This window comes from Achromobacter sp. 01N37, from assembly GCF_056399725.1.
The window spans coordinates 115,025-172,695 of record NZ_JBFTRX010000008.1; the positions used below are offsets into that span (position 1 = coordinate 115,025).

Here is a 57,671-nt window from a genome sequence, read left to right on the forward strand (position 1 = left end):
GCCTGCAAGCGGTCGGCTTCGGAAATAATGACCTGGGTGTATTCGGCCAGCGCCGCACTGGGCAGCTCGGCTTCAAGCAATTGCGCGGCGCCGCGCAAACCGCCCAAGGGGTTTTTCACTTCATGTGCAAGGTTGCGCAACAGCTCGCGGTGCGCTTCGATTTCATCAACCAGCCGATGGTTGCGGTCGGCCAGCACGCGCTGCTCGATCTCACGCGTTTCGATCAGTACCGGCCAGCGTTGGCCGGTCAGCCCCACCGTGGTGACGGCGACTTCGACGGACTCGGCGGCGCGGCGCAACGAGGCTAATTGCCTGACGTCGGCGTACCTGCCGGCGGCGGCGCGGTCGATGGAGGACTGGATGTTTTCTGGGGTGTCGAACAGCGTGGCGGCGGAGTGCCCGCAGAGTTGCTTGCGCGAGCGGCCGAACAAATCCTCGGCGGCGGCGTTGGCGTACTCAATGTGACCGCGCTCGTTGACCAGGAAAACGGACGTGGCAAGCAGATCGAGAGCTTCTACATTCATTTTTCAACGTACCCGAATGACAGGGGGGAAAGCGGAACGCGCCCGCGACGGCGGCGCCGGAACCCGGCGCCCTGCCCGCCAGGCATCGCCTGGCGGACAAACCGTCGAGCCGCGACCTGGTGGTGCGCGTGGTGTGGGCCCTGGTTTCTGCCTACATCATCGCGCTCCCCCCCGCCACAGCCTCTAAACGATCAGAGGCTGTAGTACATGTCGAATTCGACCGGGTGCGTCGTCATGCGCAGACGATTCACATCGCCCATCTTCAGGTCGATGTAGGCGTTGAGCATGTCGTTGCTGAACACGCCGCCACGGGTCAGGAATTCGCGGTCCGCGTCCAGGGCTTCCAGCGCTTGTTCCAGCGAGGAGCACACGGTCGGGATCTTTGCGTCTTCTTCCGGCGGCAGGTCGTACAGGTTCTTGTCGGCCGGCTCGCCCGGGTGGATCTTGTTCTGGACGCCGTCCAGGCCGGCCATCATCAGGGCCGAGAAAGCCAGGTACGGGTTGGCCAGGGGGTCCGGGAAACGCGCTTCGACGCGGCGGCCCTTCGGGTTGCCGACGTACGGAATGCGGATCGAGGCCGAACGGTTGCGGGCCGAATAAGCCAGCTTGACCGGGGCTTCGTAGTGCGGAACCAGACGCTTGTACGAGTTCGTGCCCGGGTTGGTGATGGCGTTCAGGGCGCGGGCGTGCTTGATGATGCCGCCGATGTAGTACAGCGCGAATTCCGACAGGCCGGCGTAGCCGTTACCTGCGAACAGGTTTTGGCCATCCTTCCAGATGGATTGGTGCACGTGCATGCCGGAACCGTTGTCGCCAACGATGGGCTTGGGCATGAACGTGGCGGTCTTGCCGTAGGCGTGGGCCACGTTGTGCACGACGTACTTGACGATCTGCGTCCAGTCGGCGCGCTGAACCAGCGTGCTGAACTTGGTGCCGATTTCCAGCTGGCCGGCGCCAGCGACTTCATGGTGGTGCACTTCAACCGGCACCCCCATTTGTTCCATCAACAGGCACATTTCCGAGCGCATGTCCTGGAACGAATCAACCGGGGGAACGGGGAAGTAGCCGCCCTTGACTGCGGGACGATGGCCGGTGTTGCCGCCTTCGAATTCCAGGCCGGTCGACCACGAGGCTTCTTCGGACTTGATCTTGACGAACGTGCCCGACATGTCGGTGTTCCACGTCACGCCGTCGAACACGAAGAATTCGGGTTCCGGACCAAAGTAGGCGGTGTCGCCCAGGCCGGAGGACTTCAGGTAGGCTTCGGCGCGCTTGGCCAGCGAACGCGGGTCGCGGTCATAGCCCTTCAGGTCCGACGGTTCGACAACGTCGCACGACAGGATCAGGGTCGGCTCTTCGCGGAACGGGTCCAGGTTGCCGGTGGAGCAATCGGGGATGAGCAGCATGTCGGAAGCTTCAATACCCTTCCAACCCGGGATCGACGAACCGTCGAAAGCCTGGCCGCTTTCCAGCTTGTCTTCGTCGATCTGGCTGGTGGGCACGGACACGTGATGCTCACGGCCAACCGTATCGGTAAAGCGGAAATCCACGAATTTGACTTCGTTATCGGCGATCTGTTTCAGGACGTCTTTCGGGCTTGCCATGTCATCTCCATTAGATAAAAGGGTCGAGGGCTTTGCCGCTCGACTGGCATAAAAGAGGGAAGCAATAAGCGTGCCAGGTTTTTACCCCGGGATTCCCCGGGGAAAGCCGCACGGTCATGGAAAAATGTAGCACCACTTTGGTGCAAATAGTGGGGCATGATTGCCCCAGTTTGGTGCTGCACCACTACAGGAACATTTCCTGAAGGTCATTCAGGAACCGCCAACCCAATGGCGTGGCCTTCAGGCGGGTGGGATCAGCGTCCAGCAAGCCCCGTTTAGAGGCTGCCTCCAATTGGTGCGCAATGGCCGCCAGCGACAAACCAGTGCGCTCATTGAACGCGGTGCTGGGCACGCCGTCTTTCAACCGCAGCGCGTTCAGCATGAATTCGAACGGCAGCTCGTCAGGGCCGACCTGCCGGCTTTCCGATACGTGACTGCCGTCGCGCGCCATCGCGGCTTGCATCCAGGAGTCAGGGCTGCGCAAGCGCGCCTCGCGCACGATACGGTCATGGAATGACAGTTTGCCGTGCGCGCCGGGGCCAATGCCCAGGTAGTCGCCAAATTCCCAGTAGTTCACGTTGTGCCGGCAGCGGGCGCCGGGCTTGGCGTAGGCCGACACTTCATAGCGCGCCAGGCCGGCAGCCGCCAGCTCGGCCTCGACGGCGTCCTGCATGGCGGCGCTGGTGTCGTCGTCGGGCAAGTCTTCGGGCGGAAACTTGGCGAAGACCGTGTTCGGCTCCATCGTCAGGTGATACAGCGACAAATGCTCGGTGCCAAACGAGATGGCTTCGCGCAGGTCTGCCACGCAGGCGTCCAGCGTCTGCCCCGGCAAGGCGAACATCATGTCCAGGTTCACGCGCGATACCGCCTGTTGCGCCATGTCGATCGCGGCGCGGGCTTGCGCCGAATCGTGGATGCGCCCCAGCTTCTTCAGCTGGGCGTCGTCGAAACTCTGGATGCCCAACGAGAAACGCGTGACGCCGCTGGCCGCATAGTCACGGAACCGGCTGGCCTCGGCGGTGCCGGGGTTGGCTTCCATGGTGATTTCGGCGTCGGGCCATACGTTCAGACAGGCGCGCAGCATGGCCAGCAGTTCGTCCAGGCCGGCAGACGACAGCAGGCTGGGCGTGCCGCCGCCAATAAATACCGACACGACCTGACGGCCCCAGATGGACGGCAGCGCCTGCTCAAGATCGCTGCGCAGCGCATCGAGATAGGCGCGTTCGGGAATCTCACCCGGCGCGGCGTGGGAATTGAAATCGCAATACGGGCACTTGCGCACACACCACGGCACGTGCACATAGATAGAGAGCGGCGGCAGGCTCGAAAGCGTGGCGCCGGCCGGCACGCGCAGGCGCGAGGCGGGCGCGCCCATGTCGTTGCGGATGGGAATGATGATGGACATGCGGGTTTCCTGGGGCGGACGCGGCGGGCGCGCCCCTCAAGCCTGGCTGAGCTTGCTCAGCAGCTCGCGCAAGGCGCGGGCGCGATGGCTGACCCGGTTCTTTTCTTCGGGGTCGAGCGACGCGGCGGTGAGCGCCATGTCGGGCAGATAGAAATGCGGATCGTAGCCAAAGCCGTTGGCGCCTTCGGGCTGATCAATGATCTCGCCGTGCCACAGGCCTTCGCCAATGATCGGGCACGGGTCGTTTTCGGAACGGACCAGTGCCAACACGGCCACATACCAGGCGCGGCGGTCGGCCACGTTGGCCAGGTGCTGCACCAGCAACGCGTTATTGGCTTGATCGGATTTTTCGCCGCCATGCATCTTGGCGTAGCGGGCCGAATAGACGCCGGGCGCGCCGTTCAGCGCGGCCACGCACAGGCCGGAATCATCGGCCAGCGCGGGCAGCCCGGTCAGGCGGCTGGCGTGGCGCGCCTTGGTCAGCGCGTTTTCAACGAAGGTCACGTGCGGCTCTTCGGCTTCCGGCACGCCGAGTTCGCCTTGGGGCACCAGCTCAATACCCAGGGGAGCAAACAAGGCGGAAAACTCACGCAACTTGCCGGCATTGTTGGACGCCAGCACGATGCGGCGCAGGGATTCGGGAATCTTGGGGGAAGTCATAGCGCAAATTGTATAGGGCGTGGCCCTGCGCGCGGCGGGTGTTTTGGGCATGACCTTGCAAGGGGGATGGGCAAGAGCCCCAAGTCCGGAAAACGCGCAAGGTCAATGAGTCCGATGACAGGCAAGGTCAACAAGTAGGTTGACAGCTATGTAACACCCGCCGGAAGATTGCGCGTCGCGCGAGCGGCAACAACGCAGACATATTTTGTTGTCACTATGGCCAATCTTGTCACTGATCGTATCTGAACGCCCTCGGCGATGACCTCACTTCACGCTATGCCCCGGCCAGCTGCGGCCCGCGCGCCCCACTCTTCAACGGGCGATGCGCCCGCATCCATCGGCTTGGCCGGCATTCTGCGCGAAGGGTTGTTGCGGCCGCGCTACCAGCCCGTGGTCGATTTGTCTCATAGCCGAATCTACGGCCACGAAAGCCTGATTCGCGGCCCGGCCGATACCGCCCTGCACTACCCGGACGCCCTGTTCGCTGAAGCCCGCCGGCGCGGTCTGCACCCCCAGCTGGAGCTGGCCAGCTTTCGAGCGGGCGCCCAGGGGTTTCAGGATAACGAGGCCACCGGCAAGCTGTTCTTGAATTTGTCTGGCTCCGCGCTGATCCATTACTGGACGCTATGGGGCAGCGACATGCCCATGCGGCTGCTCAAGGATTGCGCGCTGGAGCCGTCCAGCATCATCGTTGAACTGACCGAACAAGATCCGCTGTCCGAACACATGGGCGAACTGGGCAACGCGTTTGCCTGCCTGCGTGAGCACGGCATGCGCATCGCGCTGGACGACTACGGCGTGGGCAATTCGAATCTGCAGCTATGGTCGGAAATGCAGCCCGACCTGGTGAAAATCGACCGCTACTTCTTTGACGGCATCGGCAAGGATGACCGCAAGCAAAGCATGGTGCGCGCCATTCTGAAGGTGGCCCAACACCTGGGCACGGCGATTGTCGCTGAAGGCATCGAGACCGCCGAAGACCTGGCCATGGTGCGCGAGCTGGACATCCGCTATGCCCAAGGCTGGCTGCTGGGCCGCCCCGAAGAAACGATGTTGACCGAGCTGACGCCGCCGCTGCGCGATTCATTGCGCGTGCGCAGCACCGCGCCGCTGTCGCAACGGGCGGCCGGCGGTACCGCAGCCAGCCTGCGCGTGGAGGCGCCCGCCGCGCTGCTGAACAAGCACACCAACGACGACGTGCATCGCTTGTTCATCGAACACAAGACCATGCACGCGGTGGCGGTCGTTGACGCCGACAACCGGCCGGTGGGCATCATCAACCGCCGCGATTTTTCCGAACACTACGCGCAACGCTACACCCGCGAGCTCTTCGGCCGCGACGCCTGCTCGACGTTCATGAACGCCGAACCGGTGCTGGTGGACCTGAATGTGTCCATCGACCAGTTGAGCCACGTGCTGATCTCGGAAGACCAGCGCTACCTGATGGACGGCCTGATCATTACGCGCGACGGCCGTTACGACGGCTTGGCCACGGGTGAAACGCTGGTGCGCTCGGTGACCGAAATGCGTATCGAGGCCGCGCGCTACGCCAACCCGCTGACGTCCTTGCCCGGCAACATCCCCATCAGCCGGCACATCGCCACCCTGCTGGAAGACGCGGCCGACTTCACCATCTGCTACGGCGACCTGAACAACTTCAAGCCGTTCAACGACGTCTACGGCTACTGGCGCGGCGACGACATGATCATGTTGACGGCCGAAGTCATCAAACACCACTGCGATCCGCTGCGCGACTTCGTGGGCCACGTGGGCGGCGATGACTTCGTGGTGCTGTTCCGCAGCGCCGACTGGATGGATCGCGTGCAGCGCATCATCGCGGAATTCAACGAGCAGGCCACCGACCTGTACGACGATCAGGGCCGCCATAACGGGGGCATCGAAGCCGAAGACCGTTATGGCGTGCCGCGCTTCTTTCCCTTCGTGACCTTAGGCGTGGGCGCGCTGACCGTCACCCCGTCGTTATGCGAGCGCATCCGCCCGGAGGACATCGCGTCGGCTGCCGCGCATGTCAAGCACAAGGTCAAGCATGGGAACCTGTCGCTGGTGGCCGAGCGCTACACCGGCGGCGCCCTGCCCCAATTGAGCGACTGACTGGCCGGCTGCCGCGTGCACGGCAGCCGCATCCTGCGCAGCCTGCGCAATCTGAAACACTGCGACGGCACGGCGCAGGCCTTGCGCCTGGATTTCCAGCGCGGCAGCGGCGGCCGCAGTCTGCTCGACCATGGCGGCGTTTTCCTGCGTGGACCGTTCGATGTCGGCCACCGCGTCATTCACCGACGCAATGCCCGCCGCCTGTTCGGCCGTGGCGCTGGAAATTTCGGCCACGATCTGCGTCACGCGGTCCACCGACACCACCATGTCGCGCATGGTGTCGCCCGCCAGGTTCACCTGACGCACGCCCGCCTCGACGCGCGCGGCCGAGTCTTCGATCAAGCCCTTGATTTCTTTGGCGGCCTGCGCGCTGCGCTGCGCCAGCGAGCGCACTTCGCCCGCCACGACGGCAAAGCCTTTGCCTTGTTCGCCGGCGCGCGCCGCTTCCACCGCCGCGTTCAGCGCCAGGATGTTGGTTTGAAAGGCAATGCTGTCGACCACGCCCACGATCTCGCCAATGCGGCGCGCGCTGTCGGCAATGCCCTGCATGCTTTGCACGACCTCGTCCACCGCCTGCCCGCCGCGTTGGGCCAGCTGGGTGGCGCTTTCGGCCTGCCGGCTGGCCAGGTCGGCATTGCCTGCCGTCATCTGCACCGTGTGCGCCAGTTGCGTCATATTGGCGGCGGCCTCTTGCAGCGAACCGGCCTGGCGCGCGGTACGGTCGGACATGTCTGCCCCGCCCGCGGCGATTTCGCCCGAGCCCGTGTGGATTTCTTCAACGCCATGGCGTACCGAGGCCACCGCCGCCGACAGGCCCGTCTGCATGCGGCGCATGGCGGAATACAGCACGCCGATTTCGTTGTCGCCGCGCGTGGCGATGGCGCCGGTCAGGTCGCCGTCGGCGATCCGGTCGAAGTGCGCACCGGCTTCGTTCAACGGACGCAGAATGCTGCGGCGAAACGCCAGGCGGATCAACACGGCCAGCAACAGCACCAGCCCCAGCACACCTGCCGCCACGAGAATCACGCGCTCCAGCGTTTGGCTGGCGCCCGCCACGGCCGCCTGGCCCTGGTCACGCGAATAGGTCTGATAAGCGTCCGCTTGCTTCACATACGCCGCACCGCTCACGGGCAGCGCCTTGTCCACCAGCCGATTCACTTCGATCCCGTTCCAGCCCTGGATGGCCTTTTGCATGGGGGCCAGCGTCTGGTCGGCAAACGCGGTGTAAGCCGTCAGCACCTGTTCAAACAACGGCCCGCCCTGCTCGCTGGTGTCCGGGTTGCCGCGCAGCCGCGCCAGGCTGGCTGCGGCTTGCTTCAACAGCGCATCCGCTTGCGCCAGGGATTGATTGCGCGCGTCTTCCAGGCCGCCTTCCATGCCGGTCTTGGCGTCTGTCAGCGCGGCGCGCGCCTGAAACAGCCGGCTGGTCATGTCGGCCAGGTCGCTGGCCCGTTCGATGCTGCCCCGGCCCAAGGCCTCGATGTCGGCGCGGTTGTCGCGCAGGACGGCGATGCCGGCGGCGGCCGCTACTGCGAACAGCACCACAAACAACGCCAGAATGGCGGAAACCGCCGTGGTGACCCTGAGATTTTTACGCATATCCATCCGTGTGTAGCCTGGCGCCTGGGCGCAGTGCTACGGATTATGGACACGCAGTTTGGCAATTTCTTGACACAACCTGGCCGCCGCCATGACGAACGCCGGTCATGAAACTGCGCTTTTGCGAACAGGAACCCCGTATTAAGGAATTGTGAATTGGCAGGGTCGCGCCCTTGCGGCACATTCGATGCTGTACCGAACCCTTACTTACCTCACATCAGCAGCCCTATGCCCAACGCCTCTCACGCTTATCAGGACATCCGCGAAGCCGTGCGCGACCTTTGCGCCCAATTCCCCTCCGAGTATTTCCGCAAGATCGACGAAGAGCGCGGCTATCCCGAAGACTTTGTCCGCGCGTTGACCGAGGCCGGCTGGCTGGCTGCACTGATTCCGCAGGAATACGGCGGCTCGGGTCTGGGCCTGACGGAAGCCTCCGTCATCATGGAAGAAATCAACCGCAGCGGCGGCAACTCGGGCGCCTGCCACGGCCAGATGTACAACATGGGCACGCTGCTGCGCCATGGTTCCGAAGCGCAGAAACGCGAATATCTGCCGCGCATTGCGGCTGGCGAATTGCGCCTGCAATCCATGGGCGTCACCGAGCCCACCACCGGCACCGACACCACCAAGATCAAGACCACCGCCGTGCGCCGTGGCGACCGCTACGTCATCAATGGCCAAAAGGTCTGGATTTCGCGTGTGCAGCATTCCGACCTGATGATTCTGCTGGCGCGCACCACGCCGCTGGACCAGGTCACGCGCAAGTCCGAAGGCATGTCGATCTTCCTGGTGGACCTGCATCATGCAGTGAAACACGGCATGGCGATCCGCCCGATTCCGAACATGGTCAACCACGAGACCAACGAGCTGTTCTTCGACAACCTGGAAATTCCCGTCGAAAACCTGATCGGCGAAGAAGGCAAAGGCTTCAAATACATTCTTGACGGCCTGAACGCCGAACGCACGCTGATTGCCGCCGAGTGCATCGGCGACGGCTACTGGTTCGTGGACAAGGTCACCGCCTACGCCAAGGAACGCATGGTGTTCGGCCGCCCGATCGGCCAGAACCAAGGCGTGCAATTCCCCATTGCGCGCGCCCACATCAACGTGGAAGCCGCCAGCCTGATGCGCTACGAAGCGTGCCGCCTGTTTGACGCGCACGAGCCTTGCGGCGCGCAAGCCAACATGGCCAAGCTGCTGGCCGCCGACGCATCGTGGGAAGCCGCCAACGCCTGCCTGCAATTCCATGGCGGCTTTGGCTTTGCCACCGAGTACGACGTCGAACGCAAGTTCCGCGAGACCCGGCTGTATCAGGTTGCGCCCATCTCCACCAACCTGATCCTGTCCTACGTCGCCGAACACATCCTGGGCTTGCCCCGTTCCTTCTGACACCAGGCCATCCGCTTATGACCGCTACTCAAGATACGCCCCACCTTAGCGCCGGCCTTGCGGCCTTTGCCGCGAACTTGCGCTACGAAGACATCCCCGCGCCGGTGTTGCGCCGCGCCGAAGATTTGCTGTTGGACTGCCTGGCGTCGATTCTGGCGGGCGCCTCGGCGCGCGCCGTGCAAGCCATCGACCGCTACGCGGCCGCCATGGGCCCCACGGAAGGCCCAAGCGAAGTGCTGATCACGCGCCGCCGCACCAGCCCCCTGTTTGCCGCCATGGTCAATGCCGCCGCCGCGCACGTGGTGGAACAGGACGACGTTCATAACGGCTCGGTGTTCCATCCCGCCGCGGTCGTCTTCCCGCCCGCACTGGCGGTGGCGCAGGCGCTGGGCAGCTCGGGCCGCGACCTGCTCGTGGCCGCCGTCGCCGGGTACGAAGTGGGTATCCGCGTTGGTGAATTCCTGGGCCGTTCGCACTACAAAATCTTCCACACGACGGGCACGGCGGGCACGCTGGCCGCTGCCGTGACGGTGGGCCGCTTGTTGAAGCTGACGCCCGAGCAGATGCTGCACGCACTGGGTTCCGCCGGTACGCAGGCCGCCGGCCTGTGGGAATTTTTGCGTGACGCCGCCGACTCCAAGCAACTGCACACGGCAAAAGCCGCCGCTGACGGCATCACCGCAGCCTATCTGGCGCGCGAAGGCTTCACCGGCGCACGCCACATTCTGGAAGGCCCGCAGGGCATGGCGGCTGGCATGTCCACCGATGCCGATCCGTCCAAGCTGTGCGATCGCCTGGGCGAACGCTGGGCGTTGGCCGAGACCTCGTTCAAGTTCCATGCGTCGTGCCGCCACACGCACCCCGCCGCCGACGCGCTGCAACAAGCGCTGCGCGACAACAATCTGACGGAAGCCGATGTGGAACGCGTGGTGGCCCATGTGCATCAGGGCGCCATCGACGTGCTGGGGCCGGTCGTCAACCCGCAGACGGTGCATCAGTCCAAGTTTTCGATGGGCACGGTGCTGGCGCTGATCGCGCGCAAAGGCCGCGCAGGGCTTGCCGAGTTCGATGCGGGGTTGGACGACCCGGCCGTTGCGGCGTTTCGCGGCAAGGTCGACATGGTGCTGGACCCGGAAGTCGACAGCGCCTATCCGCAGCGCTGGATTGGCAAGGTCACCGTCACTACGCGCGACGGCCGCACGCTGCACGGCCGCGTGGACGAACCGAAGGGCGACCCCGGCAACACGCTCAGCCGTGCCGAGATCGAAGACAAGACGCTCAGCCTGGGCCGTTACGCGGATGCGGCAACGGAACAGGAGCTGCGCGGCCTGATCGATACGATCTGGGGGCTTGAGCAGGTACAGAAGGTGGGGATGTTGCTGGCGCACAAGGGCGCGTGACGATACGCTTTTGCTGACACGCAATGACAAACAGCCGCGGAAAAGCGGCTGTTTGTCATTGGGCGAGAAAACGCCGCGTGGTCAGGTTCAACGCATGCGTCAGACCAATGCTGCGCGCTGCGCCCGAACCAGGCTGGCAATACCGCCTTCGGCCAGCACCAGCATCGTGTCCAATTCAGCACGCGTGAAGGTCGCGCCCTCGCCGGTGCCTTGCACCTCAACAAAGGCGCCGCTGCCCGTCATGATGACGTTCACATCGGCGTCGCAGGCCGAGTCTTCGGCGTAATCCAGATCCAGCACCGAACGGCCTTGCACCAGGCCCACCGACACCGCAGCCACCGCGTCGCGGATCGGATTCACGGCCAGGTCGCCGCGTTTCATCAGCAACGCCACGGCGTCAGCCGCTGCGACCCACGCGCCGGTGATACTGGCGCAGCGCGTGCCGCCATCGGCTTGCAACACGTCGCAGTCCAGATGCAGCGTGCGTTCGCCCAGCGCCTTCATGTCGAACACGGCGCGCAGGCTGCGGCCGATCAGGCGCTGGATTTCCTGTGTGCGGCCGCTTTGCTTGCCGCGTGCGGCTTCGCGGTCGCCACGCGTGTGCGTGGCGCGCGGCAGCATGCCGTATTCCGCCGTGACCCAGCCTTCGCCCTTGCCCTTCAGAAATGGCGGCACTTTTTCCAGCACGCTGGCCGTGCACAGCACGTGGGTGTTGCCGGCCTTCACCAGCACCGACCCTTCGGCGTAGCGCGTGAAGCCGCGCTCCAGGCTGAACGGGCGCAATTCATCAACAGCGCGGCCGGACGGACGGGCGATGGTGGGCAGTGTGGTCACAGGCAGACTCCAGACAGGAACATTGATTCGCGGCATTGTACGGGGTGGCGCCGCAGGAAATCGCCGCTTGGAGTATCCTGCCGCGATATATCACCAGGAAACGCACATCATGATTCGCAGCATGACCGCCTTCGGCAACGCCCGAGCAGACCTAGAACAAGGCACGCTTGCCATCGAACTGCGCAGCGTCAACAGCCGCTTTCTTGACCTGTACTTCCGCCTGCCCGATGAATTGCGGCACGTGGAAACGCCCTTGCGCGAATTGCTGACCGCCAACCTGGCGCGCGGCAAGGTCGAGATCCGGGTTTCGTTCACGCGCAACGCCAGCACCGACCTGTCCAAGCTGGACCCGACGTGGCTGGAAAGTCTGGCGGAACAACTGCAAGCCGCACGCCGCATCGTCCCCGATATCGCCCCGCCCCGTCTGGTGGAGTTGTTCAATTGGCCCGGCCAACGCGGCAACGACGCGCTGGACCCGCAGATCTGGGGCGCCGCTTGCCTGCAAGCGGCCCAGCAAGCGCTGACGCAATTGCAGGAAGGCCGCGCACGCGAAGGCGAACGCCTGGCCGAAATGATGCGTGAATGCGCGGACGGTGTCGCGCGTGTCGTCGATATCGTGCAAACCCACCTGCCCCAGCTGCTGGCCGACCATCGCGACAAGCTGGCCGCAAAGCTGCGCGAAAGCGTGGAATCCGCCTTCCCCGGCGGCTTCACGCATATTTCGGGCACGGAGTTGTCCGAGCGCTTGTCGCAAGAGGCCAACTTGTTTGCGCTGCGCATTGATGTGGCCGAAGAGTTGTCGCGCCTGCGCTCGCACCTGGAAGAACTGCGTCACCTGCTGACGGACGGCGGCGGCAAGGCCGTATCAGGCAAGAAGAACGCGGGCAGCGCAGGCAAGCGCCTGGACTTCCTGTTCCAGGAAATGAACCGCGAAGCCAACACGCTGGGTTCCAAGGCCGGCAGCATGGAAGTCACCCGCGCCGCCATGGACTTGAAACTGCTGATTGAGCAAATGCGTGAACAGGCGCAAAACATCGAGTAATGCGCGGGCGTTTCTGACACATTCGTGACAAACGAGGGCCGCTTTCGCGGCCCTCGTAGCATTCCAGACTTTTCCTATTCGTCGAACGTTCGCAGCGTGGTGTCATGGCGGGTTTATTTTAGGGTTCGACTAATCAGGAATCGCCATGTTCCGCAAGACCTTTCTGCCGCCCGTCGCCAACCTGCTCGCCTTCGAGGCAGTCGCGCGGCGCAACAGCGTATCCCGCGCGGCGGATGAGCTGCACTTGACGCAAAGCGCTGTCTCACGCCAGATCCATCAACTTGAAACGCAGTTGGGGGTCACGATGTTCCATCGCGTGCGCCAACGCGTCGTACTCAGCGAAGCCGGCCGGGCTTATGCCGCTGAAGTCCGCATCCTGCTGCACCAACTGTCCGACGCCACGCGCCGCACCATGGCTTGCACGCAGCGCGATGAACTCAATCTGGCGGTGCTGCCCACCCTGGGCACGCGCTGGTTGATTCCGCGCTTGGGGGATTTCATGGCGCTCAAGCCCGAGGTCACCATCAATTTCACCTCGCGCACGCTGCCTTTCGAATTTTCCAAAGAACCCTTCGATGCGGCCATACACTTTGGCGCCCCCGACTGGGCCGGCGCGGTCTGCGAATACCTGATGCATGAAGAAGTCATCGTGGTGTGCAGCCCCGCGCTTCAACRGCTGCATCGCATCCGGCAGATTGCCGACCTGAGCGGCGTCGTGCTGCTGCACCAGATGTCGCGCGCAGCGCAATGGGCGTCGTGGCTGGAACAACATGGGGCGAACACCGCGCAGGCCCTGCGCGGCCCGCAATTCGAGCAGGTGGCGATGCTGGCACAAGCCGCCGCATCGGGGTTGGGCGCTGCCCTGCTGCCCCGCTTCCTGGTGGAACGCGAGCTCAGCAGCGGTGAATTGATCCAGCTATTCCCGCAGGCCCTGAACAGCACCGACGCGTATTACTTCGTCTACCCCCAGTCCCTGGCCCAAGCCCCGCTGGTGCGTGAGTTTGGGGCCTGGATACTGGGGCAGTGCCGCACGCCCGCGGACGTGCCGCAGGCGCACGCTTAACGGGCCTCGCCTTAAAGGGCCGCGCTTTAACGGGCCAGGCTTTAAGGGCCTCGGATTAGCGGGCCTTGGCTAGCGGGCCTCGGCTTAACGGGCCTCGCCGGCTGCGGGTTCGCCGCGCAATGCGGAATCCAGATACTGGCTACGGGCGCGCGCATCCGGGAAGCGCATGTCGCGATAGCTGACAAAGCGCGACCCGCGCGTCAGCCGGTATCCCAGCCAGATCAGCAGGAACAACGGAATGCCAATGTAGGTGGCGACGACGCCGCCCCAATCGATCCGGTCTTGCAGGAACGCCTGGTAGTTCTGGCCCAGCGTGATGATCAGGCACAGCACAAAAGCGAAGATGGGGCCGAACGGGAAGAACGGCGACACATAGGGCAAGTCCGCCAGGTTATGGCCTTGCTTCACATAGCCACGACGGAAACGGTAGTGGCTGATCGCGATGCCCAACCAGGCGATGAAGCCCGTCATGCCGGATGTATTCAACAGCCAGATGTACACGGCGTTCGGGCTGAAGATGAACGTGAAGAAGCACAGCGCCGCGACGACCGTCGTCGCCAACAGCGCCCACAGCGGCACGCCATTACGCGAAATACGGCCAAAAATGCGCGGCGCCTTGCCATCGCGCGCCAGGCTGTAGAGCATCCGCGTCGCGGCATACATGCCGGAGTTGCCCGCCGACAGCACGGATGTCAGCACCACGGCATTCATGACTGACGCCGCCCCCAGCAGGCCGGCGCGTTCGAAAATGAGCGCGAACGGGCTGACGCTGATGTCCTCGACATCGTTGCGCAGCAAGTGGGGGTCCGTATAGGGAATCAACAGGCCGATCACCAGGATGGCCATCACGTAGAACAGCAAAATGCGCCAGAACACCTGACGCACCGCACGCGGCAGGTTGCGGGCCGGGTCTTTGGATTCGCCAGCGGCGATGCCGATCAGCTCGGTGCCCTGGAACGAAAAACCCACCACCATGGCCACGCCGATCAAGGCCGCGAAGCCGCCCGCAAATGGCGCATCGCCTACGGTCCAGTTGGCGACGCCACCGGTTTCGCCCCCGCGAATGATGCCCAGCAGCATCATCACGCCCATCGCCACAAAGCCCAGCACGGCCACCACCTTGATCAGCGCGAACCAGAATTCGGCTTCGCCGAAACCGCGCGCCGACATGGCGTTCAGGCCAAAGGTAATGGCCAGGAACAAGGCGCTCCAGTAGAAGCCCGGCACGTCGGGAAACCAGTACGCCATGACAAGCTGCGCCGCCACCAGATCGACCGCGACCGTAACGGCCCAGTTGTACCAATAGTTCCAGCCCAGCGCGAAGCCGAAGCCGTCTTCCACGTAGCGTGCGCCGTAGGTCGAAAACGAGCCCGATACCGGCATGGCGGCGGCGAGTTCGCCCAGGCTGGTCATCAGGAAATAGACCATGATGCCGATCAGCACGTAGCCCAGCAGCGCGCCGCCGGGGCCCGCCTTGGCGATCGTCGCGCCGGATGCCACGAACAGGCCGGTCCCGATGGACCCGCCCACGGCGATCATCGTCAGGTGGCGCGCCGACAAGGTGCGGCGCAGTTCGGAAGGCGCTTGCGCCTTCGTCGCGTGCGCGCCGCCCGCGCGGCGGTCATCGTGTTCCGATGGAGACAACATGCATTCCTTAACGTCATGAAAGGCCCCGCGCGAACCGGCGCGCGCAGCCTCGGGATTACCAAACAACGCGCGAGGATAGCGCAAACGGCCCCGTCACGAAAAATGACGGGGCTCGGGGGACGCATCAGCGTTTATTGAAACGCTGTTTCCATGAAGGTGCGCAGCTTGCGCGAATGCAGGCGTTCCGGCGGCATGTCGCGCAGCCGTTCCAGCGCCCGGATACCAATTTCCAGATGCTGGTTGACCTGCCGGCGATAGAACACGCTGGCCATGCCCGGCAGCTTCAATTCGCCGTGCAGGGGTTTGTCAGACACGCAAAGCAAGGTGCCATACGGCACGCGGAAGCGGAACCCGTTGGCCGCGATGGTGGCGGATTCCATGTCCAGCGCAATGGCGCGCGACTGCGCGAAACGCTCGACCAGTTCAACGTGATCGCGCAATTCCCAGTTGCGGTTGTCGATGGTGGCGACGGTGCCTGTGCGCATGATGCGCTTCAGATCCCAGCCCGACAGGCCGGCCACTTCTTCCACCGCCTGTTCCAGCGCCACCTGCACTTCAGCCAGCGCCGGCACGGGCACCCAGGTGGGCAGGTCGGCATCCAGCACGTGGTCTTCGCGCACATAACCATGCGCCAGCACGTAGTCGCCCAGCCGCTGGGAGTCTCGCAGGCCGGCGCAATGGCCCAGCATCAGCCACGCATGCGGACGCAGCACGGCGATGTGGTCGGTGATGGTCTTGGCGTTTGACGGCCCCACGCCGATATTGACGAGCGTGATGCCGGAATGGTCGCCACGCACCAGGTGGTACGCGGGCATTTGCGGCAGGCGCGTGGCATGGGCTTCGTCGCCTGGGCCGCTTTCACCCCGGCGCGTGATGCGGTTGCCCGGCTCGACCAGCATTTCGTAGTCTTCGTTGCCGCTGGCCATCAGCGCGCGCGCCCGGGCGCAGAACTCGTCGACATAGAACTGGTAGTTCGTGAACAGGACGAAATTCTGGAAATGCGCAGGCGCGGTGGATGTGTAGTGCTGCAAGCGGTGCAGCGAGTAATCCACGCGCTGCGCAGTAAACGGGGCCAATGGCTTGGGCTCGCCCTCCTTGCCGCGCCACGATCCGTTGACGATGGCGTCGTCGGTGACGGCCAGGTCGGGCACATCGAAAAGGTCGCGCAAGGGGCGCTTCAGCGCTTCCAGGTGTTCGCCTTCGACATAGGCGCCTTCGGGGAAGGCAAAGTGCAAGGGGATGGGGGAATCGGATTCGCCGACTTCCACGGCAACGCGGTGGTTCTGCAATAACTGGCCGACCTGCTCGATCAGGTAATCGCGGAACAGTTCGGGTTGGGTGATGGTGGTCTGGTAGATGCCGGGTTCGGCCACATGGCCGTAGGACAGGCGCGTATCGATCGGGTCGTACGTTTCAACCACGATGCGGATGGCCGGGTAGTAAGCGCGGGCGCGTTCACGGCCGTTGCCGGAACCCTTCAGCACTTCACGGAAGGCCGCCCGCAGAAAGGCCGTATTGCGCGCGTAGATTTCGGCCAGCCGGTCGACCGCGGCGCGGGCGTCTTGGAAGGGCTCAAAGGGCAGCGCGTCGGGCCGGTTCATCGAAGACAAGGGGTGAACTGCATTCATCATTGAGCTTTACTCCGCTTTCTTGTCTGCCGATTATGCCCGAGGCGGCGAATCATGAAGTGCCATATTCGGGCACGCTTCGGGTACGCCAGCGTCGCCAATGATAAGGAAACAATATATCATTCCGTTTTTCTGTTTTTCGTCCCGCCCTGCTCCATGCCGTTTTCGCCAGGCCACCGCCGCAACACCCCGCCGCGCTTGACGCGATGGGGCGTGCTGGCTTGGCTGTGCCTTTGCCTGCTGCTGTCCCCGGTGGGCAGCCTGCACCATGCGTTGACGCATCTGGGCGAACCTCCCGCGGCCAGTCAGGACGATGCCCATCCCCATGAAAAGTTGGGGCATTGCGACCTGTGCCAGCTCTGGGACTTGCTGGACGCCACGCTGCCGTCTGCGTTCGAATGGGCGGTGGGCGACGCCCCCCACGCACACCCAGCGCGCCCTTTGCCAGCCGGCGCCATCGCCATCGGCAGCACCTGGTTTCAATCCCGCGCCCCGCCCGTCCAGGGCTGAAATCCGTCGTCTTCCCTGATTTCTATCTGCCGGCCTTGAGCCGGCGCCCTGGATTCCCACTATGAATTTCCCCACCTTCCCCGCCCGGGCAGGCGTGCCGCTGCGCGTCTTTGGTTTGCGCCCCGTCGTGCTTGCCTGCTTGTCCGCCTTGCGCGTCGTGCTGCCCTCTGCGCTGCCCTCTGCGCTGCCCATTGCGCTACCCATTGCCCTGCCCTTTGTCTTCCTAGCGACGGCTCACGCGCAGTCCGCTTCCGACACAACAACGCTATCGCCCGTCGTCATCACCGCGAACCCGCTGGGCAGCGACGCGCTGGCCTCACCCACCAGCGTGCTGCAAGGCCAGGCGCTGGACTTGCGGCGCGGCTCCAATTTGGGCGAAACGCTGAACGGCTTGCCCGGCGTGTCCACCACCAGCTACGGCCCCATGGTGGGCCGCCCCATCATCCGGGGGCTGGACGGCGACCGCATCCGCCTGCTGAACAACGGCGTGGGCACGCTGGACGCCTCTTCGCTATCGTTTGACCATGCCGTGCCGCAAGATCCGCTGTCGACCAACCGCGTCGAAATTCTGCGCGGCCCTGCTGTATTGCTCTATGGCGGCAATGCCATCGGCGGGGTCGTCAACACCTTGGACAACCGCATTCCCACCGAACCCATCGACGGCATCCATGGCGATGTGGGCGGCAGCTACGGCGGCGCCAATAATGACCGCAACGGCGCCGTGCAACTGGAAGGCGGCGACGGCACCTTCGCCCTGCACGCCGACGTGTTCGGCCGCAAGACCGGCACGCTGCGCATCCCCCGCTATGCCCGCACCGCGCAGCAACGCGCCGAAGACGGCCCGGACGCCGATCAGCCCCAAGGCCGCTTGCCCAATAGCGACGGTGAAGCCAGCGGCGGCGCAATTGGGATGTCGTGGACGGGGGAACATGGCTACGGTGGTTTGTCTTACAGCGGCTACGACGCCAACTATGGTTCGGTTGCCGAATCGGACGTGCGCATCAAAATGCACCAGGAACGCGTCGGCCTGGCAGGCGAGCTGCGCGACCTGGATGGCCTGTTCACCAGCGTCAAGCTGAACTTCGCCTATACCGATTACCAGCACAAGGAAATCGAAGACGGCGAAACGGGCACGATCTTCAAGAACCGGGGCTATGAAGCGCGCATCGAAGCCCGCCACGCCGACATCGGGCCGCTGCATGGGGTCGTTGGCCTGCAACTGGGCCAGACGCGCTTTTCGGCCTTGGGCGACGAAGCGCTGGTGCCCACCACCGACACCGATTCCGCCGCCCTGTTCGCTTTGGAAGAATGGACGCTGACCGATCGGCTCACCTTGTCGGCTGGCGCCCGCATGGACCACACGCGTTTAAGCCCGGCCGCGGGCGGCAACGACCGCTTTGACGATTCCGGCCGCCGCAGCTTCAATGCAGGCAGCTTTTCGCTGGGCGGCATCTACAAGCTGACGCCGCTGTGGTCGCTGGCCGCCAACGCCGCCTACACCGAACGCGCGCCCACGTTCTACGAGCTGTACGCCAACGGCCCCCACGCGGCGACCGGCCAATACCTGGTCGGCGACCAGAATCTGGGCGAGGAACGCGCCTGGTCGGGCGACTTGTCATTGCGATACAAGAACGACACCGATCACGGCAGCGTGGGCGTCTTCTACAGCAGCTTCGCCAATTACCTGGCGGAAACCAACACCGGGCGCTATCGCAATGATGATGGCGATGTCGTAGCCGCCAGCAGCGACGGCGCGCTGCCAGAAGCGCGCTACCAGGGTGTCTCGGCCCGGCTCTACGGGCTGGAAGCGGAAAACGTGACGCGCATCCTGCAACGCGATGGCCATGCGCTGGACCTGGGGCTGTCGGGCGACTACACGGTCTCTCGCAACCGCGACACGGGCCGGTCGCTGCCACGCATTCCTCCGCTGCGCCTGCGCGTGGCGCTGGACTACGGGTACGGGCCGTTCAGCGCCGGGGTCAGCGTGTCCAAGGCGTTCGCCCAGCATGACCATCCGGCAAACGACACGTCAACGGCGGGCTACTACAGCCTGGACGCCAATGCCGGCTACCGGTTCAAGATGACCGGCGTGCAATGGCAAGCCTACGTGCGCGGCATCAACCTCACGAATCAGGACATCCGCTACGCCACCTCCGTCTTGCGCGATATTGCCCCAGAAGGCGGGCGCGCCGTGATGGTCGGTTTGCGCGGCAGCTTCTGATCCCGACGATTTTTGCTGCGTCCGTTACGTCGCTCCCTAGGGGCGGCGTAACGAAATCGGCCGAATAATGCTGCATTGCACTACAAATGTAATGAAACTTTATTCCACTATAATTTGGCAGCTTCCAGGGCTTATTACGCCCTGGCAACGCCCCTTTCCGCCGGCTTGCCCCCTCAGGCAAAGCCATGCCGCCCACTCCGATTCTTGAAGTGACGTAATGACGCCGCCCACGCGAAAAGTCCGAATTGCCAATTTCAGCATTCCCGTATTTCTGTCAGCGCCCATTCTGGCCCTGACCCTCTCCTGGATACCCGGCGCCGCCCAGGCATCCATTCCCTCAGAGCAAGCCCGCCCGTCGCTAAGCGGCCTGCGCCTGGCGCAAGAGCCCACCGTTCCCACATTGCGTGAACGTGTCGTGCAAGCCGGCCTGGACGCCATCGGCACCCCGTACAGTTGGGGTGGCGACGACGCCGAAGGCTTCGATTGCAGCGGCCTGGTGCTGTACGTATTCCGCGAAATCGCCGGCCTGGAACTGCCCCGCACCGCGCGCGCGCAGCGCAGCGAAGGGCAATCCGTGTCGAACAAGAACCAGCTGCGTCCTGGCGACCTGGTGTTCTTCGCCACGCGCGGCCGTGGTGTCACGTCGCACGTTGGCATCTACATCGGCCAGAACAAATTCGTCCACGCGCCGCGCCGCGGCACCAAGGTGCGCGTCGACGAAATGAAGAACCCCTATTGGACCAAGCGCTATGTCGGCGCGCGGCGTTACCTGGATACGCAACAGCCGGGCCAGATGCTGGCTCAAGCTACGCCTTAAAGCGTCGTCCAGGCTGTCGTCGCGGCGAAAAAAAAGGCGCCTGCCGGGCGCCTTGCGATGGGGGCATCGAAGCCTGCCAAGGGAACATTCCCAGGCAGGCTTTCGCGCGTTCAGCCCCGGCCCACGAAGGGCATGTTCGTCGCCATGATCGTCATGAATTGCACGTTGGCTTCCAGCGGCAGGCGGGCCATGGCGGCAACCGCTTGCGCGACGTGCGCCACATCCATGCGCGGCTCAACCTTGGTGCTGCCATCCGCTTGCAGAATGCCCGCCGCCATGCGCTCGGTCATATCGGTCGCGGCGTTACCGATATCGATCTGCCCGCAAGCAATGTTGTAGGGCCGGCAATCCAGTGAAATCGACTTGGTCAGCCCGGTCACCGCGTGCTTGGTGGCGGTGTAGGCAATAGAGAACGGGCGCGGAGCGTGCGCCGAAATCGAACCGTTGTTGATGATGCGGCCGCCTTGCGGCGTCTGCGCCTTCATCACGCGGATGGCGGCTTGGGCGCACAGGAACATGCCGGTCAGGTTGGTGTCGACGACTTCGCGCCACACCGCCACCGGCAGTTCTTCGATCGGCATGGCGGGTGCGCCACGGCCGGCATTATTGAACAGCACATCCAGGCGCCCGTATTCACGCTGCGCCGTGTCGAACAGATCGCGAACGGCATTTTCGTCGGACACATCGGTGGGTACCACCAAGGCGCGCACACCATCTTCGCCGGCTGCCGTCCGGGTCGCTTCCAGGGGCTCGCGACGGCGCCCCGCCAACACGACGCGATAGCCCTGCGCCAGCAACTCCAGCGCCACTGCACGCCCAATTCCGGTACCGGCCCCGGTTACCAACGCCACGCGCGGTGGCTCGATCTCGTTCGAATGCATCGGATTCTCCTTGTTATCAATCGGCGAGATGCTACCGCAATCATTCCGGCGATGCTGCAAGCAAACCTTCCAGCAAAGACACAAATGTTCCCGCTACTCGCAAGCAAAAGAAACGCGGATGTGCACCATCCAGCGGCGGATTTCGCGTTGATCTGTCACAAGTCTTTATATAATTTGTGGGCATTAGCTTATTACCCAAAATCAAATAACAAATCGGAGCAGGCAAGCCATGACCCCACGGTCCCTCCCCGCGCTGGTGCTCAGCGCCTTGTTCGCCACAGGAGCTAGCGCCCAAGGCGCGCCAGATGGCAAACAGATCAGCACGCAAGGCGCGAACGGCGCACCGGCCTGTATCACCTGCCATGGTGCGCAGGGCGAAGGCAACCCCGCCGCCGGCTTCCCGCAACTGGCCGGCCTGGGCGCCAAGTACCTGTCAGAACAACTGGAAGCCATGGCCAACGGTTCGCGTGTCAGCCCGGTGATGGCGGCAACCGCCAAAGCGCTGGACCCCGCGCAGCAACAAGCCGTGGCGAGCTACTACGCCAGCTTGCCCTCGCCGTTGAACATTGACCGGCTGGCCGCCACGGCCATGCATCCCGTCAAGCCCGCCGACACGGGCGCGTGGCTGGCCACACGCGGCGCCTGGGACAAAAACGTCCCAGCCTGTAATCAGTGCCACGGACCTGGCGGCATCGGCGTCGGCCAAAATTTCCCCAGTCTGGCCGGACAGCCTGCGGCGTATATCGCGGGCCAATTGCGCGCATGGCAGCAAGGGCAACGGCCACCTGGGCCACTGGGGCTGATGCCCGCGGTCGCCACCCGTCTGTCCGACGCCGACATCGACGCCGTCTCCGCCTACTACGCCGGCCTGCCCAAAGCCGCCGACCTGCTTGCCGCGCAAACCCCTTCCACGGACGGAGCCAAGCCATGATCCGCCTTCCCCGCTTCCGTCCAGGCACGGCCTGTATTGCAGCCGTGATTGCCTGCACCGCGCCGGCCTTTGCCGCCGAGCCCCGCCCCGCTTTCACCCCGCCCTCCGCCGCGTCCTTGCCCGACACTGAATTCGGCAAGATCGTCCGGCAAGGCGAGCAGATCTTCCTGCACACGCCGCAAAAGGCCGGCAAGTTCGTTGGCAACGATCTCACCTGCGCCAGCTGCCATCTGGACGCCGGCCGCCGGCCGGACTCCGCGCCCATGTGGGCGGCCTATGTGCTGTACCCCGCCTATCGCGCCAAGAACGAGCACGTCAACACGCTGGCCGAACGGTTGCAAGGGTGCTTTCGGTTCAGCATGAACGGCAAGGCGCCTGCTGCTGACGACCCGACATTGACCGCGCTGCAAAGCTATATGTTCTGGCTGGCCAGCAAAGCGCCAACGGGCGTCGTGCTGGAAGGCCAGGGTTACCGCAAGCTGCCGGCGCCCGCGCAAAAGGCCGACTACGTGCGCGGCAGCGAGGTCTATGCGCAGTACTGCGCGGTGTGCCACGGCGCCGAGGGCCAGGGCCAGAAGAACGGCAAACACTGGGTCTTTCCCGCGCTGTGGGGCGCCGACTCGTTCAACTGGGGCGCGGGCATGCACCAGATTGGCAACGCGGCCGGCTTCATCAAAGCCAATATGCCGCTGGGCCAAGCCGGCATGCTGAGCGACCAGGAAGCCTGGGACGTGGCCTATTTCATGAACGCGCATGAACGCCCGCAAGACCCGCGCTACAAGGATTCAGTGGCGGCCACCCGAGAGAAATATCACGACTCGGACGACTCGCTGTACGGCATCGAGGTCAACGGCCACCTGCTCGGCAGCGATGCGCCGCCGCCTGGCGGAAAGCTGCTTCAAACCGCGGCCAAACCCGCTGGCTAACGGGGTTCGCCCGCTCAGCCACATAAAAATCGCGCGGCCGGACAGCGGGTTTTCCCCCTGCCGCGCCGCGCGATTTGCTAGACTTCCGGTCTTAGCATCACACGCCGGTCAACTTCATGTACGCCAACCCCGGAAACGTCTTCATGGTCGTCGCGCCCAGCGGCGCGGGCAAATCCAGCCTGGTGAAGGCCTTGCTCCAGCAAGACCCCTCCATCGAACTCTCCATTTCCTGCACCACGCGCGCGCCTCGTCCGGGCGAAGAAGACGGCCGTGAATACCGTTTCGTGTCAGTTGACGAGTTCAAGCGCATGCGCGACGAGCAGAACCTGCTGGAATGGGCGGAAGTCCACGGCAATTTCTACGGCACGCCGCGCGACCGCATCGACCTGGCTACCCGCGAAGGCCGCGACGTATTGCTCGAGATCGATTGGCAAGGCGCGCGTCAGGTGAAGCAGCGCTTCCCCGCCGCCATTGGCATTTTTGTGCTGCCCCCGTCGATCGAAGAACTCGAAAGCCGGTTGAAGGCGCGGGGCCAGGATGCGCCCCAAGTGATTGCGCGCCGGCTCATGGCTGCGGGCGGCGAAATCGCCCACGCGCCTGAATGCGAATATGTTATTATTAATCAAGAATTTAGCGTGGCCTTGTCGGAACTGATGCAAATCGTCAGTTCCGCAAGGCTGCGCTTTTCGTCTCAGGCCGCCCGCCATGCCGAGTTGTTCGCACAACTTGGTATCCCGGCCGAACACTGAGCCGAACGCATTCTCCCTATCATCCATCAGCACCAGGTGTCCTAATGGCTCGCATTACTGTCGAAGACTGTCTGAATCAAATCCCTAACCGTTTCAAGCTCACGCTGGCCGCGACGTATCGCGCCCGCGAGTTGGCGCAAGGCCATGCCCCGCGCCTGGACAGCAAAGACAAGCCCACGGTCACTGCTCTGCGCGAAATCGCGGGCGGCCTAACCGGCGTGGAAATGCTGCGTAAAGTTCCCACCTGATAGTCTCCGGGGGGCGGCAAGCATGGCTTTTCCCGGGCTGAAGTACGCTTCATCTGGTCTGCTTGCCGCACTACGTGCCGGCTCCCGTCTTGGGCGCCGCACGGGCAAGAAAGACAAAAATCTCCCTACGCCACCGTCCGTCGCCGCGCAAGAAGCGGCGGACGCAACCGCTTCGCCGGTTGCATCGCTGGCGCCGCTGACCGAAATCATCGGCAGCTATCTCGACAAGAAAGATGTAGAGCGCGTGCGCGAAGCCTATCGCTTCGCGGATCAGGCGCATCTGGGCCAATTCCGCGCCAGCGGTTCGCCCTACATCTCGCATCCCATCGCCGTCACTGAAATCTGCGCAGGCTGGAAGCTCGACGTCAACGCGTTGTCGGCCGCCCTGCTCCATGACGTGATGGAAGACCAGGGCATTGCCAAGCACGAGCTGGCGGAACGCTTCGGCCCGGAAGTGGCCGAACTGGTCGACGGGCTGTCCAAATTGGACCGCCTGGACTTCGCCACCAAGGCCGAGCAGCAAGCTGAGAGTTTCCGCAAAATGCTGTTGGCGATGGCGCGCGACGTGCGCGTCATCCTCATCAAGCTGGCCGACCGCCTGCACAATATGCGCACGCTGGACGCGGTCAATCCCGAAAAGCGCCGGCGCATCGCCCGCGAAACGCTGGACATCTACGCGCCCATCGCGCATCGGCTGGGCCTGAACCTGCTGTTCCGCGAGCTGCAAGACTTGTGTTTTGCGGCGATGCATCCGAACCGCTATCAGGTGCTGTACAAGGCCGTGCTGGCCGCGCGCGGCAACCGCCGCGAGGTCATCACCAAAATCGCCGATTCGGTGCGGGCGTCATTGCCCGCTGCCGGCATCGAAGCCGAAGTCACCGGCCGCGAGAAAACGCTTTATGGCATCTATCGCAAGATGGTTGACCAGAAGAAGTCGTTTTCCGACGTGCTGGATATCTACGGTTTCCGCGTCATCGTGCACACGCTGCCGGAATGCTATCTAGCGCTGGGCACGCTGCACCAGCTCTATCGTCCAGTGCCGGGCAAGTTCAAGGACTACATCGCCATCCCCAAGGTGAACGGCTATCAGTCCCTGCACACGACGCTCGTCGGCCCCTACGGCACGCCGGTGGAATTCCAGTTCCGCACGCGCGACATGCATCATGTGGCCGAAGAAGGCGTGGCGTCGCACTGGCTGTACAAGGGCGCCGACCTGACGTTGAACGACCTGCAAAAGCGCACGCACCAATGGCTGCAATCGCTGCTGGACATTCAAAGCCAGACGGGCGATTCCGGCGAATTCCTCGAGCACGTCAAAGTCGACCTGTTCCCGGACGCGGTCTACGTGTTCACGCCGCGCGGCAAGATCATTTCGCTGCCTCGTGGCGCCACGCCGGTGGACTTCGCCTATGCGATTCACACCGACATCGGCAACCAGGCGGTGGCGGCAAAGATCAATGGCGAGTTCGTGCCGCTGCGCACCGAACTCAATAGCGGCGACACCGTTGAAATCGTCACGTCGCCGGCGTCGCGTCCGAACGCGCAATGGCTCAACTATGTGCGCACCGGCCGCGCGCGTTCCGAAATTCGCCACTACCTGCGTACCGTCAAGTACGAAGAATCGGTGGCGTTTGGCGAACGCTTGCTTAGCCAGGCATTGCAGGAACTGCACATGCCGATGCCGGCCACCGACGACCCCGCTTGGCAAAAGCTTGCGCGCAGCACCGGCGCCAGCTCACGCGAGGAAATCCTGGCTGATATCGGCTTGGGCAAGCGTTTGGCGGCCGTGGTCGCACGGCGTTTCGCGCCCGAGCATCAGCTTGTCGCCACCACCGCTGCCGCGGTGGACGAGCTAACGTCGGCGCGCAGCGCACCCATTCTGATCCAGGGCAATGAAGGCCAGGCTGTGCAGTTGGCGCCTTGCTGCGGCCCCCTGCCCGGCGACCCTATCGTTGCCGGCATGCGCATGGGGCATGGTCTGGTGGTACACACCGCCGACTGCCCCGTCGCCCTGCGCCAGCGCCTGCGCGAGCCGGAACGCTGGATCAACGTGGGTTGGGACGCGCACACCGCCAAACACCTGGCCACGCGCCTGGACATCATCACGCGCAACGAACGTGGCGTGCTGGGGCGTCTGGCGGCGGAAGTCACTGCGGCGGATGCCAACATCATGCACGTCACGATGCACGACGATGCCGTGTCCACCGTGTCCTTGCACCTGACCATTCAGGTCGACAGCCGCAAGCATCTGGCGCAAGTCATCCGCGCCATCCGGCACGTGCCGCAAGTGCAGAAGATCGTCCGCGTCAAAGGCTGATCTTGCTCTGACCGGCACCAAAAAAAGCGCTCCGCGAGGAAACTCGCGGGGCGCTTTTTTTATGACGTGGCAAACAGCGTTATGAGGTGGCAAACAGCGTTAACGCTGCGACATCAAATTGGGCAAATACGTCACGATGCCCGGGAAGACCGTGATAAGCCCGATCGCGATCACCAGCAGCAGGCAAAAGGGAATCGACGCCTTGGTGACCTGCCAAATATCCCTGCCCGTCATGGATTGCAGCACAAACAGGTTGAACCCCAGCGGCGGCGTGATCTGCGCAATCTCGATGATGATGACGATATAGATCCCGAACCAGATCAGGTCGATACCCGCAGCCTGCACCATCGGCAGAATCACCGCGCTGCTCAGCACCAGAATCGAAATGCCTTCCAGAAAGCAGCCGAGCACCAGGAAGAACGCCGTCAGCACCGCCAGCAACATATAGGGCGACAGCGCCATGCTTTCGACCTTGGCCGCCAGCACCTGCGGAATGTTCAAGAAGCCCACCGAGATCGACAACACTGCCGCACACGCCACGATGAAAGAGATCATGCAAGAGATCTTCATCGCCGACATCAGGCTTTCGCCCAGGCTTTTCAGCGACAACGTGCCGCCCAGCTTGGCCAGCACCATCGCGCCGACGACGCCCACCGTCGCCGCTTCCGTCGGCGTGGCCAAGCCGCCGTAGATAACGCCGATCACGGCAATAATCAGCAGGCCAACCGGGATCAGCCGGCGCGAGTTCCACAGCTTGGCGCCGAAGCTCAGCGCCGGATCACGCGGCGGCACCTTGGACGGATTCAGCAGCGACCACACGATGACGTAGCCCATGAACAACGCGATCAGCAGCAGCCCCGGCAGAATGCCCGCCATGAACAAGCGCGCCACCGATTGCTGGGCCGTGACGCCGTAGACGATCATGATGATCGACGGCGGAATCATCAGCCCCAGCGTGCCGGAACCCGCCAACGTGCCGATCATCATGCCTTCGTCATACCCGCGCTTCTTCAGCTCGGGCAAGCTCATGCGCGCAACCGTTGCACACGTTACGGCGGACGACCCCGCCACCGCCGCCATGATGCCGCAGCCCAGAATGTTCACGTGCAGCAAGCGCCCGGGCAGCCAGCTGACCCACGGCCCCAAGCCTTTGAACATGTCTTCAGACAGCCGCGTGCGAAACAGAATTTCGCCCATCCAGATGAACAGCGGCAAGGCCGTCATCGGCCAGCCCCAGCTCGCGTCCCACATTGAAGAAACGATCAGCGATCCCACGGGCGCGTCGGTGAACACCGCCAAGCCCACCACGCCCATCGCCAACAACGAAATCGCCACCCAGACGCCGCTGGCCAACAGCACCAGCAATACCACCAGCAACGCCCCGGATGCGATCAGAGTCGAATATTGATCCATGCTTGTTCCTGCATAGGAAGTGAAGGCCGGCGCAACGCAACCAGCCATGTCGCCCGGCGCGTTATTCCAACGCCGCCTCGCTGTTCTTGTCGTAGCCCGGCTCTTCGCCGCGTGCGACGGCAAGGGCCGCGTCAAGCAGTGCAATCGTCAGGATCACAAGCCCCGCCGCCAATGCCGATTGCGGAATCCAGAACGGAATGGCAAGCAGCCCGGGGCTGATGTCATCGAACTCGAATGACTGCCACGCGAACAGCACGGCCTGCCACGCGATGTAGCCCATCAACAGCGCGGTGGATAGGCAGCACCAGAGTTCAACCACTTTGCGCGTTCCGCCGGTCAGGCGGCTGACGATCAGGCCAACGCGAATATGACCGCCGTCGCGAAAGGTGTAGGCCAGGCCCAGGAAGGTGGAGGCCGCCATGAACAGCCCCGAGATTTCGGTGGAGTCCACCGTATAGCCCAGCGCGCGGCCGATGATCTGCGCGATGATGCTGATGGCGATGCCCGCCAGAAATGCCGCGGCCAGCACGCCGCTAAGCGTGTAGAGGCCGTCAAGAAATTTTCTCAACATGATCTTGTACCGCTCCCGAAGATGCAGAAAAGGCGGGGCGCGCGGCCCCGCCAGCCGCTAGTTGGCGGCCGTCTTGGCTGGCGCCTGGGCGGCCTTGGCCGCCAGGTAGTTGTCCAACACCTTCTGCTCGTCGGGGCTGGCGCTCTTGCGCCAGTCTTCCACCATGGTCTTGCCCACTTCGGCCAAGGCCTTCTGCACTTCCGGGCCGGCCTGGGTCACGGTGATGCCGTTCTTGCGCAACGTCTCGACGGTGTCTTCGCCCGCCTTGCGGCTCATTTCAAAGCCGCGCTTGGTGGCGCGTTCGCCGGCCGCCAGAACGATCTTCTGCACATCCGGCTCCAACGCACGGAACGCCCGTTCGTTGATGATGACGACGTTCTTGTTGTGCAGCGTGCCCGTGTACATGAAGTACTTGCAGTTGTCCCACACCTGGGTGTCGATACCGGTTTGCGCGCTGGTGAACAGCGAGTCGATCAAGCCGGTAGCAAACGCTTGCGCCACTTCGGCAAAGGGCAAAATGGTCGCCTGGAAGCCCAGCATCTGGCCCATCTTCTGCGTCGGCTGCGAATAGATGCGCAGCTTCTTGCCCTTGAAATCGGCAGGTGCGGAAACCGGCGTCTTGGTGAAGAAGCCCTGCCCTGGCCACGCCACATAGGTGATGGCGCGCAAGCCGTTCTTGCCCAGCAGCTTGTCGAAGTACGGTTTCTGCGCGTCGGTCAGCAACGCGGCTTCTTCGTAGTTCGCGGAAATGTTCGGCAAGCCATCCAGGATGTACATCGGATTTTCGTTGCCATAGACGCCCAAGCGGATTTCACCGGCCTGGATCTGCCCGGCTTGCACGGCGCGCTTGATGGCGTCGTGCTTGACCAGCGTGTCGTTGGAGCGCAAGTCCACCTTCAGCCGGCCTTGGCTTTCGGTTTCGACTTCCTTGATGAACTGACGAATGTTTTGCGTGAAGAAACTGCTTTCCGGATAACCGGAAGCCATGGTCCAGGTCGTGGCGGCAGAGGCCGCAACCATCGGGCAGGCGCAGGCCGCCGTCACCAAGAGCTTGCGTAAGAACTGCATGGAAATCCCCTTGTAGTGGTCTGACGAAGATACTGTTTCCAAGCTGCCGTTTAGCGCGCTGAACGCGACTCGCAATTCATTGTATTCATACAGGTGCCGTCATACAACTCAAAATTATGGCCTCCAAGATGGTGCGGTTTTAGGCACTTATGACCTGTATTTAGCCCATATATAGTGCACATTGGCAGCATAATGGCGCATTGGCGCACCACCATGAACGGCATGCCCAGGCATAGGGATTACACGCACCCATATGACAACCTTGGGCCACCTACAATGCGAGACATCCGCCTTACCCAGACGGAAGGTTCGCCCCTCGATCCAACACGGAATCCGCGATTTGAACAACACGCCCAAGAAGCCCCGCACACGCTTGACTGACGTCGTGATCCAGACGCTATCCGAACGGCTGGATACGCAGGTTTACCGGCCCGGGCAACGGCTGCCTTCCGAGCAGGCGCTGTGCAAGGAATTCAAGGTCAGCCGCACCGTTATCCGCGAAGCCATGGCGTCGCTGCGTTTGGGCGGCCGGGTGGTCAGCAGCCCCGGGCTGGGGGTGTTCGTCACGGAAGATCATGACCCGCCCATCAGCTTCGACATCCAGCCTCCGGCGGACAGCCGCTGGGCGCTGCACATCATGGAAGTGCGGGTCGGCCTTGAAGTGGAAGCCGCTGGGCTGGCCGCAGAACGCCGCACGCCGGCCAATATGGCCGATATCGTCCAGGCCTTCGACGAGTTCAATGCCGCCGAAAGCGACCGCGCCGCCGCCGTGCAGGCAGACTTCAATTTCCATCTGGCGATTGCGCGCGCATCGAACAACCCCCACTTCGCGCATCTGCTTGAATCCGCAGTCAAAGACGTCATGCTGGATCTGAAGATCAAGCACGGCGGCAAGTCCGAACAAGAGCTGCGCGACTACGAAAAACGCACCGCGCGCGAGCACGGCGTGATCATGGCCGCCATCATGCGTGGCGACCCGGGCGCTGCGCGGGCCGCCATGGCGCGGCACCTTGGGGAAAGCGTGGCGCGCTATCGCAAGCAGTTGGCGGCCAAGCGCTGAAGCCCCGCACCCGACACCCCTGAAAACGGCCGCAAGGCTGTTTTTTTTCGGCTGCCGGAAAATCCCTGATTGACCACCTGTATGACAACCCCCATCATACGTATCGCCGCTTTAGTGTCTGCTCTTGCCATCCAGCCCGGGAATCTCGCACCCGGCGCCATGGCCGTATTTCCTTGTTTTCCCAGGAGAAAGCAGTGTCAACACCGCAACAGAAAGCACGCGTGGGGGTCGATATCGGGGGCACCTTCACCGATGTGGCTCTTGAAATCGCCGGCAAGCTGTATTCAACAAAAGTTCTGACGGACTACGAAGCGCCCGAGCGCGCCATCGTCCAGGGGCTGCGCGACGTGGCCAAAGACGCCGGCATCGCCTTGTCGGACATCGGCATCATCATCCACGGCACCACGCTGGCCACCAACGCCCTGATAGAACGGCGCGGCGCGCACACCGCCTTCATCACGACCGAAGGCTTTCGCGACGTGCTGGAAATGCGCTCGGAAAGCCGCTTCGAACAATATGACCTGGACATCAAGCTGCCCCCGGCGCTGATCGACAGGCGCGACCGCCTGACGCTGCGCGAACGCGTCGACGCCGCGGGCGGTGTGCTGATCGCCCCGTCGGATGCCGACATGCAAGCACTGGCCGAGCAAATCGAAGCCGGCGGCTACGACAGCGTGGCCATCGGTTTCATCCACGCCTATGTGAACGACGCGCACGAACAGCGCATGCGCGAGGTGCTCAGCCGCCGCCTGCCGGATGTGTCGATTTCGATCTCGTCCGAAGTCTCGCCCCAGCTGCGTGAATTCGAACGCTTCAACACCGTCTGCGCCAACGCTTACGTGCGCCCGCTGATGCAGTCCTACCTGGACCGGCTGGTGAAGAAGATTCATGAGGCCGGCGCCGATTGCCCCGTCTTCATCATGCACTCTGGCGGCGGCATCATTTCGGTGGATAGCGCATCGCGCTTTCCCGTGCGGCTGGTGGAATCCGGCCCCGCCGGCGGCGCGATTTTCGCGGCGCACATCGCCGCGCGCTACGCGCTGGATGCCGTGTTGTCCTTCGACATGGGCGGCACCACCGCCAAGATCTGCCTGATCGACGAGCAAACGCCCAAGACCGCCAATACGTTCGAAGTTGCGCGCACCTACCGCTTCAAGAAAGGCAGCGGCATGCCGATTTCCATTCCGGTCGTGGAAATGGTGGAGATTGGCGCGGGCGGCGGGTCCATTGCCGGGCTGGACGTCATGCGGCAAATTCGCGTCGGCCCGCATAGCGCAGGGTCCGAACCGGGCCCTGCCTGCTACCGCCGCGGGGGCAAACTGCCCACCGTCACCGATGCTGACTTGCTGCTCGGCCGCCTGGACCCCGACAATTTCGCGGGCGGGTCGATCTCGCTATCCACCGAATTCGCCCAGACTGCGGTGCTGAATGAAGTCGCGCAGCCGCTTGAACTCTCGGCGCAAGACGGCGCCTACGGCATTGCCGAAGTCGTCGACGAGAACATGAGCAACGCGGCGCGCGTGCACACCGTGGAAAGCGGCCGCGAAATTTCCAAGTACACAATGATCACCTTTGGCGGCGCAGGCCCGCTGCACGCAGCGCGCTTGTGCGAGAAAACCGGCATCGACCGCTTCCTGGTGCCGCCCGGCGCGGGCGTGGGCTCCGCCATTGGCTTTTTGCGTTCGCCGTTTGGCTATGAAAGCGTGCGCAGCGCCAACTTCCGGCTGACCCGCTTTGATTGCGCCGCCGTCAACCACCTGCTGGCGCAATTGCAGGACGAAGCGATGACCTTCGCGCTGCAAGGCGATTCACGCGAGACGCCGGTTGTCGAAGCCAAGGTCTATATGCGCTATGTGGGCCAGGGCTGGGAAATTCCCGTGATGCTGCGCACGACGCAGTTCTCGGAGCAAGACGTGGCACAACTGCGTGACGACTTCGAAGCCGCGTATACCCGCTACTTCGGGCGCCCAATTGACGGGCTGGACATCGAAGCCATCAGCTGGGCCGTCAAAGCCAGCTCGCCGCTGCCGCCCGTGCAGCGCCTGACGCTGGTCAAGGCCAATGCCGACGCGCCCGCCGTGGGGCAGCGCCGCATCTTTGACGCGAAGCTGCGCGAAATGGTCGATGCGGCCATCGTCGAGCGCGAAGGCCTGGCGGCCGGCGCGCGTATCGCGGGGCCGGCGATTGTGGTGGAACGTGAAACGTCCACGCTGATCACGTCGTCTTTCGAAGCCATCGTCCAAGCCGACGGCTGCCTGCTCGTGTCGAGCAAGCGCGCCGCCGCCACCGCTTAAGGAGCCGGCCATGAGCACCGACAACCTGAAGAACATCCACATGCAAGTCATGTGGAACCGCCTGATCTCGGTCGTGGAAGAACAAGCCCTGGCGCTGATCCGCACCGCATTCAGCACCAGCGTGCGCGAAGCGGGCGACTTGTCCGCGGGCATTTTCGACCAACAGGGGCRCATGCTGGCCCAGGCCGTCACTGGCACGCCGGGCCACGTCAACACGATGGCCGACGCCGTGCCCACCTTCATTGCCGACATCGGCCCGGAGAACATCTTCGAAGGCGACGTCTACCTGACCAACGACCCCTGGAAAGGCACGGGCCACCTGCACGACTTCACCGTCGTCACGCCGTCGTTTCGTGATGGACAGCTGATTGGCTACTTCGCCGCCACGGCGCACGTGGTCGACGTGGGCGGACGCGGCTTCGGCCCGGATGCGCGCGAAGTCTACGAGGAAGGCATTTGCGTGCCGATCATGAAGTTCGCCGTGCGTGGCGACATCAATCGCGATCTGGTCAACATTCTGCGCAACAACGTGCGCGAATCCGACAAGGTGGTGGGCGACCTGTACGCCCTGGCCGCGTGCAACGACACCGGCCATCGCCGCCTGATGGAGATGATGGACGAGTTCGAGCTGAGCGATCTGGAAGGCATCGGCGGCTTCATCCTGGAACGCAGTCTGGCCGCCACACTGGAACGCATCGCGGCGCTGCCGCGCGGCAAGTACAAAAACGAAATGACCTTGGACGGCTACGACCAGCCGGTGACGTTGAAGGTGGAACTGGAGGTAGGCAGCGACGGCCTGCTGGCTGATTTTGCCGGCACGTCGCCCGCCAGCACGTATGGCATCAACGTGCCGCTGGCCTACGCCAAGGCCTACGCGTGCTACGGCTTGAAATGCGTGATTGCCCCCGAGGTGCCCAACAACACCGCATCGCTCGCGCCGTTCTCGGTGGCCGCCCCCGAAGGCTGCATCTTGAATGCGCAGCGCCCCAGCCCGGTCGCCGTGCGCCACGTGCTGGGCCACTTTGTGCCCGATCTGGTACTGGGCGCCCTGCACCACTTCCTGCCGGATCGCATACCCGCCGAGGGCTCGGGCGCGCTGTGGAACCTGCACGTCAGCGCGCGCCCCGCACAAGCCGATTCCGGTTTGCCGCCTGCCGAAATTCTGATGTTCAACAGCGGCGGCACGGGGGCACGCCCGACGCTGGACGGCCTGTCGTCCACCGCGTTTCCCAGCGGCGTACACGCCATGTCGGCCGAAGCCACCGAACAGACCGGCCCGATTGTCGTCTGGCGCAAGGAACTGCGTGAACACTCCAGCGGCGCCGGCCAATACCGCGGCGGCTTGGGCCAGGTGATGGAACTGGGCCCGCGCGACGGCTACGTCTTCCGCTTCAACGCCATGTTCGACCGCATCGGCAACCCCGCACGCGGCCGCGCCGGCGGCTTGTCAGGCGAACCGGGCAAGGTGTCGCTGAGCGACGGCACGGTGTTGCGCGGTAAAGGCACGCAGCATGTGCCGCTCGGCGAGCGCCTGGTGCTGGAACTTCCTGGCGGAGGCGGCTTCGGCGCGCCCGCCAAGCGGGACCGAGATGCGTTGCGCCATGACCTGGCCAATGGCTACATCGACGAAGCGGGCCTGCTCAAGCACTACGGCTTGACGCCCGAACAGCTCAACACCGAGGCAACCCAATGAAGTATGAGAATCAACGAACCCGGGATCTGCCGACCTCGCCCAGCATGGCGGTGTCAACGCGGGCCCGCGCGCTACGCGCGGAAGGCCGCAAGATCATCGACTTAAGCGTCGGCGAACCCGACTTCAACACGCCAGACCACATTCAGCACGCCGCCACCGAGGCCATGCGCCAGGGCTGGACGCGCTATACCGTGCCTGCCGGCAGCCCGGAGCTGCGCGCCGCCATCGTCCGCAAGTTCAAGCGGGAAAACGGGCTGGACTATGCGGCGGATGAAATCACGGTGGCCAATGGCGCCAAGCAACTGCTGTTCAACGCCTGGCTCGCCACCCTGGAAGCCGGCGACGAAGTCGTGATTCCCGCGCCGTACTGGGTGTCGTACAGCGACATGGTCAGCCTGCACGGCGGTGTGCCCGTCGTGCTGCCCTGCCCGCCTTCGCAAGGCTTCAAGCTGACGCCCGCCCAATTGGAAGCGGCCATCACGCCGCGCACGCGCTGGTTCATTCTGAACTCCCCGTGCAACCCGACGGGTGCGTTATATAGCGAAGCCGAGCTGCAAGCGCTGGGCCGCGTGCTTGATGCGCACCCGAACGTGCTGATCATCTCTGACGAGATCTATGAGCACGTGCTGTTAAGCGATGCGCCCTTCGTGTCGTTCGGAAAAGCATGTCCGCAATTGCGCGAGCGGCTGCTGATCATCAACGGGGTGTCCAAAGCCTACGCGATGACCGGCTGGCGTTTAGGCTATGCGGCCGGCCCGCGCGGGCTAATCGCGGCGTTGAACAAGCTGGAGTCGCAAAGCACCACCAGCGCCAGCGGCGTGTCGCAAGCCGCGGCCATCCAGGCGCTGGACGGCCCGCAGGACTTCGTCACCACCAGCCGTGCCGAATATCAGGCGCGCGGCGAACTGACCGTTGCGGGGCTGCGCCGTATCAATGGGCTGACGCTGGCGCAGGCGCCGCTGGGCGCGTTCTATGCGTATCCCGAATGTTCGGCCCTGATCGGCAAAAAGACGCCGGACGGCAAGGTGCTGCACACGGATGTGGACGTGGCGACGTATCTGCTGGAAAGCGGTGGCGTGGCGGTGGTGCCGGGCGCGGCGTTTGGCATGTCGCCCTACTTCCGCCTGTCGTTCGCCGCCAGCCGTGAAGCCTTATCCGAAGCGTTGGCGGCCATTGAAACGGCGGTGAAGGCGTTGCAGCCTGCCTGACGCGTATCGTCGCGGCCCTCAGGCAAAAGCCCTGTATCCATCGAGATACAGGGCTTTTTCATGTGCGCGAGCGCATCACTTCACGTGTTGCAGGAAATCCTTCAAGCGCTGGCTGGGCGGATTGCTAAGCAGTTCGGCGGGTGGGCCATCGTGCGCAATCTTGCCCGCATCGATAAAGATCAAGCGGCTGCCCACCTTGCGGGCAAATTCCATTTCATGCGTGACGACCACCATGGTCATGCCCTCTTCCGCCAGGTCGCGCATCACCTTCAGCACTTCGTGGCGCAGCTCCGGGTCCAGCGCCGACGTGGGTTCATCGAACAGCATCAGTTTGGGCTTGATGGCCAGCGCCCGGGCAATGGCCACGCGCTGCTGCTGCCCGCCGGAAAGTTCAGCCGGATAGTGGTTCATGCGTTCGGCCAAGCCCACCTTGTTCAGCAGCGCCTTGGCCAGCTCGCGGGATTCGTCGCGCCCTTGGCCGCGCGTGTGCACGGGGCCGAACATGACGTTTTCCAGCGCGGTCATCTGCGGAAACAGGTTGAACTGCTGAAACACCATGCCCGCTTCACGGCGGATCTCGCGCACTTGCGCGGCATCGCCCTTGACGCTCAGGCCGTCGACCAGCAAGTCGCCATCATTGATGGTTTCCAGCACGTTGATGCAACGCAGGAAGGTGGATTTGCCGGACCCCGAGGGGCCGACCACCACCACGACTTCGCCCGCATCGATGTTCAGCGAGATGCCGTTCAGCACCATGGACTCGCCGAAGTGCTTGGTGACGTTGTGAAATTCAACCATGCTCATAGTATGCGCATCCTCTTTTCCACCAGGTGCAGGCTCAACGCCATCAGCCCCGTCAGGATCAGGTAGATGATCGCGACAGCGGACCAGATTTCAACGGCGCGAAAGTTGCTGGCCATGATTTCCTGGCCCTGACGCGTCAGCTCGGCCACGCCGATCACGATGAACAGCGAGGAATCTTTCAGGCTGATGATGCACTGGTTGCCCAGCGGCGGGATCATGCGGCGAAACGCCACCGGCCCGATGATATGGAACAGGATCTTGTGAAAGGGAAGCCCCATCGCCTGCCCGGCCTCCTTCAAGCCCTTGTGCACGGACAGCAGCGCGCCGCGCACGATTTCGGAAATGTAGGCGCCCGAATTGATGATGAGGGTAACGATGGCGGCCCATTCCGCATCCACGCGTATGTTGGCCAAGAGCGGCAAGGCGAAGTAGATGAACATCACCTGCACGACGATCGGCGTGCCACGGATGATCGCCACATAGACCTGCGCGATGCCCGACAAGATGGGGTGCCCGTAAGCGCGAGTGACGCCCGACAGCGCCCCCAATAGAAAGCCGCCGAACAAACCCCAGAACGTGATCTTGATGGTCATCAGCGTACCCTCAAGCAGATTGGGTAACGCGCCTTCAATTACGGTCCAGTCAAACTCCACGATTCCCCCTCTGGCGCCATTGCGCCTTGCAATGGCGGGACCGTCCACCGGACGGCCCCGAATGCACAGCAGAATCCGTCAGCTTACGGCTTCTTGCCGAACCACTTTTCGTAGATGGCGTCGTACTGGCCGTTGGCCTTCAGGGTGGCCAGCGCCTTGTTCACTTGCGGAACGAGTTCGCTGCCCTTGGGGAAAGCGATGCCGTAGAAGTCGCCGCTCTTGACCGAGCCCACCACCTTCACGCGGCCCTTGCCCGCCGTATTGGCGTAGTACTGGACGTTGGGCGTGTCGTGCACGGCGGCATCGACGCGGCCGGTGGCCAGTTCAAGGTAGGCGTTGTCGATGTTCGGGAACAGCTTGAGCTTGGCGTCCGGCACCTGGGCCTTCAGGAAGTCGACCGTGGCGGTGCCGGTCTTGACGGCGACCGTCTTGCCGGAGAGCGACTTGGCGTCTTTGATGTCGGTGTTCTTGTCGCCGACCAGAATGGCCAGCCCGCTTTCGTAGTACGGGTCCGAGAAGTCGATGACCTTCTTGCGGTCGTCGCGAATCGTGATGCCCGCCAGCGCGGCGTCGATGTTCTTCGTTTGCAGGCCGGGGATGATGCCGTTGAAGTCCATCGGCTGAAGCTTGTACTTCAGGTTGAGTTCCTTGGCGACCGCTGCCCAGAGATCAATGTCGAACCCCACATAGGTATTACCCTGCTTGAATTCGAACGGCACGAAAGCGGTATCGGTGGCCACCACCAATTCCTTGCCTTGGGCCTGGGCGCCAGAGGCGGCGCCAAACATGGCCACGGACAGGCCGACCAAGGCGGCGGCGACTTTACGTTTGATCATGAAACTCTCCTCTTGGGGACCGTCCGGCACCCCGGGGTTGTTGTAGGGGCATGATTCCTGGGCTGCGCCGGGGTCTCCGGTGCAACTTACTGGCGATCTTACTGCATCCGTCCCCACCCGGCAGAGCTTAGAAAAATTACAATCCCCATGACACCCCGGAGAATCCCCATGCCCTACAAATATGTACGCATTGCCGGAAACCGGCGTCAGGTGGGTCAGGCGCTGGGCAAGTTGGCGCGGCCGCTGATGTCGGTGTATTTGAATCAAAGCAGCACGTGGGATGCGTTGCGCCGCTGGCGCGGCCACCCTTATGTGGCCGAACTGGGCCAGCAGGCGCAAGCCGCGCTGCCAGAGATCTGGGAAGAACTCGAAGGGCTGGCCGACGGCTTACGCATGCCGATCGAAGACCTGCTGCTGTGGAATTGCCGGGGCGACTTGCTGCACAGCACTACAGACGGCTGCACCACCGTGGCATTGAAAGCGGCGGACGGCTCCCGCTGGATTGGCCACAACGAAGACGGCGACCCGTATCTGTATGGCCGCTGCCACCTGGTGGACGTGGCGCTGGAAGACGGGCCCGGCTATCTCAGCTTCTATTACCCGGGTTCATTGCCCGGCCATACGTTCGGCGCCAACCGCGCCGGCCTCGTTCAAACCATCAACAACCTGCGCACGCGGCAACGCCATCCCGGCGTGCCGCGCATGTTTTTGGCGCGCGCGGTGTTGGACTGCACGACGCTGGATCAGGCGATTTCGCTATTGCAGGATCTGCCACATTCAGGGGGGTTCCATCACACCTTGGGCAGCGCGACAGAGCCGCGATTGATCAGCGCTGAAGTCACGCCCGGCAGCGTGTCGGTGTTGGAAATCGGCACGCGGTATGGGCATGCGAACCACATGGTGCATGGCAAGACCCGGGGGCAGGCGCAGATCATCACCGAATCGTCGCGTGAGCGGCAGAACCGGATCGAAGGGATCGTAGACGGGTGGTCGCCCGAAACGGGAAGCAGCGATTTGTTGGCGGCGCTGCACGATAAGTTGGGCGCGTTGCCCATCTTGCGTACGGACGAGAAGGACCCCGACGGCGAAAACACGCTGGCGACGGCAGTGTTCGAGATTCGCGATGAGGAAGTGACCTTGCGGGTGTATGACCGCAAGACCATGGCCGATATCGCGCTGGATGTGATGTCGGACCCGGATTGAAAAGGCCCGCCTGATCAGACGGGCCTTTTGGTTGATGACCGCAAGCGACTGTGCGGATTACGCCGCGCCGTAGCCGCCGCCGCCCGGGGTTTCGATCACGAAGATGTCGCCCGGATGCAGTTGGGCGCTATCTTGCGGGCCCAGCTCCTGGACCGTGCCGTCAACGCGTTCGATCGTGTTGAGGCCCATCGCGCCGGGTTGCCCGCCCGCCAAACCGAACGGTGCGAAGCGGCGGTTGTTGGACAGGATGGCGGCCGTCATGTCTTCCAGGAAGCGAATGCGGCGCACACCGCCCTCGCCGCCCGGATACCGGCCGGCGCCGCCCGAGCCCTTGCGGATCTCGTAGGACTCCAGGCGCACCGGGAAACGGAACTCCAGCACTTCGGGGTCCGTCAGGCGCGAATTCGTCATGTGGGCTTGCACCACCGACGTGCCAGCGAAACCTTCGTCATGCGGGCCTGCCGCGTCGATGCGCACCGGGCCTGCGCCCGTACCGCCCGAGATGGTTTCGTAGTACTGGTGGCGCGCGTTGCCGAACGTGAAGTTGTTCATCGTGCCCTGGCTGGCCGCCAGCACGCCCAGCGCGCCATACAGCGCGTTGACGATGCACATGGACGTTTCCACGTTGCCCGCCACCACCGAGGCCGGCGGGTTCGGGCGCAGCATCGAGCCTTCCGGCACGATGATGGACAGCGGCACCAGGCAACCATCGTTCAGCGGGATGTCGTCATTGACCATCGTGCGGAACACATACAGCACCGCCGCCACGGCGATGGCGCCGGGTGCGTTGAAGTTGTTGTCCAGCTGCGCCGACGTGCCGGTGAAGTCCACCACCGCGCTGCGCGCCTGCGTATCCACGGTAACCGCCACACGAATCACCGCGCCGTTGTCCAGCGGGTACTCGTAGCTGCCATCCTTCAACACCGAGATGACGCGGCGCACGGCCTCTTCGGCGTTGTCTTGCACGTGACCCATGTAGGCGCGCACCACATCCAGACCAAAGTGGTCGCACATGCGCAACAGCTCTTGCACGCCCTTTTCGTTGGCGGCGATCTGCGCGTGCATGTCGGCAATGTTCTGATCCGGATTGCGCGCGGGCCAGCGGCCCGAACCCAGAATGTCCCGCGCGGCCTGGTCACGGAATTCGCCGTTCTTCACCAGCTGGAAGTTGGTGAACAGCACGCCTTCGTCTTCCACCGTCTTGGAATCCGGCGGCATGGAGCCCGGTGTGGTGCCGCCGATATCGGCGTGATGGCCGCGCGAGCCCACATAGAACAGGATCTCGCGTCCGGCATGGTCGAACACCGGCGTGATGACGGTGACGTCAGGCAAGTGCGTGCCGCCGTGATACGGGTCGTTCACCACGTACGCGTCGCCCGGCATCATGCGGCCGGCGTTGGCGTTCATGACCGTGCGCACCGATTCGCCCATCGACCCCAAGTGCACCGGCATGTGCGGCGCGTTGGCGATCAGGCGGGCCTGGGCATCAAAGATGGCGCACGAGAAATCCAGGCGTTCCTTGATATTGACCGAGTACGCCGTGTTCTGCAGGCGGTAGCCCATCTGTTCAGCGATCGACATGAAGAGGTTGTTGAACACCTCGAGCATGACGGGGTCCGCCTGCGTCCCGACCACACGGCGTTCGGCACGCTCTTCCACGCGGCGGATCACAAAGTGATCCTGCTGCGTCAATTCCGCCTGCCAGCCGGGTTCAACCACGGTCGTCTGGTTAGGCTCGGAAATGATGGCGGGGCCTGCCACCACGTCACCGCCCGCCATGTCTTCGCGCACATACAAGGGCGTGTCGCGCCACTCGCCCGCGCTGTACATGCTGACCACGCGGCGCGGCGCCAAGGCGCCCTCGCGGGTGCGCGAAACGCTGGTTTCGCTCACGCGCTCGCCGCCACCCGTGGCTTCCACCGAAATGGTTTCCACCACCAGTTCGCGGTTGGGCATCAGGAACGAATAGCGCTGGCGATAGGCGGATTCGAAGTCGCGGCGCGCCTGATCCAGATCGGAAAAGGCCACTTCCAGCGCCGTGTCCGTGCCGCGATACTTCAGATGCAGACGGCGCTGCACGCTGATGTCGGCTTCGGGCACGTGCTGACGGCGCAATTCGCCCACGGCCTGGCCGGCGAGCGTGTCCAGTTCGTCTTGCAACACGCCCATCAAGTCGGCGTCCAGCACCTTTTCAACGGTCTTCTGACGCATGTCCGTCTGGTCCGCCAAGCCCATGCCATAAGCAGACAACACGCCGCCCAGCGGATGCGCGAAGACGGTGGTCATGCCCAAGGCGTCGGCCACCAGGCAGGCGTGCTGCCCGCCCGCGCCGCCGAACACGGTCAGCGCATATTCGGTGACGTCGTGGCCGCGCTGCACCGAGATGCGCTTGATGGCCTCGGCCATGTTGCCCACGGCGATTTCCAGAAAGCCTTCAGCCAATTGTTCCGGCGTCATTTCGCGGCCGGTGGCGGCGCGCACTTCGTCGGCCATGGCCGAGAAGCGTTCCACGACGGCATCACGGTCCAGCGCTTCATTGGCGTCGGGGCCGAAAACCTTCGGGAAGAAGTCGGGCTGGATCTTGCCCAACAGCACGTTGCAGTCGGTCACGGCGAGCGGGCCGCCACGGCGATAGCAGGCGGGGCCTGGGTTGGCGCCCGCCGAATCGGGGCCGACGCGCAAGCGTGCGCCGTCAAAATGCAGGATCGACCCCCCGCCTGCCGCCACCGTATGGATGCTCATCATCGGTGCGCGCATGCGCACGCCTGCGACTTGCGTTTCGAATTCGCGTTCGAATTCGCCCGCGTAGTGCGATACGTCGGTAGACGTGCCGCCCATGTCAAAGCCGATTACCTTGGGGAACCCGGCGATTTCGCTGGTCCGCACCATGCCGACGATGCCGCCGGCCGGGCCAGACAGAATGGCATCCTTGCCGCGGAAGCGATGCGCGTCGGTCAGGCCGCCGCTGGATTGCATGAACATCAGGCGGATGCCCGGCAGTTCGCCCGCCACCTGGTCCACATAGCGCTTCAGAATGGGCGACAGGTACGCGTCGACCACCGTCGTGTCGCCACGCGACACGAACTTGATCAGGGGGCTGACCTCGTGCGAGGCCGACACCTGCGTGAAGCCCACTTCGCGTGCGATGCGGGCGGCGCGCTGTTCGTGCGCCGTGGCGTGCCAGGCGTGCATGAACACAATGGCAACCGCGCGGATGCCGCTGTCATAGGCCGACTGCATGCCGGCGCGCAGGCCCGCTTCGTCCAGGTCGCGGATGACTTCGCCATCGGCCGCCACCCGCTCATCGGCTTCAACGACCGACTCGTAGAGCATTTCGGGCAGCATGACGTTGCGGTCGAACAGGCGCGGCCGGTTCTGATACGCAATGCGCAGGCCGTCGCGAAAGCCACGCGTCGTCACCAGCAACGTGCGCTCGCCTTTGCGTTCCAGCAAGGCGTTGGTGGCAACCGTCGTGCCCATCTTTACGCATTCGACCAGTTCTGCAGGTAGGGGCTCGCCCGGCGCCACGCCCAGCAGCTTGCGGATGCCGGCCACTGCCGCGTCACGGTACTGCTCGGGATTCTCGGACAGCATCTTCGCCGTCGTCGTCGTGCCATCGGGGCGGCGCGCCACGATGTCGGTAAAGGTACCCCCACGATCAATCCAGAATTGCCACTTCTTCATGCGTAGTCCTTGAGAACGAACGGCCACGACGCGTCGCGCCGCGGTCAGTTGCAGGTAAACGGGGCCGTGCCCGAATGGGAATCAGAGAGAGGTTGCCGCCCGGGCCGCCTGGTCGTACAGGCCGGACAATGCGCGCAAGGTGTGCGCCAGTTGGCGGCTGAAATCCAGCCCGCCCCCGCCCGGCCCATCAAGGCCGGCGGTGAGGCATTGCTCGCGGATGTCGCCATAGCGTTTCAGCACGGCGGCGCCTTCGGGCGTGACGCTGTAGAACACTTCCTTGCTGCTGCGTTCGCCCTTGACCACGCCCAGGCGCTCCAGCTTCTTCAGCGCGTAGCTGACGATGTGGGTGTCTTCGACGTTAAGGGTGAAGCAGATATCGGCCAGCTTCTTGGCGCGCTGCCGGTGATAGACGTGGTGAAACACCATCACGTCTGTCGGTGTCAGGTCGGGCAGCCCGGCCGCAGCCATGCAGCGCACGGTCCAGCGGTCAAAGGCATGGCTGGCGATCATCAGCCCGAATTCAACTTCGGACAGATCGGGCGCGCTACCGCCCGCCAAGTGGGCGGACGAGGCAATCAACGTAGGGCTCATGACACGCTTTCGCCAAAATTATCTGAGCGAAATACTAATAATTTATGAATACTTCATCCATAAAAAATTAGTCGAAGACGGCCGAAATGCCCTCTTTCGAGGGAATACCCCTAGCGTTTTGCGGCGTTTGCGCGCGCTTAAGGCACCGACCAGCCCATCGGCAGATTGGCGCCGATGAGCCAGCCCGCAATCGAGATGCGCGGCGCGATGTCGGGCATCGGGTCGCCCGGGCCGAACCAGCGCGCGTCGGCAATTTCGTCTTCCTGCACGCGGATATCGCCCGATACGTAGTCGGCGGTGAACGCCACCATCAGCGAATGCGGGAACGGCCACGACTGGCTGCCGAAGTATTGAAGGTTGCCGACCTTCAGGCCGACCTCTTCATAGACTTCCCGGTGCACGGTCTGCTCGATGCTTTCGCCGGGTTCCACGAAACCCGCCAGCGCCGTGTAGCGCGCCGTGGCGGTGGTGGTGTGCTTGGCAAGCAGGATGCTGTCGCCCTTGCGGATCAGCACCATCATCGCGGGCGAAATGCGCGGGTACGCCGAAAAGCCGCAAGACGGGCAACGCAGACAGAACTCGTGCGACACGCGTTCGGTGGGCGTGCCGCAAGCGCCGCAAAAGCGGTGCGTGCGCGCCCATTCCGAAATCTGATACGCCCGGCCCGCCAGCGCCATGCGTTCGTCGTCGAACACACCAAACAAGGAACGCAGCTTCTTGAATGCGTAACCCTCGGGCGCTTCGATGCCGGGCTCGACGTGCACGGTGCGGTACGGCGAATCCGGGGTCATGGACACACGTTGCAAGGCGGCGGGCGCCAAGCCGATGCGTTCGCACAACGCCGTATCCGGCAACACGCTGGACGCTTCTTCGACCAGCAACTCATCACGGCGGAAAACGAAATTCACAAGGGCCTCTGCACTGCGTTTTTGACTTCGCAATGTTAGAAGAAAAATGTGCGCTTGAATGTGTCCCCGCGAGGGTTACCGTGAACTTTGAACCTTCAACCAATGAACAACAGACGTTCCTAGGAATTACCCGTAAACACGCGATTTCCCGCGCCCTGTTACCGCACAGCAACATAGAATGTGACGGCTTTTCGGCAGCGCGTCACGCGCGCAGCAGTCTCTTTCGCAATGCCTATCGGGCACAACCCGTCTTCATCATTCGCAAAGAAGGACCCATCCATGTACAAGAAAATCTCGCTGCTGGCTGGCAGCATCATCCTGGCGTTCAGCGCGGGCGCACAGGCTCAAACCAAATGGGATCTGCCCAGTGCCTACCCGGCAAGCAACTTCCACGTTGAGAACCTGACGACCTTCATCAAGGACGTCGACACGCTGTCTGAAGGCAAGCTGAAGATTCAGCTGCACAACAACGCGTCCTTGTACAAGGCGCCGGAAATCAAGCGCGCCGTGCAAGGCAACCAGGCGCAGATCGGCGAAATCCTGCTGACCAACTTCGCCAACGAAGACCCGATCTACGAATTGGACGGCCTGCCCTTCCTGGCCACCGGCTACGAAGCGTCGTTCAAGCTGTATCAAGCGCAAAAGCCGTTCCTGGAAAAGAAGCTGGCCTCGCAAGGCATGACGCTGCTGTACGCCGTGGCGTGGCCGCCCCAAGGCATTTTCGCCAACAAGGACATCAAGCAGATCAGCGACATGAAGGGCCTGAAGTGGCGCGCGTACAGCCCCGTCACGGCCAAGATTGCCGAACTGGTCGGCGCGCAACCGGTGACGGTGCAGCAGGCTGAATTGGCGCAGGCGCTGGCAACGGGCGTGATCGACTCGTACATGTCGTCGGCCTCCACCGGCTACGACACCAAGACCTACGAATACATCAAGAAGTTCTACGACACGCAGGCCTGGCTGCCCAAGAACGCCATCATCGTGAACAAGAAGGCCTTCGATGCGCTGGACCCCGCGACCCAAGCCGCCTTGAAGAAGGCCGGTGCGCAAGCCGAGGAACGCGGCTGGAAGCTGTCGCAGGAAAAGAACAAGTGGTATCAGGAAGAGCTGGCCAAGAACGGCATGGAAACCATCAAGCCCACCGTGGAATTGAAGGAAGGCCTGTCGGTTATCGGCAAGCGCATGCTTGATGACTGGCTGAAGAAGGCGGGCGCCGACGGCCAAGCCATGATCGACGCCTATAAGAAGCAGTGATATCGCCATGCGCCGCTTTCTAGATGGTCTTTACGGCGCGGCCGGCCTGTTGGCCGGCTTGTGCACGATTGGCGTGCTGGTGTCGGTGCTGGCGGCGATCATCGCCCGCCAGCTCAGCTTCAATATTCCGGGCACCGACGCCTACGCCGGGTACTTCATGGCGGCGGCGGGTTTTCTGGCGCTGGCCAGCACGTTCAAGCACGGCGAACACATCCGCGTGACGCTGCTCTTGAATTCGCTGCCGGCCGCCGGTAGCCGCCGGCTGGACATTTTCGCCTTGGCGGTCGGCTGCCTGCTCGCCGCCGCCTTTGCCTTTTTCAGCGTCAAGCTGACGTATGACTCCTGGCTGTTCAACGACATCTCCACGTCCAACGACGCCACGCCGCTCTGGATTCCCCAGATCACGATGGCGGTGGGTACGGTGTTGTTCCTGATCGCTCTTATCGACGAACTGGTACGGCGTTCGCGCGGCCTGTCCGCCGCTACTTCGCAGCAAACCCATGAATGAACTTCTCGTCATTACCCTATTGGTCGTCTCGATTTTCGCGCTGCTGGGCTGCGGAGTCTGGGTTGGCCTGACGCTGGCGGGCACGGCCTGGATTGGCATGGAGATTTTCTCCAGCCGCCCGGCAGGCGACGCCATGGCCGTCACGATCTGGGGCGCGTCGTCCAGCTGGACGCTGACCGCCCTTCCCTTGTTCCTGTGGATGGGCGAAATCCTGTTCCGCACCCGCTTGTCAGAGGATTTGTTCAAGGGCCTGGCGCCCTGGCTGAACCGCCTGCCCGGCCGGCTGCTGCACACGAACGTGATCGGCTGCGCCATTTTTGCGGCCGTGTCGGGCTCGTCAGCGGCCACTTGCGCAACGGTTGGCAAGATGACCATCCCCGAACTGACGCGCCGTGGCTACCCCGAGGACAAGATCCTGGGCACGCTGTCGGGCGCCGGCACGCTGGGCCTGCTGATTCCGCCATCGATCATCATGATCGTCTACGGCGTAGCGGCGGACGTGTCGATTGCCAAGCTATTCATCGCAGGTATCTTCCCTGGCATGCTGCTGGCCTTGCTGTTCATGGGCTATATCGCATGGTGGGCGATCCGCAACCCTGGCCAGGTGCCAAAGGCGGACCCCGGCATGTCGTTTGCGCAGAAGGTGTCGCAATCGCGGCACCTGATTCCCGTGATGCTGCTGATTGGCGCCGTGCTGGGTTCCATCTACACCGGTATCGCCACCGCCACGGAAGCGGCGGCGGTGGGTGTCGTGGGCGCGCTGATCCTGTCCGGCCTGCAAGGCTCCTTGAACCGTTCCACCTTCAAGCAATCGCTGCTGGGCGCGACGCGCCTGTACTGCATGATTGCGCTGATTCTGGCGGGTGCGCAGTTCCTGACGCTGGCGATGGGCTATATCGGCCTGCCCCGCGCGCTGGCGGAATGGATCGGCGGGCTGGGCTTGTCGCAGTTCGGCCTGATCATGGCGCTGATGGTGTTCTTCATCGTGCTGGGCTGCTTCCTGGATGGCATTTCGATTGTCGTGCTGACCATGGGCGTGCTGCTGCCGACCGTACAGGCGGCCGGCATCGACCTGATCTGGTTCGGCATCTTCATCGTTTTCGTGGTGGAAATGGCACAGATCACGCCGCCTGTCGGCTTCAACCTGTTCGTGCTGTCGGGCATGAGCGGACGCGAGCTGCCTTACATTGCGCGCGCCTCGCTGCCCATGTTCTTCCTGATGATTTTTGCCGTGCTACTGCTCTATGTGGTGCCTGGCATTGCAACGTGGCTGCCTTTGCACATGACGCTGTAAAGCGCTTGGGCAACACACACAAACCCCGGTCCTGGACCGGGTTTTTTTTTGGAACAATCGCGCCATTGTTCCGCACACGGCGCGGTTTTGAGGATCTGTAAACCAGGGAAAACGCCAAAAACAAATTGGTACTACACAACCCGTAACTTTTTTAGAATCCCCTGGCGCTAATCCGTTGCACCACTTTGGCGCAGTCGACCCTGCAATTACCGCTATTGGGCCTACGCTCCGGACCCCTCGCTTATTCAAAGCGTCGGTGCAAAGGCCCAGCGTCCGACGATCCGCCAGGCGCAACAGACCGGGCCACAAGCCTGGAGCAACCAAAAACAGCTACACAGGAGGAGTCCTCAGTGAAACGCATCACCCTTACGCTCGCCGCAGCCGGTCTCGGCTTGGCAGCCGGCGCCGCTTCCGCAGAAACCAGCGTCACGCTCTACGGCATTGCCGACGTCAGCATCCGCTACCTGAGCACCAGCGCCGGCAGCGTTGGCCAGGACGGCAGCCGCGTCTCGATGGAAAACGGTGCTATCTCCAACAGCCGTTGGGGCCTGCGCGGCTCGGAAGACCTGGGCAACGGCAACCGTGCCTTCTTCCGCCTGGAAAACGGCTTCAACATGCAGAACGGCAATTCGTCGGCCACCGGCAAGACGTTTGGCCGCCTGGCCTACGTTGGCCTGGACGGCGGCAACATCGGCCAGTTGACCTTGGGTCTGCAGAACACGCCGATGTTCGACCTGCTGGCCGACTACTTCGACCCGCTGACCGTCGGCAACTACGACCAGAACGCCTGGCTGCCCGCCGCCATGTCGCGCGTGCGCACCAACAACATGACCAAGTACGCCAACACCATTGGCGACCTGTCGCTGGCGTTGTCGTGGGCGAACGGCGAAAGCTGGGAAGACCACAAGGCCGGCCAGCAATACGGCGCCAGCCTGCGCTACATGGTCGGCAAGCTCGGCCTGGGCGCGGCGTACCAGCAGACCTATGACGGCGGCAATTCCGACCTGCGCCAGCGCGTGTGGAACTTGAACGCGTCCTACCAGTTCGATAGCGCCAAGGTGTTCGCCGGCTATTACAACGGCCGCGACGAAACGGGTTGGGTCAACGCCGTCATGGGCGGCACCACCACCGCCAGCCTGGACCGCAAAGACAACGGCTATTTCGCCGGCGTGACGTGGCAAGCCACCCCGCGCTGGGCCATCACCGGCGCCGGTTACTACGACCAAAGCAAGAACGTGGTCACCGACGGCGACAAGGGCAAGCGCTACGCGCTGGTTGCCGTGGCTGAGTACTCGCTGTCCAAGCGTTCGCAAGTCTATGGCACCGTGGACTGGAACAAGGTCAGCGATGCCGCCAGCGGCGAAATCGCCGGCAAGAGCAACCAGGTCGGCGCAGCCGTGGGCTTCCGCCACATCTTCTAAGACCTGCACGCATTGCGGCGAACCCCCGCCGCATAAAAAAAAGCCCATCGTGTTTGCGATGGGCTTTTTGCTTTCTACAGCATCGCCATGCGGCTGTTGATGAGGTCTGTCACCAGCATGTGGCCCGGCGCATGCGTGATGCAGAAGTCCGGGCGCACAGACGCCACCACCGATTGCGGCGTGACGCCGCAGGCCCAGAACACCGGCATTTCGCCTGGCCGGATCTCAACCGCATCCCCGTAGTCGGGGCGATTGATATCCGCAATGCCGATCAGTGACGGGTCACCGATGTGTACCGGCGCGCCGTGCACTGAGGGAAATCGCGACGTGACCTGAATGGCGCGAATGGCATCCGCCGCCTTCAACGGCCGCATCGACACCACCAGCGGGCCGCTGAAGGCGCCAGCGGGGTGCGTGGGGATATTGGTGCGGTACATGGGCACGTTGCTGCCCTGCTCGATGTGGCGCACCGGCAGGCCGTTGTCCAGCATCGCTTCTTCAAACGAGAACGAGCAGCCGATCAGGAACGACACCAAGTCATCACGCCAGATATCCCGCACGTCCGTGGGCTCGGCGATGAGCTCGCCATCCTTCCAGACGCGATAGCGCGGGATATCGGTACGGATATCGATGTCAGCGCCCAGCTCCGGCAGCGCCGGGTTGCCGGGTTCAGACATCGCCAACAACGGGCATGGCTTCGGGTTGCGCTGGCAGAAGTGCAGGAAATCTGCCGCGAGCGCGCGCGGCAGAATCGCCAGATTGGCCTGCACATGCCCGGGAGCCAGATTCGCGGTGGGTCCGGTCAGCAGCCCGCTGCGCGCGTCCAGACGCGCTTGGCGGGCCAGCTCAACACTATTGCGTACGACGTTGGCGGACACCATGACATTCCTTTTAACGTGCGGCCAGCAGGTCTTCCACTGCCTGGCCAATGGCCAGGACGCGGCGGTCGGCGCCATTGCTGGCGGCGATCATCAGACCAACCGGCGCGGTGCCTTCGGCATGGCACGGCAACGACAAGGCGCAACCATCCAGGAAGTTGATCAGCGTGGGGTTGCGCAGGATCAGGCCGTTGGCGGCGTAGTAGGCGTCATCGGATGCGGCCAAGTCCGCCACCGCCGGCGCCACGATGGGCGTCGTCGGCATGATCAGGGCGTCGTAGCCGGCAATGCGGTGATCCACCGCCGCCACCCACGCTTCGCGTGCGTCAAGCAAGTCCAGATAGTCGGCGGCGCTCATGTCCTGGCCGCGCATGATGCGCGACACCACACGGGGGTCGTAGCGCTTGCCGGCGCGCGCGATCAGGCCGCGATGCCAGGCCCACGCTTCCGCAGCGGTGAAGCCACCCTTGCTGTTGATGCTGCCCAGCTCGGCGAATTCGGGGATGGCGATTTCATCCACCAGCGCGCCCGCTTCCTTCAAGCGCGCGACCGTGGCGGCGAAGGTGTCCGCAACGTGCTTTTCCATGGCGTCCAGCGCCAGCGTGGTCGGCACTGCCAGGCGCAGGCCGCGCAGCGGCATGGCTTCCGGCACCGGGCCGCCGTCGCCCGACAGAATGGCGTCCAGCTCGGCGCAGCAGCGCACGCTGGCGGCGATGGGGCCGATGGAATCCAGGTTGGCCGACAAGGGCAGCACACCCGTCATGGACACGCGCCATGCGCTGGGCTTGAAGCCCGTCAAGCCGCACAGCGCGGCCGGAATGCGCACCGAACCGCCCGTATCCGAACCGATGCCGGCCGCGGCCATGCCGTCGGCGACAGACACGGCCGCGCCCGAGGACGAACCGCCGGGAATGCGGCCGGTCTTGCGGTCATAAGGATTGAGCGGCGTGCCGTAGTGCGGGTTGATGCCCAGGCCCGAATACGCGAATTCGGTCATATTGGTGCGGCCGATGATGACGGCGCCCGCCGCGATCAAACGCTGCACGACTTCGGCATTGGCGTCCGCCGCGGGTTCGCCTTCGCGGGCGACCGAACCGGCCATCGTGGTTTCGCCTTCGATGTCGAACAAGTCCTTGATGCTGATCGGCAAGCCTTCCACTGCCGAGCGGACGATGCCGGCCGCGCGCAGGGTGTCGGAAGCGCGCGCCTGGGCCAACGCCGATTCGGCGTACAGCTTGGTGAACACGCGGGCGCCCTCGCCCGCTGCGTCTTGTGCGCGCGCCAGCGCAGCTTCGGTCAGCTCGACGGAGCTCGCGCGGCCCTCGCTCAGGGCCAAGGTCAGTTCATTCAAGGTCGAAACCATCATTGTCCTCGTGCCGACTTGCGGCGTAAAAGTGCGAACAGGCGCGCCCCCTGGGAACGCGCCGGGTGTTCAATGCCGTGCGCGATCGGAATCAGGCGACGACAGGCAGCGATTCCACATGATAGCGGTGGCTGATCGTGCGTTGGAGGCGCGGATCGAACAGTTCCATCGTGAAATCAGCTGCGGCGCGGATGCCGCCGATGGCGCCCACGGTGCCGCACGTCATGCCCGCGCCTTGCGGCAGAACCGCTGCGCCGCCGGTGTAGCCGGCGATCAGGTCTTGCGGCGTGCGCAACGTGGACAGCGGGCCTTCCTGGTACAAGACCTTTTCGCCGTTTTCAACAATGTACGAACGGATGACCAATTCGTCCCAGTAGTCGGCCACATCGGCCAAACGCCAGGCTTCGGTCGCCACCGGCTTCACGCAAACCTGCTTGGACATGGCGACGCTGACCGTCTCGAGCTTGCGGTCGGTGTGGTCAGACGCGATGCTGACGTACATTTCGCCGTCCACCGCGAACACAAAGGTTTCCACTTCGCCCGACGACTCTTCGCCCACGGCTTGCACGTGCTCGGCTTGCGTCAGCTGGTTGTCGGCGATGCGGTAGTACAGCGGCACGCTGGTGGGACGCGGCACGCCAATGGCGGCCAGTTCTTCGATGTGGTGCTCGATGGCGGCGATGTCGCGACCGGCCCAGCCGGCCACGATCAGCGTGTTGAAGTCCACTTCCACTTGGCGGGGATTGGCGTCGTTGAGATTGAATACGGCTTTCATATCAGTCCTGCGAATTTACGGGTGGAAAACGGTGGGGCCGCATGGGGCCGCACCCAAATCAAGCAAATGAAGCTCAGCCAAACGCGCGCGGCAGCCACAGCGCCAGATCGGGCCAGAACGCCAGCAAAGCCAGCATCACAAACATGGCGGCCACGAACGGCAGGCTGCCGATGATGACGGCGCTCATGGAACCGGCCTTGCGCAGGCTCTGCACCACGAACAGGTTCAGGCCCACGGGCGGGGTGATCAGCGCAGCTTCGACCAGGATGATGATCACAATGCCGAGCCAGATCGGGTCGTAGCCCAGCGCGATCATGATGGGCGCCACGATGGGAATCGTCGTGATCATCATGGACAGCGTTTCCATGAAGCAGCCCAGCACCAGGTAGAAGATCACCACGATCAGCAGCATCCAGCCCGGCGACAGGCCCAGGCCGGTGATCGACTTGGTGAGCGCATCCGTCAGGCCGGTGGCCGACATCACAAAGTTCAGGAAGCTGGCCGCGATGACGATCAGCATGATCATCGCCGTGGAACGCATCGTGCCTTCCATCACTTCGCGCAGCATCGTCCACGTCAGCCGGCGGAACCAGGCCGCCAGGATGAACGCGCCCAACACGCCCAACGCGGCCGCTTCCGTCGGCGTGGCAAGGCCCGCGTAGATGGAGCCCACGACCAGGAAGAAGATGCCCATCGGCGGCGCCAGGTGCACCAGGCTGGCCAAACGCTGGCCCCACGTCGCATGGATCTTCTTGCCGCCCCAGGACGGCTTGACCACGCAAGCGATAACCACCGTCAACATGAACAACGCGGCCATGGCGAAGCCCGGGATGATGCCCGCCAGGTACAGCTTGGGTACCGACGAATTCGTCAGCACGCCATAGATGACCAGGTTGATCGACGGCGGAATCAGGATGCCCAGCGTGCCGCCCGCAGCCAAACTGCCCAGGAACAGCGGCTCGTTGTAGCCATACTTGCGGATCTGCGGAATGGCGACGGTGCCCACCGTGGCCGCCGTGGCCACGCTGGAACCGGAGGTGGCCGAGAACAGCGTCGAAGCGCCGATGTTGGCGTGCATCAGCCCGCCCGGCAGCCACGACAGCCACAGGCTCATCGCGCCATACATGCGTTCAGCAAAGCCTGCGCGCAGCAGCACTTCGCCCAGCATGATGAACAGCGGAATCGCCACCAGCAGGAACTCGTTATTCGAGCTCCAGGAGATTTCACCGATGGCGCGCGACAGCGGCAGCATCGAGAACAGCGGGTCCAGGATCAGACCCAACACGCCAAGCGCCGCGCCCACGGGAATGGACAGGCCGATCAGCACCAGCAACAACGTCAATGCGGTGGAAATCATGCCGCTTCTCCCTTCACCATGCGCTCGCCTGCGGCGGCTTCTTCGTCAGCCTCTTCCTGCGCGGAACGCACGCCGCAGATCTGCTTGACCAGTTCGATGTCACCCGTGACCAGCGCGGCCGACGCACGCGCCAGCATCAACGCCACGGTGATGCACATCCAGGCCAGGCCCAGCATCCACAAGCCCTGCGGAATCCACAACGGGGTCGCAAGCGGCGTGTTGGCCGCGGACTTCTGCATCCATGAGGTTTGCACCACGTCGTAGGCGTAGTAGGTCAGGAACACCATGAAGACGGCCATGGCCACCATGGAAATCCAATCCAGCACGGCCGACAGGCGCACCGGCAAATATTGGTAAAGCACGTCGACGCGCACGTTGGCGCGCTGCAAGGTGGCGAACGCCAACGCCCACGAGGTACTGATGGCGAAGGCGTAGCTGGACAATTCGTCCGCGCCGCCGGTGTTGAAGCCCAGGAATTTGCGGGCCAGAACGTCAAAGGAGATCAGCAGCACGCTGGCCACCGTCAAGGCGCCGCCGGCCCAGACGGCTGCGCGCGAAAAACTCTCGGCGCGCCGCAACAGGCCGCCCAGCAGGCGGAAGTGTTCGGTTTGGGTCATGAGTGGAACCTCTGCGGACATAAGCCCGGAATAGGACATAAGCCCATAATTGGACATACGCCCCTAATGACAAGCCAGACAACGCGCCGCCGCAAAAGACGGCGGCGCGCTGTGACGCTTACTTGCTGGCGGTCAGGCCCAGCGTCTTGCCAATGGTGGCGTTGAAGTCTTTCACGCACTGGGCCGAGCAACGGGCGGCCCACTTCGGCAGCACGGCTTCGTTGGCAATCTTCTTCAACAGCGCACGGTCGGCGTCCGACGGCTGAACCAACACCATCTTGCCCTTGACCGGGAACGGGCAAGCGGCAGCGCCCGTGTTGCAGTCATAGCCTTCCTGCGTCTGGCGCGCGGCGCCTTCCCAGATGTTGTCGACCAGCGTCTTCACGTTGGCTTGCAGGAACGTGCGCACGGCGGGGTCCAGCTTGTCCCAGGCCTTCTGGTTGACGGCGTGGATCTGCTGGTTCCAGTTGATCGGCAGCGCCACCAGGTGCGTGGACACTTCGTACCACTTGGCCGAATAGCCCGACAGCGAACCCGTGATGGCGCAATCCACCACCTTGTTCTGCAAGGCCGGCACCACTTCACCGAAGGCCATCGTCACGCTGGAACCGCCCAGCGCTTCAACGAATTCGGCGGTGGTGCGGCTGCTGGTGCGAACCTTCTTGCCCTTGATGTCGGCCAGGCCCTTGATGTCTGCATTGCAGAACAGCACTTGCGCGGGATAGGTCGAAATGCCCAGCAGCTTGACGTTGTTGCCTTCGCCGTAGAGCTTGGCGTAGACGGGTTCGAATGCATCGGTGACGGCGCGCGCGGTCTTGACGTCCGGCGCCAGGCCGGCCAGGTCGATGGCTTCGTTGATGGGGTTGTCGCTGGCGAAGTACGACAAGGTGGCGGTGCCGAATTCGACCACGCCTTGCGACATCAGGCGCAGCAGCTCCGGCCCCTTCAGGCCCATTTCGTTGAAGCCCTTGATGTCGGCCGTGACCTGACCCTTGGACAGCTCAGGAATGGTCTTGGTCCAGAACGGCTTTTCGTAGTCGTTGTACGCGGTCAAGTTGGACAGGCCGCCCACGACCTTCAAGTGGGTCTTGGGCAGATCTTGTGCGTGGACGGCGCCGGCCAACAAGCTGGCAGCGACGGCGGCGAAAACAAGAGACTTCTTCATGGACAAAACTCCTGGCTGGCGGGATGGTCTATCGCGCGCGGGTTCCCGTTATCCTGGTCGCACGCGGGTGGAATGTGGGATTCAGGGACGGGAGTCAAGCGTTGGCCAATTCATGTTTTTTCCCCCGCACTGTGTATCCAGGCGCTACTTATTGATATGACGCCATTGCATCGTCAGGGGCGGCCAGCGTCCAATCGTTAGTTGCGATGTGGGGGTATAAATTTTTCTTGGGTCTCGCCGGACAGGCGAGGAGAAATTTCGCAAGACCCAGCATTGGCGCGGGTTTGCAGGCAGCTGACACGGCTGTTCGCGACGGTGCTGCCCGATTGATTTGAACCTGCGACGGCCCCCGGCCAGGGGAAAACACCTAGAGCGGAATGCCGCCTTCGGCCTGCGCCGCGACCTTCTGCGCCATCTGCGCAATGATCCGAACCGCATGGCTGTCTGGCCCCTGCACCCAGGTCGCCGTGAAATTCAGCTCGGGCAAGGGGTCGGCCTGAACTTGCAGGATGCGCAGTTCGCCCCGCGCAAGCTCCTTGCCCAGAAACACCGGCGCGATGACGCTGGTGCCGATGCAGTCCTGCGTCATACGCACCACCATCGACATCGACGCGCTGCCATACATGCGCGGCGACGTCACGCCCGCGCGCGTCAGCATGTCACGCACGACCCGGTACGGCGCGCTGTTGGACGGGTACGTGATGATGGGCAGCTTGCCGATACGTTCAAGCGTCAAGGGTTCAGGGCCCAGGTCCAGCGCGGGGCTGGCGACCCAGGCCAGCGGATAGCTGCACAGCGGCAGATTTTCCACGCGCGCCTCAAGCACCGGCCCCATCAGGAAAGCCAGGTCAATCTGGCGCGCCATCAGGTGCGGGCGCAGCACGTGCGTGGTGTCCACTTCAATTTCCAGCACCAGCGCCGGATAGGTGGAGTGGATCAATTCAATCAATGCGGGCAGCCACGTCTGCACGATGGTTTCCGCCACACCAATGCGCACCGTGCCTGTCATGACGTTTTGTTCGCGGGCCGCTTCGAACATATCGCGCCGCACTTGCAGCATGCGTTCGGCGTGGGACAGAAGCTCGTGACCCTTGGCCGTCAGTTTGACGCCGCGCGCCTCGCGTTCGAACAGCAACACGCCCAGATCGGCCTCAAGCGAGGCAATACGCTGCGACACCGCGGGCTGCGTGGTGTTGAGCTTATCCGAGGCCGCGCGGAAGCTGCCCAGGCGGGCGACCCAGAAAAAAGTCTCGATGTTGCGTAATTCGATCATTGATTGGTCTGTTTCCCCTGCGCGATGGGCGTATTATGGCAGCCGCCCATCCCCCCATCCAGGAGCTTGTCCATGTCCCCCGGTCGCCCGCAAGCCGCCGCGCCCGCCACCCGCGGTCCGCTCGTCGGAATTTTGCTGCTGGTGCTATCGATGTGGACGCTGTCGTGCCTGGACGCCAGCGGGAAATGGGTGATGAACGCAGGGGTGCCGCTGCTGGTGCTGTCCTGGTTCCGATACGTGGTGCATTTGATTTTGGTGCTGGCGCTGGTGCTGCCCGCCAAAGGCGTGAGCGTGCTGCGCAGCAATCGCCCGCGCGAACAACTGATACGCGGCGGCTCGATGTTCCTGGCCACGCTGATGTTCTTCACCACGCTTAGCTACATTCCGCAGGCCGAGGCCACGGCCATCAACTTTCTGGCGCCGCTGCTGGTGCTGTCGCTGGCGCCCTGGGTGTTGAAAGAGCCCGCCCGATTGTCGCGCTTCGTCGCGGCCGGCATTGCGTTCATTGGCGTGATCATCGTCATCCGGCCGGGCGGCGGCCTGCATCCTATTGGCACCATTTTCGGGCTGCTGACGGCCTGTTGCTTCGCCGCGCAATTCATTGCGACGCGACGGGTCGCGGGCGACGATCCGTTCACGTCGCTGATCTGGAGCGGCGCGGTGGGCACAGCCTGCCTGACGCTTACCCTGCCCTTCGTGCTGCCCGGCGCGTTACCGGTGCTGCAATCCTTGTCCGCCTTCGATTGGTTCCTGCTGATCTCCACCGGCGTCACGGGCGGCGTCGGGCATCTGTTCCAGATCGCCGCCTACCGGCGCGCACCCGCCTCCACGCTGGCGCCCTTCATCTACTTGCAGATCATCAGCGCGACATCCGTGGGCTGGCTGGTCTGGGGCCATTTCCCCGACCCGCTGACCTGGCTGGGCATCGCCATCATCTGCGCCAGCGGCATCGGCATTGGTCTGGTGGAATGGCGCCGCAGTCTGGCAAACGGTGCGGCCATCGCAAGGCAAGCCGCCCGCTGAATCCACGGCGCCCCGCTACGGGCGGACGCGCCAGCGCGCTCGGGCGGCCTCCCGTACAATGCTCGTCGCTTTTTGCGCATCCGCGCATGGGCGTTCCCGGCATCTGGCAATTCCCCGAGCGAGGTCTTCATGATCATCAAGCCCCGTGTGCGCGGCTTCATCTGCGTCACCACCCATCCCGTCGGCTGCGAAGCCAATGTCAACAACCAGATCGACTACGTCAAGGCGCAAGGTCCGATAGCCGGCGGCC

The 57,671-nt window shown here is 63.5% G+C and carries 48 protein-coding genes and 1 pseudogene (2 of these 49 running past the window's edge); 24 read left to right on the plus strand and 25 right to left on the minus strand.

What is annotated here, in order from left to right; translation table 11 throughout:
• The 4 genes from glnL to rdgB form a co-directional block, all read right to left on the minus strand.
• Nucleotides 1–524 carry the 5' portion of a nitrogen regulation protein NR(II) gene (gene glnL / locus AC1DSJ_RS18430; protein ID WP_046804936.1) on the minus strand. It extends 541 nt beyond the left edge of the window, so only the first 524 of its 1,065 coding nucleotides appear in the window; it begins with the start codon at nt 522–524; the stop codon falls past the left edge of the window.
• Between the two features lie 191 nt (nt 525–715).
• The gene (glnA, locus tag AC1DSJ_RS18435; protein ID WP_476760361.1) at nt 716–2,128 is read right to left on the minus strand and encodes a type I glutamate--ammonia ligase; all 1,413 of its coding nucleotides are present in this window, start codon (nt 2,126–2,128) and stop codon (nt 716–718) included.
• A gap of 184 nt (nt 2,129–2,312) precedes the next feature.
• Nucleotides 2,313–3,533, minus strand: a complete 1,221-nt coding sequence (gene hemW / locus AC1DSJ_RS18440; protein WP_054421895.1) for a radical SAM family heme chaperone HemW — start codon at nt 3,531–3,533, stop codon at nt 2,313–2,315.
• A gap of 36 nt (nt 3,534–3,569) precedes the next feature.
• Nucleotides 3,570–4,193 (minus strand): RdgB/HAM1 family non-canonical purine NTP pyrophosphatase, encoded by a 624-nt coding sequence (rdgB, locus tag AC1DSJ_RS18445; protein ID WP_054421894.1) that lies wholly within the window; start codon nt 4,191–4,193, stop codon nt 3,570–3,572.
• A 258-nt stretch (nt 4,194–4,451) separates the two neighbouring features.
• Between rdgB and AC1DSJ_RS18450 the strand changes: the two genes are divergently transcribed.
• Complete coding sequence (locus AC1DSJ_RS18450; RefSeq protein WP_441371022.1) at nt 4,452–6,305, plus strand: EAL domain-containing protein; 1,854 nt, start codon at nt 4,452–4,454, stop codon at nt 6,303–6,305.
• A gap of 165 nt (nt 6,306–6,470) precedes the next feature.
• Here AC1DSJ_RS18450 and AC1DSJ_RS18455 read toward each other — a convergent pair.
• A pseudogene (locus tag AC1DSJ_RS18455) lies at nt 6,471–7,910 on the minus strand (methyl-accepting chemotaxis protein); the annotation flags it as partial.
• Nucleotides 7,911–8,132: 222 nt separating this feature from the next.
• On the opposite strand from AC1DSJ_RS18455, the gene AC1DSJ_RS18460 reads away from it, so the two are divergent.
• Both AC1DSJ_RS18460 and AC1DSJ_RS18465 read left to right on the plus strand, forming a co-directional pair.
• A complete protein-coding gene (locus AC1DSJ_RS18460) occupies nt 8,133–9,293 on the plus strand; it encodes an acyl-CoA dehydrogenase family protein (RefSeq protein WP_054421889.1) in 1,161 nt (386 codons plus the stop codon).
• A gap of 17 nt (nt 9,294–9,310) precedes the next feature.
• Entirely contained in the window at nt 9,311–10,693 is a 1,383-nt protein-coding gene (locus tag AC1DSJ_RS18465; RefSeq protein WP_054421882.1) for an MmgE/PrpD family protein, read from the plus strand.
• 99 nt (nt 10,694–10,792) lie between these two features.
• On the opposite strand, the gene rph is transcribed toward AC1DSJ_RS18465, so the two are convergent.
• On the minus strand, nt 10,793–11,527 hold the full coding sequence (rph, locus tag AC1DSJ_RS18470; RefSeq protein WP_054421880.1) for a ribonuclease PH: 735 nt from the start codon (nt 11,525–11,527) through the stop codon (nt 10,793–10,795).
• Between the two features lie 109 nt (nt 11,528–11,636).
• Here rph and AC1DSJ_RS18475 point away from each other — a divergent pair, with 109 nt between their 5' ends.
• Together AC1DSJ_RS18475 and AC1DSJ_RS18480 are read left to right on the plus strand one after the other, a co-directional pair.
• Nucleotides 11,637–12,569: a YicC/YloC family endoribonuclease gene (locus AC1DSJ_RS18475; protein WP_441371021.1), complete on the plus strand. Its 933-nt coding sequence runs from the start codon at nt 11,637–11,639 to the stop codon at nt 12,567–12,569.
• A 145-nt stretch (nt 12,570–12,714) separates the two neighbouring features.
• Nucleotides 12,715–13,632 carry a LysR family transcriptional regulator gene (locus tag AC1DSJ_RS18480; protein WP_476760362.1) on the plus strand — a complete coding sequence of 306 codons (918 nt, stop codon included), beginning with the start codon at nt 12,715–12,717 and terminating at the stop codon, nt 13,630–13,632.
• Nucleotides 13,633–13,716: 84 nt separating this feature from the next.
• Here the strand turns inward: AC1DSJ_RS18480 and AC1DSJ_RS18485 are convergent, their stop codons facing one another.
• Entirely contained in the window at nt 13,717–15,279 is a 1,563-nt protein-coding gene (locus AC1DSJ_RS18485) for an amino acid permease (RefSeq protein WP_254600452.1), read from the minus strand.
• A 131-nt stretch (nt 15,280–15,410) separates the two neighbouring features.
• Nucleotides 15,411–16,910, minus strand: a complete 1,500-nt coding sequence (locus AC1DSJ_RS18490; protein ID WP_391567747.1) for an AMP nucleosidase — start codon at nt 16,908–16,910, stop codon at nt 15,411–15,413.
• A gap of 153 nt (nt 16,911–17,063) precedes the next feature.
• Between AC1DSJ_RS18490 and AC1DSJ_RS18495 the strand changes: the two genes are divergently transcribed.
• The 3 genes from AC1DSJ_RS18495 (at nt 17,064) to AC1DSJ_RS18505 (ending at nt 20,455) form a co-directional block, all read left to right on the plus strand.
• Nucleotides 17,064–17,417 carry a hypothetical protein gene (locus AC1DSJ_RS18495; protein WP_175169019.1) on the plus strand — a complete coding sequence of 118 codons (354 nt, stop codon included), beginning with the start codon at nt 17,064–17,066 and terminating at the stop codon, nt 17,415–17,417.
• A gap of 61 nt (nt 17,418–17,478) precedes the next feature.
• Nucleotides 17,479–19,638, plus strand: a complete 2,160-nt coding sequence (locus AC1DSJ_RS18500) for a TonB-dependent receptor (protein ID WP_441371020.1) — start codon at nt 17,479–17,481, stop codon at nt 19,636–19,638.
• 217 nt (nt 19,639–19,855) lie between these two features.
• The gene (locus AC1DSJ_RS18505; protein ID WP_054421875.1) at nt 19,856–20,455 is read left to right on the plus strand and encodes a C40 family peptidase; all 600 of its coding nucleotides are present in this window, start codon (nt 19,856–19,858) and stop codon (nt 20,453–20,455) included.
• Nucleotides 20,456–20,565: 110 nt separating this feature from the next.
• Here AC1DSJ_RS18505 and AC1DSJ_RS18510 read toward each other — a convergent pair whose 3' ends face one another.
• Entirely contained in the window at nt 20,566–21,336 is a 771-nt protein-coding gene (locus AC1DSJ_RS18510) for an SDR family oxidoreductase (protein WP_054421873.1), read from the minus strand.
• 229 nt (nt 21,337–21,565) lie between these two features.
• Between AC1DSJ_RS18510 and AC1DSJ_RS18515 the strand changes: the two genes are divergently transcribed.
• The 5 genes from AC1DSJ_RS18515 to AC1DSJ_RS18535 all read left to right on the plus strand — a co-directional run bounded on the left by AC1DSJ_RS18515 (nt 21,566) and on the right by AC1DSJ_RS18535 (nt 26,507).
• A complete protein-coding gene (locus AC1DSJ_RS18515) occupies nt 21,566–22,267 on the plus strand; it encodes a c-type cytochrome (RefSeq protein ID WP_054421871.1) in 702 nt (233 codons plus the stop codon).
• The gene (locus tag AC1DSJ_RS18520; protein ID WP_441371019.1) at nt 22,264–23,193 is read left to right on the plus strand and encodes a c-type cytochrome; all 930 of its coding nucleotides are present in this window, start codon (nt 22,264–22,266) and stop codon (nt 23,191–23,193) included. Before AC1DSJ_RS18515 ends, AC1DSJ_RS18520 begins: the two co-directional genes overlap by 4 nt.
• A 116-nt stretch (nt 23,194–23,309) precedes the next feature.
• On the plus strand, nt 23,310–23,942 hold the full coding sequence (gene gmk, locus AC1DSJ_RS18525) for a guanylate kinase (RefSeq protein WP_082386951.1): 633 nt from the start codon (nt 23,310–23,312) through the stop codon (nt 23,940–23,942).
• Between the two features lie 44 nt (nt 23,943–23,986).
• The gene (gene rpoZ, locus AC1DSJ_RS18530; protein WP_006219679.1) at nt 23,987–24,190 is read left to right on the plus strand and encodes a DNA-directed RNA polymerase subunit omega; all 204 of its coding nucleotides are present in this window, start codon (nt 23,987–23,989) and stop codon (nt 24,188–24,190) included.
• 22 nt (nt 24,191–24,212) lie between these two features.
• Nucleotides 24,213–26,507, plus strand: coding sequence for a RelA/SpoT family protein (locus tag AC1DSJ_RS18535; protein WP_054421865.1), 2,295 nt, complete (start codon nt 24,213–24,215; stop codon nt 26,505–26,507).
• A gap of 99 nt (nt 26,508–26,606) precedes the next feature.
• On the opposite strand, the gene AC1DSJ_RS18540 is transcribed toward AC1DSJ_RS18535, so the two are convergent.
• The 3 genes from AC1DSJ_RS18540 to AC1DSJ_RS18550 all read right to left on the minus strand — a co-directional run bounded on the left by AC1DSJ_RS18540 (nt 26,607) and on the right by AC1DSJ_RS18550 (nt 29,559).
• Complete coding sequence (locus AC1DSJ_RS18540; RefSeq protein WP_441371018.1) at nt 26,607–27,920, minus strand: TRAP transporter large permease; 1,314 nt, start codon at nt 27,918–27,920, stop codon at nt 26,607–26,609.
• A 61-nt stretch (nt 27,921–27,981) separates the two neighbouring features.
• Nucleotides 27,982–28,491: a TRAP transporter small permease gene (locus AC1DSJ_RS18545; RefSeq protein ID WP_206543665.1), complete on the minus strand. Its 510-nt coding sequence runs from the start codon at nt 28,489–28,491 to the stop codon at nt 27,982–27,984.
• A gap of 57 nt (nt 28,492–28,548) precedes the next feature.
• The gene (locus AC1DSJ_RS18550) at nt 28,549–29,559 is read right to left on the minus strand and encodes a TRAP transporter substrate-binding protein (RefSeq protein WP_427219077.1); all 1,011 of its coding nucleotides are present in this window, start codon (nt 29,557–29,559) and stop codon (nt 28,549–28,551) included.
• Nucleotides 29,560–29,899: 340 nt separating this feature from the next.
• Here AC1DSJ_RS18550 and AC1DSJ_RS18555 point away from each other — a divergent pair, with 340 nt between their 5' ends.
• The 4 genes from AC1DSJ_RS18555 (at nt 29,900) to AC1DSJ_RS18570 (ending at nt 35,814) form a co-directional block, all read left to right on the plus strand.
• Nucleotides 29,900–30,619, plus strand: coding sequence for a FadR/GntR family transcriptional regulator (locus AC1DSJ_RS18555; protein WP_054421862.1), 720 nt, complete (start codon nt 29,900–29,902; stop codon nt 30,617–30,619).
• Nucleotides 30,620–30,813: 194 nt separating this feature from the next.
• Nucleotides 30,814–32,913: a hydantoinase/oxoprolinase family protein gene (locus AC1DSJ_RS18560; protein WP_346549984.1), complete on the plus strand. Its 2,100-nt coding sequence runs from the start codon at nt 30,814–30,816 to the stop codon at nt 32,911–32,913.
• A 10-nt stretch (nt 32,914–32,923) separates the two neighbouring features.
• Nucleotides 32,924–34,606, plus strand: coding sequence for a hydantoinase B/oxoprolinase family protein (locus AC1DSJ_RS18565; protein ID WP_476760363.1), 1,683 nt, complete (start codon nt 32,924–32,926; stop codon nt 34,604–34,606).
• The gene (locus AC1DSJ_RS18570) at nt 34,603–35,814 is read left to right on the plus strand and encodes an aminotransferase class I/II-fold pyridoxal phosphate-dependent enzyme (RefSeq protein WP_441371016.1); all 1,212 of its coding nucleotides are present in this window, start codon (nt 34,603–34,605) and stop codon (nt 35,812–35,814) included. The genes AC1DSJ_RS18565 and AC1DSJ_RS18570 overlap by 4 nt, the downstream gene beginning before the upstream one ends.
• Before the next feature lie 75 nt (nt 35,815–35,889).
• Here the strand turns inward: AC1DSJ_RS18570 and glnQ are convergent, their stop codons facing one another.
• From glnQ to glnH, 3 genes are all read right to left on the minus strand, one after another.
• Nucleotides 35,890–36,618 (minus strand): glutamine ABC transporter ATP-binding protein GlnQ, encoded by a 729-nt coding sequence (gene glnQ, locus AC1DSJ_RS18575; protein WP_082386948.1) that lies wholly within the window; start codon nt 36,616–36,618, stop codon nt 35,890–35,892.
• The gene (gene glnP, locus AC1DSJ_RS18580) at nt 36,615–37,271 is read right to left on the minus strand and encodes a glutamine ABC transporter permease GlnP (protein ID WP_054421856.1); all 657 of its coding nucleotides are present in this window, start codon (nt 37,269–37,271) and stop codon (nt 36,615–36,617) included. The genes glnQ and glnP overlap by 4 nt, the downstream gene beginning before the upstream one ends.
• A gap of 83 nt (nt 37,272–37,354) precedes the next feature.
• Nucleotides 37,355–38,107, minus strand: coding sequence for a glutamine ABC transporter substrate-binding protein GlnH (gene glnH, locus AC1DSJ_RS18585; protein WP_054421854.1), 753 nt, complete (start codon nt 38,105–38,107; stop codon nt 37,355–37,357).
• A 168-nt stretch (nt 38,108–38,275) separates the two neighbouring features.
• Here glnH and AC1DSJ_RS18590 point away from each other — a divergent pair, with 168 nt between their 5' ends.
• A complete protein-coding gene (locus AC1DSJ_RS18590) occupies nt 38,276–39,310 on the plus strand; it encodes a C45 family autoproteolytic acyltransferase/hydolase (protein ID WP_441371015.1) in 1,035 nt (344 codons plus the stop codon).
• A 57-nt stretch (nt 39,311–39,367) separates the two neighbouring features.
• On the opposite strand, the gene AC1DSJ_RS18595 is transcribed toward AC1DSJ_RS18590, so the two are convergent.
• From AC1DSJ_RS18595 to nudC, 3 genes are all read right to left on the minus strand, one after another.
• Nucleotides 39,368–42,994, minus strand: a complete 3,627-nt coding sequence (locus AC1DSJ_RS18595; protein WP_441371014.1) for a hydantoinase B/oxoprolinase family protein — start codon at nt 42,992–42,994, stop codon at nt 39,368–39,370.
• A gap of 81 nt (nt 42,995–43,075) precedes the next feature.
• A complete protein-coding gene (locus AC1DSJ_RS18600; RefSeq protein WP_054421848.1) occupies nt 43,076–43,585 on the minus strand; it encodes a winged helix DNA-binding protein in 510 nt (169 codons plus the stop codon).
• A 137-nt stretch (nt 43,586–43,722) separates the two neighbouring features.
• Nucleotides 43,723–44,493 carry an NAD(+) diphosphatase gene (nudC, locus tag AC1DSJ_RS18605; RefSeq protein WP_054421846.1) on the minus strand — a complete coding sequence of 257 codons (771 nt, stop codon included), beginning with the start codon at nt 44,491–44,493 and terminating at the stop codon, nt 43,723–43,725.
• A 279-nt stretch (nt 44,494–44,772) separates the two neighbouring features.
• On the opposite strand from nudC, the gene AC1DSJ_RS18610 reads away from it, so the two are divergent.
• The 4 genes from AC1DSJ_RS18610 (at nt 44,773) to AC1DSJ_RS18625 (ending at nt 48,970) form a co-directional block, all read left to right on the plus strand.
• Nucleotides 44,773–45,747, plus strand: a complete 975-nt coding sequence (locus tag AC1DSJ_RS18610; protein WP_054421845.1) for a TRAP transporter substrate-binding protein — start codon at nt 44,773–44,775, stop codon at nt 45,745–45,747.
• Nucleotides 45,748–45,754: 7 nt separating this feature from the next.
• Nucleotides 45,755–46,255: a TRAP transporter small permease gene (locus AC1DSJ_RS18615; protein WP_346549994.1), complete on the plus strand. Its 501-nt coding sequence runs from the start codon at nt 45,755–45,757 to the stop codon at nt 46,253–46,255.
• Nucleotides 46,248–47,549, plus strand: coding sequence for a TRAP transporter large permease (locus tag AC1DSJ_RS18620; RefSeq protein ID WP_346549996.1), 1,302 nt, complete (start codon nt 46,248–46,250; stop codon nt 47,547–47,549). Before AC1DSJ_RS18615 ends, AC1DSJ_RS18620 begins: the two co-directional genes overlap by 8 nt.
• Before the next feature lie 350 nt (nt 47,550–47,899).
• Nucleotides 47,900–48,970: a porin gene (locus AC1DSJ_RS18625; RefSeq protein WP_054421839.1), complete on the plus strand. Its 1,071-nt coding sequence runs from the start codon at nt 47,900–47,902 to the stop codon at nt 48,968–48,970.
• Between the two features lie 74 nt (nt 48,971–49,044).
• Here AC1DSJ_RS18625 and AC1DSJ_RS18630 read toward each other — a convergent pair whose 3' ends face one another.
• The 7 genes from AC1DSJ_RS18630 to AC1DSJ_RS18660 all read right to left on the minus strand — a co-directional run bounded on the left by AC1DSJ_RS18630 (nt 49,045) and on the right by AC1DSJ_RS18660 (nt 56,398).
• The gene (locus AC1DSJ_RS18630) at nt 49,045–49,851 is read right to left on the minus strand and encodes a putative hydro-lyase (protein ID WP_054421838.1); all 807 of its coding nucleotides are present in this window, start codon (nt 49,849–49,851) and stop codon (nt 49,045–49,047) included.
• A gap of 10 nt (nt 49,852–49,861) precedes the next feature.
• Nucleotides 49,862–51,211 carry an amidase gene (locus AC1DSJ_RS18635; RefSeq protein ID WP_054422412.1) on the minus strand — a complete coding sequence of 450 codons (1,350 nt, stop codon included), beginning with the start codon at nt 51,209–51,211 and terminating at the stop codon, nt 49,862–49,864.
• A 91-nt stretch (nt 51,212–51,302) separates the two neighbouring features.
• Nucleotides 51,303–51,986 carry a DUF2848 domain-containing protein gene (locus AC1DSJ_RS18640; protein ID WP_054421836.1) on the minus strand — a complete coding sequence of 228 codons (684 nt, stop codon included), beginning with the start codon at nt 51,984–51,986 and terminating at the stop codon, nt 51,303–51,305.
• A 73-nt stretch (nt 51,987–52,059) separates the two neighbouring features.
• Nucleotides 52,060–53,343 carry a TRAP transporter large permease gene (locus AC1DSJ_RS18645; protein ID WP_346549999.1) on the minus strand — a complete coding sequence of 428 codons (1,284 nt, stop codon included), beginning with the start codon at nt 53,341–53,343 and terminating at the stop codon, nt 52,060–52,062.
• A complete protein-coding gene (locus AC1DSJ_RS18650; protein WP_054421830.1) occupies nt 53,340–53,960 on the minus strand; it encodes a TRAP transporter small permease subunit in 621 nt (206 codons plus the stop codon). The genes AC1DSJ_RS18645 and AC1DSJ_RS18650 overlap by 4 nt, the downstream gene beginning before the upstream one ends.
• A 118-nt stretch (nt 53,961–54,078) precedes the next feature.
• Nucleotides 54,079–55,125: a TRAP transporter substrate-binding protein gene (locus AC1DSJ_RS18655; protein WP_054421828.1), complete on the minus strand. Its 1,047-nt coding sequence runs from the start codon at nt 55,123–55,125 to the stop codon at nt 54,079–54,081.
• Between the two features lie 367 nt (nt 55,126–55,492).
• Entirely contained in the window at nt 55,493–56,398 is a 906-nt protein-coding gene (locus tag AC1DSJ_RS18660; RefSeq protein WP_054421826.1) for a LysR family transcriptional regulator, read from the minus strand.
• A 72-nt stretch (nt 56,399–56,470) separates the two neighbouring features.
• Here AC1DSJ_RS18660 and AC1DSJ_RS18665 point away from each other — a divergent pair, with 72 nt between their 5' ends.
• Together AC1DSJ_RS18665 and fabV are read left to right on the plus strand one after the other, a co-directional pair.
• Entirely contained in the window at nt 56,471–57,421 is a 951-nt protein-coding gene (locus AC1DSJ_RS18665; RefSeq protein ID WP_342065961.1) for a DMT family transporter, read from the plus strand.
• Between the two features lie 129 nt (nt 57,422–57,550).
• Nucleotides 57,551–57,671: the 5' end (the start) of an enoyl-ACP reductase FabV gene (gene fabV, locus AC1DSJ_RS18670; RefSeq protein WP_175169028.1), read on the plus strand. The gene runs 1,070 nt beyond the window's last position; only the first 121 of its 1,191 coding nucleotides appear in the window; it begins with the start codon at nt 57,551–57,553; its stop codon lies beyond the right edge, outside the window.

Excerpts from the sequence above, each read along its gene's own strand:
- glnA (WP_476760361.1), bottom strand. The coding sequence starts at position 2,128 with ATGGCAAGCCCGAAAGACGTCCTGAAACAGATCGCCGATAACGAAGTC.
- hemW (WP_054421895.1), bottom strand. The coding sequence starts at position 3,533 with ATGTCCATCATCATTCCCATCCGCAACGACATGGGCGCGCCCGCCTCG.
- rdgB (WP_054421894.1), bottom strand. The coding sequence starts at position 4,193 with ATGACTTCCCCCAAGATTCCCGAATCCCTGCGCCGCATCGTGCTGGCG.
- AC1DSJ_RS18450 (WP_441371022.1), top strand. The coding sequence starts at position 4,452 with ATGACCTCACTTCACGCTATGCCCCGGCCAGCTGCGGCCCGCGCGCCC.
- AC1DSJ_RS18460 (WP_054421889.1), top strand. The coding sequence starts at position 8,133 with ATGCCCAACGCCTCTCACGCTTATCAGGACATCCGCGAAGCCGTGCGC.
- AC1DSJ_RS18465 (WP_054421882.1), top strand. The coding sequence starts at position 9,311 with ATGACCGCTACTCAAGATACGCCCCACCTTAGCGCCGGCCTTGCGGCC.
- AC1DSJ_RS18475 (WP_441371021.1), top strand. The coding sequence starts at position 11,637 with ATGATTCGCAGCATGACCGCCTTCGGCAACGCCCGAGCAGACCTAGAA.
- AC1DSJ_RS18485 (WP_254600452.1), bottom strand. The coding sequence starts at position 15,279 with ATGTTGTCTCCATCGGAACACGATGACCGCCGCGCGGGCGGCGCGCAC.
- AC1DSJ_RS18490 (WP_391567747.1), bottom strand. The coding sequence starts at position 16,910 with ATGATGAATGCAGTTCACCCCTTGTCTTCGATGAACCGGCCCGACGCG.
- AC1DSJ_RS18495 (WP_175169019.1), top strand. The coding sequence starts at position 17,064 with ATGCCGTTTTCGCCAGGCCACCGCCGCAACACCCCGCCGCGCTTGACG.
- AC1DSJ_RS18500 (WP_441371020.1), top strand. The coding sequence starts at position 17,479 with ATGAATTTCCCCACCTTCCCCGCCCGGGCAGGCGTGCCGCTGCGCGTC.
- AC1DSJ_RS18505 (WP_054421875.1), top strand. The coding sequence starts at position 19,856 with ATGACGCCGCCCACGCGAAAAGTCCGAATTGCCAATTTCAGCATTCCC.
- AC1DSJ_RS18510 (WP_054421873.1), bottom strand. The coding sequence starts at position 21,336 with ATGCATTCGAACGAGATCGAGCCACCGCGCGTGGCGTTGGTAACCGGG.
- AC1DSJ_RS18515 (WP_054421871.1), top strand. The coding sequence starts at position 21,566 with ATGACCCCACGGTCCCTCCCCGCGCTGGTGCTCAGCGCCTTGTTCGCC.
- AC1DSJ_RS18520 (WP_441371019.1), top strand. The coding sequence starts at position 22,264 with ATGATCCGCCTTCCCCGCTTCCGTCCAGGCACGGCCTGTATTGCAGCC.
- gmk (WP_082386951.1), top strand. The coding sequence starts at position 23,310 with ATGTACGCCAACCCCGGAAACGTCTTCATGGTCGTCGCGCCCAGCGGC.
- rpoZ (WP_006219679.1), top strand. The coding sequence starts at position 23,987 with ATGGCTCGCATTACTGTCGAAGACTGTCTGAATCAAATCCCTAACCGT.
- AC1DSJ_RS18535 (WP_054421865.1), top strand. The coding sequence starts at position 24,213 with ATGGCTTTTCCCGGGCTGAAGTACGCTTCATCTGGTCTGCTTGCCGCA.
- AC1DSJ_RS18540 (WP_441371018.1), bottom strand. The coding sequence starts at position 27,920 with ATGGATCAATATTCGACTCTGATCGCATCCGGGGCGTTGCTGGTGGTA.
- AC1DSJ_RS18545 (WP_206543665.1), bottom strand. The coding sequence starts at position 28,491 with ATGTTGAGAAAATTTCTTGACGGCCTCTACACGCTTAGCGGCGTGCTG.
- AC1DSJ_RS18550 (WP_427219077.1), bottom strand. The coding sequence starts at position 29,559 with ATGCAGTTCTTACGCAAGCTCTTGGTGACGGCGGCCTGCGCCTGCCCG.
- AC1DSJ_RS18570 (WP_441371016.1), top strand. The coding sequence starts at position 34,603 with ATGAAGTATGAGAATCAACGAACCCGGGATCTGCCGACCTCGCCCAGC.
- glnQ (WP_082386948.1), bottom strand. The coding sequence starts at position 36,618 with ATGAGCATGGTTGAATTTCACAACGTCACCAAGCACTTCGGCGAGTCC.
- glnH (WP_054421854.1), bottom strand. The coding sequence starts at position 38,107 with ATGATCAAACGTAAAGTCGCCGCCGCCTTGGTCGGCCTGTCCGTGGCC.
- AC1DSJ_RS18590 (WP_441371015.1), top strand. The coding sequence starts at position 38,276 with ATGCCCTACAAATATGTACGCATTGCCGGAAACCGGCGTCAGGTGGGT.
- AC1DSJ_RS18595 (WP_441371014.1), bottom strand. The coding sequence starts at position 42,994 with ATGAAGAAGTGGCAATTCTGGATTGATCGTGGGGGTACCTTTACCGAC.
- AC1DSJ_RS18600 (WP_054421848.1), bottom strand. The coding sequence starts at position 43,585 with ATGAGCCCTACGTTGATTGCCTCGTCCGCCCACTTGGCGGGCGGTAGC.
- AC1DSJ_RS18610 (WP_054421845.1), top strand. The coding sequence starts at position 44,773 with ATGTACAAGAAAATCTCGCTGCTGGCTGGCAGCATCATCCTGGCGTTC.
- AC1DSJ_RS18615 (WP_346549994.1), top strand. The coding sequence starts at position 45,755 with ATGCGCCGCTTTCTAGATGGTCTTTACGGCGCGGCCGGCCTGTTGGCC.
- AC1DSJ_RS18620 (WP_346549996.1), top strand. The coding sequence starts at position 46,248 with ATGAATGAACTTCTCGTCATTACCCTATTGGTCGTCTCGATTTTCGCG.
- AC1DSJ_RS18630 (WP_054421838.1), bottom strand. The coding sequence starts at position 49,851 with ATGGTGTCCGCCAACGTCGTACGCAATAGTGTTGAGCTGGCCCGCCAA.
- AC1DSJ_RS18635 (WP_054422412.1), bottom strand. The coding sequence starts at position 51,211 with ATGGTTTCGACCTTGAATGAACTGACCTTGGCCCTGAGCGAGGGCCGC.
- AC1DSJ_RS18640 (WP_054421836.1), bottom strand. The coding sequence starts at position 51,986 with ATGAAAGCCGTATTCAATCTCAACGACGCCAATCCCCGCCAAGTGGAA.
- AC1DSJ_RS18645 (WP_346549999.1), bottom strand. The coding sequence starts at position 53,343 with ATGATTTCCACCGCATTGACGTTGTTGCTGGTGCTGATCGGCCTGTCC.
- AC1DSJ_RS18650 (WP_054421830.1), bottom strand. The coding sequence starts at position 53,960 with ATGACCCAAACCGAACACTTCCGCCTGCTGGGCGGCCTGTTGCGGCGC.
- AC1DSJ_RS18655 (WP_054421828.1), bottom strand. The coding sequence starts at position 55,125 with ATGAAGAAGTCTCTTGTTTTCGCCGCCGTCGCTGCCAGCTTGTTGGCC.
- AC1DSJ_RS18660 (WP_054421826.1), bottom strand. The coding sequence starts at position 56,398 with ATGATCGAATTACGCAACATCGAGACTTTTTTCTGGGTCGCCCGCCTG.
- AC1DSJ_RS18665 (WP_342065961.1), top strand. The coding sequence starts at position 56,471 with ATGTCCCCCGGTCGCCCGCAAGCCGCCGCGCCCGCCACCCGCGGTCCG.